This is a genomic window from Luteibacter sp. 621, from assembly GCF_050435445.1.
Classification (GTDB): domain Bacteria; phylum Pseudomonadota; class Gammaproteobacteria; order Xanthomonadales; family Rhodanobacteraceae; genus Luteibacter.
In genome coordinates this window covers 1-57,263 of record NZ_JBNDKI010000015.1, presented here as the reverse complement: position 1 = coordinate 57,263, position 57,263 = coordinate 1, and the positions used below count along the sequence as shown (strand labels likewise).

Below are 57,263 nucleotides of genomic sequence, written 5' to 3'. Positions count from 1 at the left end.
TACCTGCATGCGGCGAAGCGAGTCCGTGGCCAAGGCCTGCACGATGGCGGGCGCCATCACGAAGACAGCACGCACGCCTGGCACGGCGTGATCAGCTGCGGCTTCCTTGAAGCGCGTCTGCATGGCGGGATCCTTCAGCCATGCGCCAATGTCGCGCGCGGTCAGGTCGGGGGCTTCGAGCTGCGGGGCACACACGCCATCGTTCGGGTGTTTTTGGCAGAAATCGGCGAAGTGCTGGACATCCACGCGTGCGCCGCCCGCGACCAGGGCGGCGAAACCACCGGCTGAGAAGCCTGCCACGCCGAGTCGTTGCGGATCGATGTGCGGTGCGAGTGCCGTATCGGCCTTGATGGTGTTCCAGGCGGCCTTGAGGTCCTCGGCGCGTTCCCACCACCATGCGGCGCCGTTGCCGGTGATCGGGCCACGGCCGTTGCTTCCCGGGTGGTCCACGGCGATAACGACGAAGCCGGCGCGGGCGAGTGCGGTACCGAACCACGCCATCATGCGTGCGGTGCCGCCGAAGCCGTGGGAAAGCAGTACCACGGGATAGCGACCCTGCGCTGGTGGTGCATCCGCGGCGGCGCTCCCGGTGGTGAACAGCGGCGTATTGTCCGGGCCGATCACCAGCGGGGTTTCCTGCGCACCGTCCCTGGCCAGGTACCACACGGTGATCGCGACGGCCGGCGATTGGTCGGCGTTACGCAGTGCGGCAGTCGGTGTGGTCGTAGACCGGTGGGTTTCACCGACGGCGGCCACCGCCTGCCCTGCCACGGCAAGGGCGACAAGTGCGACGGCGCTGCGGATCAGGCGTGTTGTAAGCATGGTCATATCCATCATTCCACGGGGACACAGATATCGACGCCGCCATAGCCCGTCGTGGGATCGAAGGCGGCGTCGTAGCGTTCGAAGTCGGGGGCATCGACCGGGGTGTAGCCGGCGGCGGGCAGCCAGTCGCTCAGCAGCGCATGCCAGGTGCGCGGGATGGAGCCGATGTGGCCTTCGTGGCGGGCCACGAGGTAACGCTGGCGAGGCAGGCGCAACCGCCGGTAGCCCGTCGGTGCCTGGCCGAAGTGGTCCACCTCGTAGCCGGCGAGGTAATCCAGGCGCCCTTCCCCATCCGTCGCGCTGCATACGCCGTAGGTGTAGCGGCATTTACCCAGCGCTTGCTCGGCGTGCAGGCGCTGCCATTGCGAGGGGATACCTGCGGTATCGCTGGACAGATAGGAGGCCTCGATGCCGGTCAGGAGCAGCGGGCCGATCTCTTCCGTGCGCAGCACGGGCGCTGGGCCTACCGGCTCTTCCATGACGCGCACGGGAGCGAGTAGCGCCAGCCCATCCAGGTGGCCACGCTTACGCACATCTTCCGGCGGCAAGCCGAACGTATCGCGGAAGGCGCGGGTGAAGGCCTCATGCGAGCCGTAGCCCGAGGACAAGGCGATGGGAAGGATTTCCGGGGCGCCAGCAGCGAGTTCCGCGGCAGCCTGGCTAAGCCGGCGTACGCGGATATAGCGAGCCACCGACCATCCGGTAGCGGCGCGAAACAGGCGGGCCAGGTGGAAGGCCGATACGCCAGCGGCATCGGCGACCTCACCCAGCGAGAGTTCTTCGCTGGAGTGACTTTCGATGTACCAGACTGCGCGCTGGACTGCCGGCATGGGTGCCCTCCCCTTCAATGTCCGTGGATGATACGGGGCACAGGGTGGGGCAGTTTGATGGTTCTTGCTCAGGGGGCGTGCGAGGTGCGGGGCGCCCGGCAGACGGACTGTGTGGCCGTGATATCCACCGTGACCTCGCTGTTCTTCAGATCATCACGCGGAATGCGTACCCCCATCATGGTGTTCTCACCAGGGCACGCGAGATCCTGGACCATCATCGATTTTCGCTTCTCCACAACCAGCGTGGCCTCGCCAGTTGGCCCGGTCGTACCTTCCCCCAGCGGCTTGATCGCGCACGCGAAGAGGATGCAGTGCCAGTAGACGACTCTGACCCTCGAACCCGGCAGAGAGGCGCCGGTCTCAGGTTGCTTGACCCGGATGTGCACGGTGACCAGCGCGGGTTGCATGGCATGGGCAAGGATGGGCAGCACGAGGAATGCGATGAGGCAGATCGCCATGCTCAGCACTTGGGTGATCTTCATGGATCGTGCTCCCCGGGCGTGGTGGGTCAGGCGAGGAGGGTACACCAGCCGTCTCAAGTGCCAGCGATCGTCGCCGCGATGCCATGACCGCGCCGAGCTCTCGCGCGCCATAAACATCGCGCGATCGCAAATGAGTCATCGGCGCACTCGTGACGACCACAGGCTTGCGTCTAGAACTCTGTTCCGGTCGCACCGACAATGTTGCGGACGACGCCAAGGGTTCGTTCCGCGAGCGCTGTAGGCAATGCCTCTTCGATGATACGCGCAGTGGGGAAGGCGTCGCGGAGCACGGCGTCAATCGGCTCACTCGACGCTATGACGGGGGTCTTCCGCGCATCGACCCAGGCCTGGATGACGTCACGCCGTTTCATGATGTCCTTCGTGCTGGCATCGACCATCAGGACGAAGCATGGGATGCCAAGGGGGTTCGGGGTGTCGTCTTCCCGCGGCGAAGACAGGTCAATGTGACGAACGCGTCGCCCGTGATCACGCGCCAGGGCCACGAGAGGATCGGGGCCATCCGGGAGCTCCTCCTTTCTCCAGCGCGCCTTATGAAAGCCGAGCAGATCAAGCGCGTCGGGCCCCTTCCACGTGCGCTCACCGATCGACCCAGGCAGCTGCTCGTCGTCTTTGAAGCAGGCGACGATCAACGCATTCCCGAGTTCGGTCAGGCTGTTCCCCTTCAAGACCAGCAGGCTCGTCATCCGTTCGATATCCCAGCGGTCACCGGGCGTTTGACTAAGCAGGAAGCTAGACGGATCACGGCGAAAGGCCATACCGTCGGGATCAATCAGTTCGTGTACGCGGGCAATGTAGACCCTCCGCATCTTTTGGACCTGAGCGTAGGTCAGTCCTGACAACGAGCTCATCAACGCAAAGCGCAGTTCCTTATGAACGCGCTGCGTGGCGATGGCGCTGGCCAGCCGTCCATACAGCCCTGCCTTCTCCGCCTCGATATCCGCCAGGCAGAGTTTGAGCATCTCGAGGAATTCGTCCTCTGTGAGGTCTTCACCGTTTTCGACGAGGACCATGCCTTCGTAGGCCTGCTTGCAAAAGTCCTCGTAGTAGCGCTGTTCGCGCGACTTCAGCGCATCCGCCAACGCATCCGCACCTTTCGCCAGCAGGCCGAGGCTTCCGATGCCCTTTGGCAGGATCGCACCCGCCACGGTAAGGATCGATTTTCCGAGTGACGCCTTATCTTCGTTCATAGTCCATTACCCCAATGCTTCCGGCGAGCGCGATCTCCGTCAGGGAGATGCCTCGATATCCGTCACTACCATATGCAGCTGCACCGGGCTTGTTCCCGTCGGCGATTCGGTGATGAAACCCTTGACCGTAACCGACCCGCCAACCATGGATTCAATCTTCGACGCTATCGCGCTGTCGTTCGATGAGAAGGACAGGTCGTACACATGATAGGCATTTGTTGAGAAATGGTCTTTCGCGCTGCTCGCGGCGAAATTCACGGGCGGCAGCAGATGCAAGTACGTGTAAGTGGTCACGCCTTGCTCCCCGACATGGCTTGCATGGCCCTGCCGCACCGCCGCGCGCAGCCATGGCGACGGCTGCCCTTCGGTCACGAGGATGGCCTGGCTGTCACTGGTTACAGTCAACGCCTCGTGGCCGTGAGCCATCGCGGCACCTGAGGCGAGGATCGTCACAGCCCATGCGCGGAACATGGCTGCCATGGTCATGTTTTTCATATCGTCCTTTGATATTCGGGGAACGCACAGCCCAGGCGGCTGCGCGCGGCGGAGTGTTCACTGGACCGAGGGAAAGGGTCAATGGCAAGATTTTGCGCTTCGGATTCCCGCGGGTTCACCGATGCTGCGTGGCCTTATCCTCGCAGCAACGAGGTTCCACGCGTGCCGGCGCCATTCCGTCGCTATAGAACTCCAACGCCGATACCTTGCCGGCTTTGTCCTTCCCGACATGGATGTAGTCGGTCGCTTCGCCCGCGTAGTAAAGAACATCGCCTTTCGCCGTGGCCAGCCGGCGCTTTGGACCGGGGGCTCGCTGGATATAGAGCTGGCCGCCGTCGAGCGTGATCGTATGCACCGAGTCGCCCTGGATCCGGTACGTGCCCACCAGCGTCCGCATGGCCGTGTCGCTCAGCTTTTCATCGACGAAGGTTCTATAGGGCTTACCGATCGCCGACGCGGCCAGCTGCAGTGCGATGGCGCGGGCGCTTGGCGTGCCCGCGTCCGAATTCACCAGGACGGCGACGGCGACGTGTGCCTTAGGAATCACGAAGAACTGCGATGAGAACCCTTCGATGCCGCCGTTGTGGCCGTACGCCGGCTCGCCACGCACGGTGGAAAGCATGAGGCCGTATCCGTAAGGCGCCGTGCTGCCGTCGGTGAGCGTGGCCGGCGTCGTCATGGCCTTGAGAAGGTCGACCGGAAAGACCCTGCCGTTGCCGAGGCCTTCGGCCAGTTTGGCGATATCGTCGGCCGTCGAGGCCAGCGCGCCGGCAGCCATCGGGCCGCTGATCGAGACGAAGGCCGGCTGGGTGACCTTGCCCGACGCGTCGGCGCTGTAACCGCGCACGGACCCCTCCACGACGGCGTCGTCGGCGTAGTAGGCCGTGTGCGTCATGCCGAACGGTGCAAGAACCAGGTCATGCTCTGCCTCGAACCACGGCTTGCCGGTGACCTTCTCGATCACGGCACCGAGCAGCATGTAGCCGGAGTTGCTGTAGCGCCACTCGCTGCCGGGTTTGAAGTCGAGGGGCTGTTTGGCGATCAGGCTGACGAGGGTCTTGGTATCGAGGGGCTGGGCCGGATCAGCGTTCCATTCGTCGCTTACGCCTGCGGTGTGGCTTAGCAGCTGGGCGATGGTGATGCCCGAGGCACCGGGGTAGTCGGGCAGGAACTTCGACAGGGGATCGGTGAGGGCCAGCTTGCCGTCGTGGACCAGGGTGAGCACCGTCGCAGCTGTCACAGTCTTTGTAATAGAGCCGATCCGGTAGATGGATTCGGCCTTCGCGGGTACGTGCAGTTCGATGCTCGCTTCGCCGCGTGCGCCTTGGTAGATCAGCTTGCCATCGCGGTATACGGCCACCGAGGCGCTGGGGCCGGTGGGCGTGGTGAATCGGTTGACTATCTGGTCGGCTTGAACGGCGAACGATGCCGTCTGCGCCTGAGCGACGACAGGCGTGGTCAGCAAGGCGATGCCGAAGCACAAGGTACGCAACGTCATGTCACGAAAGGTCATGGTTCGATTCCTGGATACGGAGCGCTGCCTGCGACCTTCATGTCGAAAGCCATGCGCCTCCCCTCCCCCGATCGTGGCACAACATTTATCACGTGGTACATGGTTGCGTGCCGAATACGCGTAGCATCAACGTGTGCAAAGCGTCGCATTGCACTGCGTTTGAAAGGAAAGACAGCGCTGTCGCACGCTACGCTAGGCGGACCATTCCGACCATGGAGGTCACATGCGTACGTTCGTCCGTCGTACCTTGCCGTTAGCTGCCCTGATCACCGGGTTTGTTGCAGGTCCCGCCCTTGCCGCTTCGCCGGCTGTTACCGGGCTTGGTCAATCCTGGCCTAACACCACCGATGTCAGCAGTAGCCCGAACTGGCACGTGTACGTGTTTGTTCGGGGGAATACCCGGTATATCCAGATCAACGATGCGCAGGGTGTGGTTCGGGGTGCATTCGCCCGGACGCCTTACAGCCTGATGGGCCTGCCGATCGGCTCGGACGCGGGAAACCTCGCTACGCCGGACGAGCCGTTGCCGGCACCGGCCAGCACCTCGACCATCGAGGTGTACAGCGGGTACGGCGTGAAGGCCTATGTGGCACCGCAGGCGGACGGCACCGCCCGCCTGATGCTCGTCGAGGGTGACTGCAAGAACGACCCGATCGAGTGCAGCAAGGGATAAGCCGCCCGGCTTACCCCTCTTGCAGGAGTGGTTGGGCGGCCGGTTGCGGCCTGCCGCCCAACAGCAGCGATGCCGAGAAAGACAGCGCAAGCGCTGCCTGGCAGTAGATGACCGCCGGATCGCGCATGCTGTCGCTGGTCAGGGCCATCGCAAGGCTGGCCGCGGATCCCGCCACGGCGGCACCGTGCCAGCCATAACGCCAGGACATGCTCACCATGGGCAGGATCATCGCCAGGCGCAGCAGCTGCTGCTCGCCAAGTGCCGTAGCGGCATTGGCCTGCAGGGTGAGCACCGTGAGCACGGGCAGCAGCCAGACGCACACGTCGCGGAAGAGCGGGCTATGCCAGAGCGCGCGCAGGGATACTTCAACCTGCATGCGGTCCTGGATGGCCAGGATGGCGGGGGCAACGGTGAGCCCGCCGAGGTAGCCACCCAGAAGATACGAACTGAATCCGATGGAGAGCGTGCTCCACGGTGCCGTTTCCGTCGAGGAGGACGACAACGCCGCCCATAGGGCTGCCGTATCGCGCAGCGTGCTGAGGAGAGCGCAGCATAAAGTGGCGACGATCACGTAACCCATGCGGATCGTGCCATCGGGCATGCGTAGGCTTCCCCACCGACGCAGCGGCTTCATACCGGCCATGCACACGACGATCTGGGGCACGCACACGGCCAGGGCCCATGCCGACCCAAACACGTCGATGCGGGTCAGCGCATTTTCCATCACCGGGAGGAACTCACCCAGGGCCAGCGCTGGCCAGAGCCGCAAGGGCACCAGCAACAGGCAGCACAGGCGAAAGCCGACCGTGAGCTCCCAATGGGAGACGCTCAGCTGGAAAGCCACTCTGTAAAAGGCGGCGTATGCGGCCGCGACGGCAAGGTACTGTCCCCAAACCAACCAGTGCTTCGTGCTTTTGGTCACGCCATTTCCTTTAGCGTACGTCGAGAAGTTCCGAAGGGTGGCAGATTTGGGCGGCTAAATCCTGCTCCAGGTCGCAGATATGAGGCTGGAACCGGCCCGCTGCCGAAAACGCGTTAAGGTTTTGGCGGTGGACACCCCCTCCCCCTATCGCATGCGAGCATTGAGCCGCCTGCGCTGCCCATGCGGGCACCAGGCAACGCACAATCAAACGAAGCCTCGAACATGCGCGTCCTTGTGTCGATCCCCAGATTCAGGGGGCCGTGGTCACCCGCGTTCCGGATAGACTTCCCGCCGGTGAGAACTCGAAGTAGGACCGTTTCGATGACAGGGACCCGGATAAGTGAGTGAAATAGTCAACATCGACAGGGCGAACCACGTAATCGCCGATGATCAGTCGTCGAAACTTACGTTCAGCGAGCTCAACCGACGGATAGGCGCAAGCAGGCCGGACGACACGTCGGTCATTTCAAAGTCACGGTCGGTTCAAGTCGGCGCCGCAGTCACCCTCACCGCTGGCGTGCTTTTGATAACGGCGCCCATGTGGCTGGACCCCATATATGTCCTGCGTCTGCAGAAAATCCTGTTAGCTGTTCAACTCGCTGGCGCCTGTATCGTCTTTTGGCTATCGAGATCATCGTACCAGGACGTTATCCGTCCCTACGCCGCATTCGCGGAGCAACTTGATGCAGATAAGCGAGCTCACTTCGACATCATCAATTGGCTTCTGAGCCACCCAAGGAGCGAACTGGCGCAGATCGCAGCGATGTGCTCGTTTCGCAGAGAGCGGCTTAAGCTCAAGCTTCCTCTGTTTGCGGGAAGCATTCCTAAGCTCGGATTCATTCCGGTCATTGCTGCCCTCTATCTGCAGGCACGCGAGTTCGCTGCGGGGCGCACGCTCACATGGGTCGATTCGCTCTTCCTCGTCCTTATTGGCGGCCTGTATCTACTGACTTGGTCTCTGACCGCGCTGAATTCACGGCTGGAATGCATGGACATGTATTTGCAGGCCGCGCTCGATCAACTGAAGGAATCCGATGAGGGAACTCAGAAGGAAAGCGCCACAGAGGCGCGCACGGGTGAGTGCGCGCCCTGATCGGCCCAACCTTAGAGATCGTCCGACTTTCTCTGGAATGCCTTCAAGTAATCGTCGGAAGCGGGCTCGAATGCCTGTTGCCCGCGACCGCTCCGATAACGATTGGCGCCATGTCAGGCCCGCCTTTTTTTCTGAACTTCAGCCTCGCGGCGATACTCAAACGATCTTGTAAATGTCTTAGACAGACCACGTTACGAGTCGGCAGAGGCGAGTCAACACAACGTCGCTAGCTACGCCCACCCGTTGATGGCATGCTCGGCGCCGGCCCAGCGACGGGATACAGGGGTAAACGGATGAACGCAGGACGATTCGCCGCCCTTGCGGTGACAGGCTGGCTTGCCATGGCGACGGCGGCATTCGCAGCGGACCCACCTCGCCCCCTCGTCACCGATCCGGTTTACCTCGGTCCCGCCCGCCTCGTCGATATCGGCGGTCGGCGTTTGAATCTCTATTGCCGCGGGTCGGGCTCACCGGTTGTCATCTTCGATGCCGGCATGAATGACTCGACCATTGCCTGGGCGTGGGTGCAACCGGAAATCAGCAAGACGCACATGACCTGCTCGTACGATCGCGCGGGGATCGGCTTCAGCGATGCGTCGAACCGGCCGTCCACGGCGTCAGCCGACGTGGACGACATCCGCAAGGCACTTCAGGTCGCCCACATCAAGCCGCCTTATCTGCTCGTCGGGCACTCCGCAGCAGGCCTGGCCGTGCGCGTGTTCGCGGATCGTTACCGAAACGACGTGGTCGGGATGGTCATCGTGGATGGATCGCATGAGGATCAGACGCGCAAAGCAAAAGAGCGGGCGGCACTCGAAGCGAGCGAGGTGCCGGCGCTAGCGCACCATGATGCCGGGCCAGAACCCGATTGCCTCGGCGCAGCGAAGGGCGGCGCGATTCCCAAGGACTCACCCGCTTACAAGCCTTGCGTGGGCGAGATGTACGAAGGCGTGAGCGAGGCCATCACGAATGCCACCCTTGCCCGAACGGCGACCCTCACGTGGCAAACGGCCTACGCGTCGGAGATGGCTAACTTCGACACCGTTAGCGCGGACGAAGCCCGTGCTACCCGTCATGACTTCGGCGACATGCCCATCATCATGCTCACCCACTCGCCTAACCCCGCCCCCAAGGACACGCCCCAGGCCATCCAGGACAGGCGCACCGTGGATTGGGAGCAGCTACACAACGAGGTCGCCGCCATGTCGACGCACGGGGTCAACTGGATCGTTCCGCGTAGCACCCATGCGATCAATCACGACCGGCCGGAGATCGTTATCGATGCGATCGACATGGCGTTGGACATTGCGGCAAAGCAGGCAAGGTAGGGCCTTTGGCGCCGCTTAACGCGACAAAACTGCGAGATAACCCGTCCTTACCCAGGGTGACATCCTTGAACGGCGCATTTACACGTCGTCGGGATGGCCTGAGCTAGCCTTTCCTTGTTACTAAACCACTAATCTCCGAAGCGCCGCTCCAGCACTGTTGCCCTGCGGGCGGTGTACGTGACCGAGCATCCAGTAGCGTCCAAAATATCGCCCTGCCCAGCCCCGCTTGGAATCGCGCAGTCCCTCTCCTTAGAGGCAATCCACCCGCGCTCCTCATCGACAAGCGCTTTCCGAGCGTCTGCACCTGCTTTTTTGACCAGCTTCTTGTATGCCGCGTTCAACCGCTTGTCCTGGTAGGAGTATTCGGCGTCATTGCATCTGATCATGGCGGGCACCACGCCAGCTGCCTTGTCGAGGCAATCCTGGTATCCAGGTCGCAGCTTCAAGAAGGAAGAATGATCTTCGAGTTCACCGGGATCGTCAGGTAGATCTTGAGCTAGAAGACCTGTCGATAGCGACAAAGCCACCGTGAGATACATCGCTGCTATCGACGACTTCGTGATCTGCATGTTTGCTCCCTTGGGGCGTTTTTTCACAGGAAACTGCAAGCCTGATAACTCTAACGCCAGACTCCCTGTCAGTAAGTGACCGTAATCGCAAGTACATGGTCGATGCGGAGCAAGATATCACCACGTCCGGTCTCAGGCACCCACCCACACATCGCTAGACGAAGCTGAGAATGTCAGGAATTCCACGGTCGTGAAAGATGTTAGCGAAGGCCGCCGCCTGGTTAGCACCCAGACGGAAACCGATTGTTTGAACGCTGATCTTGGCTCCAGGCTGCTCAGCACTCCACGCGTTCGCCTTCTCGATTAGCGCCTTGTACACACGCTCGATATGGCATAAGAAAGACATCTCTGCAGCACTGTCTAATCCTCGCTGTATCTGGTCTTCCGTGACGCTTAGACCTTCGACGTATACAACAAAGATGCGGCTGTCACGGCGAGACAGGGCAATCATCTCGTCGCTGATCTTCGCTACGTTGGTCGCGTGTTCGATATCGATATGCTTGCCGTCTACAATCCCGTCAAACGCGACGAAAATGAGGCGATCCAAGGGACTGCCAGCACGGAGGAACTTCGGCACATTGAGCTTCGAAAGTTCGTCGCTCGCCTCCGCGAATCGTCTGGAATCATCTGACTGTGCATAGTTGTGACAACCTGCATCAACTGCGCCACCATCGGCGGCCAGCTCCTTCTCATCCATCGTGAGCGCTCCGCGATCAGTAAGTGTGCGTCCACGCCAAAATCGGGTCGCTTCGCAGACGGCGATCCGAATTTCCCATTGCGTCCACTCCCTCGGCCACGATCATCGCCTTCATGTAAACGCTGATGGTGCGGTCGTCCAATTCAACGAGGATCGTTGGACTCACCGGATCGGTTGAAAGATGCTTGAGCCAGGTCCGTGGAATGTGCTCTCGCGTGACATTGTGAAGGACCAGCCTTTCTCTGAACAATTCATCCAGATCGACGAAGGCCTGTAGGTCCGTGCCATCGAGAGACGTCCACCTCAGATCGACCGGTCCTGGAAACGTTTCCCCATTCTTAGGAACAATAGCGTGCACAGCGTTCCACAGAACGCTGTGATCGCCCGGCTGCGGACCGGATGGCCGATCAACCACGCGGCCAGTCCAGTCCATCTTCTCCGTACCAAACTGGTAGTTGTTGTACAGAAAGCTACACGCGAGCGTGTTGAAGCACGCGGCCGAAAACGCGTGTGTGTAGAAACGAATAGGCCACGACTCCTTCCCGTAGAGCGGCCCGGCCAGCTCTCGCGCCACTTCTTCCGATCGCATGCGTGATCCTCCAGATCAACATTCCGTAGATATCAATTCTAAGTTGCGGCGCGAGTCTAGCCTCGAACACCATCACAAAACTACGCGATTATTCTGAAAAATCGCGGCAAGATCCGGATGGCATCTGCCGCCCGCGGTCCGCAGCATGAGCTCACCCTATCGCGGAACACCACGGTCATGCTGAGCCCCCACGTCGTCTCTGAACCCCACATCCTCTATCTGGGCACCCCAGTCGTCCTGATCAGCACCGTCAACGAAGACGGCACGCACAACCTCGCCCCAATGTCCTCGGCGTTCTGGCTCGGCTGGCGAGGGGTGCTTGGACTTGCGGCGGATTCGCAAACAACACGCAACCTGATGCGTACCGGTGAGTGCGTGTTGAACCTTCCGTCGGCGAATGAGGTATCCGCGGTGGATCGCATCGCACGAACGACGGGCAGAAACCCCGTGTCGGAGTTCAGGCAAGCGCTTGGCTATGTCTACGAGCCCGATAAGTTCGGTCGTGCGGGTATGACTAGGGTTGCGGCAGACACGGTCTCGGCCTCACGCGCGCTTGAATGCCCCATCCAGCTCGAAGCCGTCGTCGCCGCTGTCCATGGCATTGGCGAGGACAGCGATGATCTGCGCGGCTTCATCAAGTTGTTTGAAGTGCGAGTCCAGCGCGTGCATGTTCATCCGGATCTGTTGATGGCGGGTCACGCCAACCGCATCGATCCGGACAAGTGGTCGCCGTTGATCATGAACTTCCAGAAGTTCTATGGCCTGAGCGCACAGGTACATCCGTCACGTCTCGCTGAGATTCCTGAGGAGGCCTACGAGCCGTTGGCGAAGGCGTGACGTGGGGAGGTCATCGACATAGGTCCCCGTCCGCCGAATGAGCGATTGGCTCAGGCGAATGGCGTTCTTACCCGAGGTTTTCCTTCAGGAACGCCCAGGTCCGGTCATTGGCCGATTTGGCCGCCGCCGCATCGTAATGCGCACCGCCATGCCGGGAGAAGGCGTGATGGCAGCCCTCATAGGTATAGATGGTGACGTTCGGTTTGCCCGCGAACGCCTCCTTGATCTGCGCCTGCGCTTCCGGGGTGATGAACTCGTCGGCCCCGGCGAGGTGCATAAGGAAGGGCGCACTGACCGAAGCGGCTTCACCCAGGTACTTCTCGGTATCGCCCCCATGGAAGGCCACGGCCGCATCGACCTTGCTGCGTGCCGCGGTGAGGAAGGTCATGAGGCCGCCGAGGCAGTAGCCCATCACGGCGACCTTGCCGGTGGATCGGGGCAGCTCCCGCGCCGCGGCAATGGTGGCCTCGATATCAGAGACGCCGGCGTCGCGGTCGTAGGCCATATAGAGCGACAGGCCCTTCTTCCAGTCGGCTTCGGAGGTGACGCTCAGGTCGACCCCTGGCTCCTGCCGCCAGAACAGATCCGGGGCGATGGCGATGAAGCCCTGCGCGGCCAGGGCCTGGCAGGTGAGGCGGATGTCCTCGTTGACCCCGAAGACTTCGTGCAGGACGACCACGGCGGGGCCCTTGTCTGCGTCCGGGTAGGCCACGTAGGCGGCAAAGTCGCTGGCGCTGGTCTTGATGGTGATCGTGTTGTTCACGGGCAAATACTCCTGGAGGGGTGACCTTGCGGACCATTACCTGCGGGCACCTCGTGGGCTTGCCGGAAATCGCCGGGATTTGCATGAGCCATGCGAGGGGCGCGGCTGGAAGGACGCCTGACCGGCTATAGTCTTTGCCGACCCGGACGACCACGATCCCACAGAGTTTCCTGCATGCAGCGCCTACCCACGATCCTTGTTTCGCTTGCCCTCACGCTCCTCGCCACCTCCGCCGCCGCAACAACTTGCGCAGAAAATGCCTGCGAGGTCGGCCAGCAGGTCAGGACCTATAGCGCCCCAGGTGAACCCGTAGCCGCCTGCCCCACCGATGCCCTGGCTGCCTATAGCAACTTCATGCTTTATCTGGTGGCTACCGATGCGGCCAGCACGCTGCAGGCATCCGTCGATCCCAATAGCGTCGAGGCCAAGGCCACCGGCGATAGCGCCGATGTGGCGAAGCGTTTGCGTGAGGCATCCGGCGTTGCATCGGCGAATGAGGCGTTGAAGGCGTGTTCGCCGTTGAAGGCCGGGGCTAGCGTCGTGGTGGTCGAGGTGAGCAAGAAGACCAATAACGCGAAGGTGGCAGGTGCGAACGGGCAAGCGGGGTTTTGGGTGCCTGCTGAGTTTCTTGATCGGTAACGGCCTGAAAGGCGCCGCCGGGGTCAGCCTGCTTGACACCTCGTCGGCGCCATTGTCTCTGGCGTGTTACGGGACGACGGGTTTTGCTATCGGCTCATAACGGGCCCAGCGTGAAGGCTTGGCTCGTGAACCTGCTGCTGCGTCTGCTGCTGTGCCATGGCGTGCTGCTGCGCGTTGTTCTGCACGTTGATGGCCGCTTCCTGGCTGCTTTGCTGCAGCGGAGTCTGGATGGCACTCATGACGCTGACTTCCGTGTACTGCTTGAAGGGCGAGTTGAGTTCGCCCTGTACCGCCCAGCTGCGGCTTGCGTCATCGGATAACACCACGTGGTCGACACGATCGAAGCCCGCGGCCGTGGCGGCTACGGTCAAACCACCTGCAAAGTTCTGCGTGTGCGGGCCCGGGCTACGCCCCTGTTCGGCATCGATTCGCGCCACGCATTGGAAGGCCTGTTCGTAAATGCCGTTGGCCGGGTGCCGTGGATCGGTGAGGCTGGGAACGGCGGCTACGCGCTCCTTGGCCTCCGCGATGGCCGCGAGCGTGGCTGGGCCCGCAACGCCATCGGCCTTGAGCCCGTGGCTTGACTGGAAGGCTTCGAGGGCTTCCTTGGTGCGAGGGCCAAAGTGCTGGTCGGCGTGGATAGCGGTGCCGTCGTTTGCCTTGTAGCCGAGGTTGGCGAGGTCTGACTGGAGCGCGCCTACATCAGCGCCACGGTCGCCTTGCTTGTGTACGGTCGGAGCTGTGCGGTGCTGTGACGGCTGTGGTTCGGCGGCGAGCACTGCCCTTAGCTCATCTTCGGACAGGGCGGCGGTCTGAGTTACGGTGCCCGCCTTCCAGTATTCCGCCCGCGCGATGCCGTCGGCCAGCGCGTCCTGCTCGGCGTCGGACATTTTGCCAACGGTCTTTCCATGCAGATCGTGACCTTGGGCCAGGGCGGTTGCATAGATGGTCTTGACCTGAGAATCATGGTGCGTGGCGCCGCTGTAGTCGGCAACCGAATAGCCCCTTACGAGCTGCTCAACCGTGTGTTGATCATGCTTGTCCAGCAACAGCTTCTTCTGCGCCTCGCGACCTGCGTCCGCCGATTCAAAAATAGCGTTGCCCCACTGGTCAAGATCAACAACGCCGTCGTACTGCGTTTGCGCACTGTGCAGCGCAACCTCCCGGGAGCGACGACTCTTTACCGTGTGGTCGGCGCTTCCCGCGAACTCAAACTTCAAGTTCCCAGGGTTGTTGTTTCGCCAGGATACGGTGCCTTCCTTTGCTGTAACCCAGGCACCGTCGTCCATCTCGTAAACACGAGTCTTACCTTGAGACGCCACCACCCGTGCGATCTTCTTGTCAGACACAACGTCCATATTTCTTCCTTGTACATGACCTTCCGGTCGTTAGATTCCTCGCGTGCAATCCGTCCGGATTGCCTCACATTGCTGCCCGCCGGCTGCGGTACACGCATCGGTTGCCTTGCTTATCGCAGCCTTCTTATCCCGGGAATTGGGTATACCGGCACCGAAGAACCGACCCTTTCCATCCTTCACCAACGATATGCACCCATCCTGCTGCTGAACCAGGATCGTGCAATCTTGCTTGTTGCAGTCGTCCTTGAGCGTTTCCCACACCTGATCCGGGGAGGTCCCGCGATGGGTCAGCATGAATGCTCCGGTCCTGTTATTGACCATGAGTGTGTTCAGGTAAAAGGGCACGCTCCACTTGGCATCAAAGTCCTTCGCGAGACCCGAGGCAGGGAGTGGCAGGTTCGAAGCCTTGGCAGGCCCCCGACCACCATCCACAAATGAACGGACCGCTCGGGCAACCTTCCAGTCACCGCTGCGACGGATAAGCAGGATCCCCGTTTCGCTTGATGTCTCGCCCCCATCGCCCTGATTGATCTCGATACGCGCCGGGGTCACCTTCACGTTGTCGGGCCAAAAGGGATCGTCATGAAACTGGGTGCACCTTGAGCATCCGATGATCTTGTCGCTGGATAGGATCGGAACGAATTTGCCGTCTTTGCGTTGAAAGATGGTCAGGGTGCGGTATTGGGTACCGTCTTTGTCAGCTGGCGTTTCAAACACGGCAACAGCATCCGCATCCGGCTGAGCGCCACTGCTCTCATAGGCCAGCAGGCTCGAACCAGCAGGCGCGGCAGAGGCGATCTCGGCGGGAGCGTCTGGGGCAGGACGGACAGGAGGCGCGGCCAGAGCCAAGCCGGAGGACACGAGCAGGCCCAAAGCGACCACCTGGAAAATCCTTGTCATTGCGAGCTCCTATGAGGAATGGCGGGAGGATAGCGGAAGCCTGAACGTCGTTCTGCGGGCGCGGGCACAAACTTCGATCGCGCTACGCCGCGTGTAGCAGACATGGTGCCGGGGTTTGACGAAGTCTATGTGTGCCGGCTTCCGCCGGGAACGGGAATATTCTGAGAAATGGCCCGATCTGAAGGTCGTCGATCCATTGCTCTGACCTTTTGGTGTCAGGACAATCTGAGGTCACTAAGTTATTTCGCCATGTGCCGAACTAATGCAACGCGGCACGCGTTGCACAGATAGCGAAGGCAGATCAACGCGATTCGCCACCGACATCCTCGATGATCGCGATCCCTGCTGACGTTGTGGACACAACACACGCCCGATCTGCTAGCTTTCTCTCGTCACCAGCGTACCCACGAAGTTCCAGCGCTGGTGACCACCGCTCTTTGCGGTGAGAGTCGCGAGCCAGAGGTGTTACAGCACCACCTGGCTCGCTAACCACAACCAGCTATACGGAAGTTGATTATGGCTACCCCTGATCATACGGCAGACGCTCGCCCGCCGAATCCCCTTGGTGGCACCTCGCCGGTACACGGACCGCCTGCCTAGTCTGCAGGCACGGTTGACGAACCGCGGCGCGGCCGGGCTTTGAGGCAATTCTTGATCGAATGAGGCAGGCGGAACGCCTGGTGCGCCTCACGTCCGGCCCTTGCCGCATCCACTTCGTCAACCAAGCCATCCGGCACCCGGGCACGGGTGGCCGGTGAACCCGCGAACCTATGGTCCGTGGTGCGGCGAGTGAATGTTCGTCGTGCCACGTTAGACCGTGGGCGATGCACCAATGATTAGGCGAAACGCATGACCTCTGACGAACAAGTACCGAGTGTTCACGATCTTCTGAATGACGCCACGCTGTGGCTTCAATATGCGCGTGGCGTGACGGCCATGCTGGCCGACCTGATCCATGAGGCGGATGAGGTTAATTGCTGCCAGTTGTCGCTAGCGCTGGAGGCTATTGCGGCCATGACCTCACATGGGACGCGGCAGTTGGGTGAGGCCAGGGCGCAGATGAGCTGGGAGGCTGTGGCGGGTGGTGCGCCTGCGCGGGTTCCCCATCCCTCGCCAGATTTTGTGTAGGCGGGCGCCTACATACACCCTCTTCTAGCCCATGTATTCTCGCGCCGCCCGCCACGGCGGCGGGCTCTACAGGGGGATTCATGAAGCGGGTAGCCTTTATCGCCGCGGCCGTCGTGCTGCTTGGCGGATGTACCAAAAGTGTGAAGTACGACGCCCATGCCGTTGCCGGAGAGGGCAGCGAGAAGGCAGGTATGGCAACCGTCGTTGTCGCCCAGCGCCAGAAGGACGGGTTCGGCGCGGCTTGGTGGCAGAATGTCGATATCGACGGGAAGAAAGTCGGCGATATCCGCCGTGGCACGTACCTGCATGTGAACGTGGCACCTGGCCACCACATCGTGGACGTCTCGTATCCCGCCATGATGATGGCGTCGCCCCCACTCGGCCTTGAGGGCGACTTCGAAGCCGACAAGACGTACTACTTCGTATGGGATGCGGCGGGTGACGGGCTGAAAGAGAAGCTTCAGATTCAGGCCGTTTCGCCTTCAGTGGGTCGCGCGTCTATCGCGGGGATGACCGACCGTACTGCGGTTGTGACGAGCCAGCACTGAACGTCGGAGCGCGCGGCCGGTAGCCGCGCGTCTCCTCTTGTGTGTTATGGCGCCGCGCCAACAGCCTTCGGATCCGGCGCATTCACCTGATGAACCACATCCAGCACCGCCTTGATCACCGCCTCAGGCTGCTGGAGCTGGATGTAATGCATCGTGTCTTCTACGGTGCGGATCTCACCCTTTTTCGAAAGCGCGGCCAGTCGGTCATTGAAGGCTTCGAGGGCATGGGTCTCTCTTTCCCAATGAGCCTGCGTTTCATCGGGCGGCACGTTCTTCGGCATGATCTTCGGCAGTACCGGATGAAGCACGATTAAGGGCATGTCGCCGTACCAGCGCCGTGAGGCACGAAGTTCGTCAGCGCTTGCGGCGCTCATTTGTGCCTGCTCGGAAAGGGAGGTGGCCTGGAACGCTGCCGTTACGTGCACCTTCGCGTAGGCGTCGTTGAGCGCCCGGGAGAACTTGGGGAACGGCTGGGGCACGCACTGGCCGTAGAGCTCGCTTCCTGGCTCGAAGCCGTTTGCCTTGGCGGCGTCGACGCACTTCTGGCCGGCGGCCGTAATGGTGTCGGGGGCATAGAGTTCGTCCCACATGGCTTTCCATGCGGTCTGGTCGGGGTCGATCTGCCAGAAGATGGTCGGCCAGTCTTCGACCTGCGTATCTACCAGCACCATGCCGGCGACTTCCTTGGGATAGAGGTTCGCGTAGAGGCGCGACACCGTACCGCCATAGGAGTGACCGACCAGGACATACGGCGGCGCGATACCGGCGGCCGCCAGTAAGTGATGAAGGTCATCCACCGCGTTGGCGGCGGTGCCCGGGCGATCCGCTGCGTCACTGAAGCCGAGGCCGGCGCGCTCGTAAGAACATGCGCGCGTATGGGTGCCTACCACCGGCTGTACCAGGCCCCAGGTACCGGCCTCGTCGCCCATGCCGGCTTCGAAGATCACCGTGGGTGATCCGTGGCCTACGCAGTAGAGATTCAGCCTGCGGCCTGGCGCGACTTCTACGAGTTGCTGGGGATGGGTGTAGGCGGGGTCGTCGACGACGGTGGGGGTGTCGGTGGCGGATGCCGCGGGTGGTGCCGAAAGCCAGAGGCTGGCTGCGAGGCCGAGGGCCTGAAGCGAGGGCGCGAGACGCCTGGCGAGTCGCTTATGCGACGGGTTCATCCGGTGAGCCTCAGTGGTCTAGAGCCTTAATGATATCTGCAGTTTCAGCCGTCGTTCCTGACTTGCCACATGCGTTGATGTAATACTCGCCATCGTACTTTTCGACGAACAACAGGTAGGTTTCCCCTATATCCATGGGGAACCTGGTTGATGTGTTCACTGAGGTAATCGCAAGCGTCTTTGCGGGCTTACCCTTGTATGACTTGATGACCGAAACATCGTAGATCGTCGAGTCTATGAAACCCGGATCTTCTTTCGACATAACGATCCTGCTCTTTTTTACTTTCGCGATCACTACATATTTTGCCGTTCCCTTTTCCATCTCAGCGCTGGGATGACCGCTGTAGCAAGCAGCGGAAACCATCGAGGGGAGCGAGAACATGCAGGCGACGAAAAGCAGGGTGCGACTTAGATACGCGCGGCTGGTTCTCATTGTCCGAGGATCATATGGGTGTCTTTTCCTGCAACTGATATCCATGAGGCCACGGTTGGTCAACATGATGTCAGTTCCTATACGCCTCGGTATTGACCGACTCGCCGTAGCTCCTCCCGTCGTACGGCACGGTCACCACGGCTGTCGCTGGCGCATCGCAGGGGTTCCCACTGTCATCCTCATAGCTCGTTGTGGTGGTAAGCGTGAGGTCATGCCAGCCGTGCGTCGTGGTGGCTGCCGGCTGGATGGCCGTTTTCACCAGGCGTAGGGCATTCGTGCAGGCGTTCTTCTTGAAGCCATCGCCGGTGTGACTGACCTGGGTGGTGAGGACCGGCCGCAACGTGTTGCCGTCACGTACGTAAAGCGCGAGCTTCGTTTCGCTGTAGGTGCACCCACCACATGACGTGTACTGGTTGGTGCGAAGCCCGAACGCTCGTACACCGTCTGCAAGGTTGTACCGGGCCGTGTCGATGCTCGCCGAACCGCGGATCGGAGCATTCACTTCAATCGCCCTGGGCTGCCTGTACGACGCTACCGGCTTGGCCGTCTTGGTGTTCCAGATGACGAGGTTGAGGTCATAGGGGGATTCATCGTCGTGACCTGCTTCCGGCGATACCGGAACGAACATCGCGACGATCCACTGATCGGGCGAGGTCGGATCGCGACGGCAGGCGGAGAGGTCGCTGTCCGGCTCGTCGATGTGCAAGGCCTCGGCCACCGTACTGATGAGGCTAACGTCGCAGGCGAGTGGATCGGAAGGCTTCGCCGATGAGGCAGCGAATGCGGTGGATGACCCCGCCGCCAGCGCCAGGAACAGGAGAATGGCCTGAAAGGCTCTTACCGGACGGCCGGCGAATGATTCCTTGCGCAACATTGGTACTGCTCCTCATGACCGCCGCCAAGTGCCCTGCCCCCTACTTGCGGCTGGGAGCATAGCAGGGCCGATGAGGCGGCCTCTGCACTACCTTCCGTACGCCGCGGTTCCCGGCCCAGCACCGCCGCTTTCGAACCGAAGCGATGTCTGCCCAACTTTCCATTCTTTCTTATCAGTCATACCTTTCCTTGCTTATTGTTGCCGCTGCCTCCCCAAACGGCGTTCCAGCAGCATTGCTCTTCGCGCGGTGTATGTCACTGAACAGGTCACGGCATCGAGGAGGTCACCCTGACCGGCCTCCTCAGGGATCGCGCAATCCTTTTCCTTCATTGCTATCCAGGCGCGCTCTTCGCGTTGGAGCTCTTTGCGCTCGGTGGCGTTGAGCCGGGCAGCGAGCAATCTGTACGTGTCGTTCAGACGCTTGTCCTGAAACCGATACTCAGCTTGGTTGCACCGAATCATGCTTGGCATGCCCGAATCGGGCGCATCGAGGCATCTTTGGTAGGAGGGCTGGATCTTCAGGAACGCGTTTCTGTCGTCCAATGCACTTGGCTCGCCAGGTAGTTCCTGAGCTCGGATAGCAAGCGGCAACGACCAAGCGGTCGCCAGAAGGATCACGGCCATCTTCGATTTTCCGCTTCGCATCTTCGCTTCCTTGGAACCTCGCCAGGTCAGCCACTCTTGAGTGACGAGTCTATCGACTTGGGAAGCTTCGGCCTACGGGAAAATTCTGAAAATGCGAGCAAGTGTCACAGAATTTTGGGGTGTAGGACCAGACGCTTCTTCAGCATGTAGGTTCCGTCGTTCGACGGGACACAGATATCGGCTCCTCCATCACGCGCACAGGGGCAAGCAGCGCCAGACCATCGCGATGGCCGCGCTTCCGCACCTCCCCCGGCGCCAGGCCAAAGGCATCCCGGAAGGCAAGGGTAAACGCTTCATGCGAACCGTAGCCCGAAGCAAGAGCCAGCGGGAGGATGTCCGGCGTGCCGGCTGCAAGCTCGACAGCCGCCTGGCTGAAGCGGTGGACGCGGATGTAGCAGGCCACCGACCAACCGGTAGCAGCACGAAAAAGGCGGGCCAGATGAAACGGGGAGATATCCGCAGCGGCGGCGACATCATCCAAAGAGAGCTCTTCGGATGAGTGGCTTTCAATGAACCAAACGGCGCGCTGGACTGCTGGCATGCGGGGCTTCCCCTTGGTGTGAGGGGATCATAAGGGGGATGGGGCTGGGGGCGTTTGATGGTTCTTGCTATCAACGCCGTTTCGGCCCGTAGGGTCCTCAATCGCATACACCCCCTTCCGAGATCCGAAACGATCGCTTCAAACCGCCCCCTTTCTCCCGAGAAACTCGAAGCACGGGCCGTACCATGGGTGTGCACGAAAGCGACCACGCTCACGATCAAAACGGGATTCCAATGGAACCACTCTTCAGCACCCTGGCTAGCTGTATCTCCATCCTTTCAGCGCTTCTCGGCCTGGTCGAGAAGTCCAGGAGGGTTCTGGGCCGGAAGCGAAACCGCCGCACGGGAGAGATCGCCGTCAAGGCGCACGATGGGTAATCAAAATAATCCACCCCCCGCCCGTACTTGAATGGCTATGGATCTCCCGCCTTCCGCTGGAAGGCGCTCAAGTAATCATCTGGGCGTTGCGACGGTCTGAACACCCCCTCCCGCACTGTCGCCCGCGATCACCACCACACAGGCCAACGGCAACGGTAATACGGTTAAAAACGTCACGGCGGAACATGCCCCTGACGAGCGGGATAGCCCTCCAACACCAGACCCCACTCAAACGGAGGTGGCTTGGAACATGACGCCAAACCGTCTGACGCGGCATAAACCGATCGCAAGCAAGCCGACTAAGAACGGCGTCCCTTCTCAATGCTCAAAATAAAGGAAGACCTTTACGCAACGCTTCCGATCGACCTGAAGGGAGTTAAATTCCCAAAAGTCCCTAAGCACCTCCGCATGCGGATGACCGTGATGATGGCTCGGATCGGAGCTGAATACGCTCACAGCGGGCGATAACTCATCGGCAAGCCCTGGAAACCAATTATTCTTCGATCCATGATGCATAACTTGGAAGACACACAGCCGATCCATCCGGTGGGCGCCAAAGTATTCTCGAAGAGACCTAATCGATTCCATCGTGTCCAAATATCCATCGCCGGTATAGATAACCGCGTCGGAACCGCACGCCAACGCAAGTTCCGTGTAGCGACGTATCTCCGAGTAGGAATACGAGCGCTGCTCGACAATGGTTTCTCTGAACCGATTTACCTTAAGCCACGTGCTCGTTGGGCCTCCGTACACGAAGAGCGAAATCCTATTCCTCATCTCCCCTGTCGGATAAGTGTTCTCATATATCTTTTTAAGTTCAATCAAGAGAGACGCGCGAACCTGCTTGTCTGTCGTAGACTTGAACTTTTCAGCGGTAAGTTCGATTTGACTAGAGAGTCCCGGCTCCAAGGAGGGCACTGACGCGTCGTTGTAAGGCACAAATTCCCAGCAGTTCATGACACGTATGACGCCACGCTCCGCCGCAACCCTCATTTCAATTTCGGCGTTCGACTCTAGACCATTTGCCGCGATAATTTCGGATGATCTCGGGTCAATCGGGTACGTCACGCCGTCGTCGGAAGGTGCACCGCCACCATCGAAACCCGCTGGATCTCCCTCGCTCGAACCGCTTGACGGAGGAATCAGAACGATCTGAGCGACACCGCGTCCATCTCTACTATTCGAAGCCAAGAACGAAGCCGGTTCAAAGAGGAGGCTTGCGAGATTTGAGTCGGCATCGTCACCTTCGGCCAGCAAGACTGCAATCCTCGTTGATATCGAGAGAAGCGGAAGTAGCAACGTTCGAATTCTGACTCGATCAAGGAGGTCTATGAGTCCATTCACGTGGTCTCGATCAAAGTGCGAAATTACAACAAGATCGATGACGTCCTCACCATCGCGATCGAGGCGGTTGGCGTAATCATCGATACTTCCTTTCAGGGCATCCTTCCTACCGGCAGATGAGCCACAGTCATACACCCAGCGAAAGACCGCTCGCTTATTAGCAGGCACTAAAAACAATTCGCCTGTCGCGAAAAGGCCCTGCCCAGCAGAATGGAAATCCAACTCCACATTTACCGTTGTCATCGGCATCTCTGAAATCCCTTATACCTTTTTCGCGCACGCACTTTCGCGCAAACCTGAACCCGCTGAAAACTTACGTCGATGCGTGAGTCATTAACTGACCAATGGCAAGCGAGCGGTGACGGCAGATGCAATCTCCTAGCTCGCCCTAATCTCCGGAATGGTTCCATTCACTGGCGACAAAGTCCTGCGCCTTAGAGAGTCCCAGCACTCTGCTCTTTTTGCCCACTCTGAGATCATGCGACCTTGTGCGGTTTGATGTAACGCCTCGTGCGTTTCCTTGCTCCAAACCTGCAGCTGACGACGCAAACTTGGCGAGATGTCCTGCTGATTCCAGACTCGGTCCATGTCGAAGACGTCGCCATACTGCTCCGCCACCGTCGAAATCAAATAGACCACGATGTTCCCTTGAAACGCTGGATACATTGGGCGTACGAGCGCTTGTGTCTTCTTGAAGAGAATCGCCGACGCAATCATTCGCTTGAAGGTGGTCACGTCTAGAACTGGCAGCGTCCCGGCATCCTCTTGGTCACGTATGGAATCCATGAACAGAGAAAAATTCTTCTGACTGCCTTGACTCACCTCATCGGGGCGTCTGTTCCAGGTATTGACGAACTTTGCGAGGTCAGTCTTCGAGATCTTACGCGCTGGGGGGACAACCTTGCTCTTCAAGTCGCGCAGCTTCGCAGGCGTACTACCCTCGCGCGCAAGCATGACGTTGTAGCTCCCTGCGGAACGTTCATAGAACCAACGCCCCACGCCGTCCGGACAATACGTCGATGACGCCATCTTCTCTAGATCAACGTGGAACGGCTTATTCGCAGAGAGATCTGACTGCTTCACGGAGTTCTGACTGTTCGCGTACTTAGAGATATCTGAAATAAGTGCTTCCTCAACGGAAGATTCCTGGTTGTTGAGAATGATGATCTTCGCCGGGACTCGCACCTTTGTCAGGTCGATATCGGGATTCTTCTTCTTTGAAAAGTAGATCGATGCCGTCGTCTGACCTCCGTTCACGATCTGCATGCCGCGTAGCTCGACAATGCCCGGGCTGCCGTCGAGAGCTCGATCTAGGCGAATCTCATCCGCTACAATGACAATACCGTTATTGTACGCCATGAACTTTTCAGGCTCATCGCGGAGCGTATCCCGAATACCCTTATTAACCTTTCCAGTCGCGCTCAGGAACGACCGAACATTTGCTTCTAGTAGCCGAGCGCCGAATGAGTCATAGATAAACCTGAGCGACTCGCCAGGTACCGCAGTCATCGCGTAGCTGTACCCCGTCCCGACACCCGGAACGTAGACGCAAGGAAGAGGCGCACCAGCTATTTGATTGAAGTTAACAATCAGCTCGTCACGCGGCTTGCCGGCAGACCAGTGCCTATACAACCGTTCGATATCCATGACCTCGAGCTTGACAACCTTCCCGCCGACTTCTCGCGACTTGAAATTTTTAGTCTTCGCAATCCGGTCGGTGAGTACGAATATACGAATCTGATCCAGGTTCCTGTAACCGCGCTGGATCAGAAGAGCAAGCTCGTACGCGTCATTTGTTTCATCCATGGTTGACGCAAAGTCGCCCTCGACGCACTTAACGAAGAATCTGTAACAATGTTCCGCCGCAGTCTTCGTCTCCGTGTCGCTGATCGCCGTCAGAGCGTCGGATCCTTCGTAAACGCTAATGAACAGATCGAGCTGGTCAGAATCGTCAGAAACTGCAAACGCACTCATCCTGACATTCGCATTCGCCACCTTCGTAGCGTAATGACACAACTGTGGCTCAAAGGTCATCCCGACCTCCGCCATGTGATTCGTCACAACTTCAGTGAAGACAGATTCTGCATAGGGATAGTTGCTCTCAGACGAGCGGAGTCGCTCGCTTATTTCTGCGTCGACGTCTGCTTTTAGCTGAAGAAGAAAGTCTCCGAGTTCCATTGATCAGATCACTCCCAATTTGCTTAATGCGTGTTCGAGACTTACTTGTTCCACCGGAATAGCCTCGATATCCAAATCATATGACGCTCGCAGAACGGCGCTCGGAACGTTTCCTGGGTAGAGACGGGGAAATTGATCGTTGACTTCGTACAGTCGTGTCTCAAGCGCTGAAAAACGTCGAACATAGCTGGTCGAATGAAGGTCGACGTACCCAAGCCTCAGAAGGCAATTCTCGAAGCGCAACGGTGCATCGACTTCGCCGGCAATAATGTCGCGCACCTCCTGAACCTTCTCGGGAAGCGACTGACCGACGTCCGTCTGACCTAGTTGTACCGCCATCAGGTACAAAGGCCTTACTCCTGAATCATCCAGCTGATCGAGCTCGCCGATTCTGGCGACAAAGCGACCATGCCTAGAACAGGTCTTTACCTCAATTCCACCGGCACCTAGCACAAAGTCATGAATGCCATCTTGCGGCCCCATCCACGCGGCCACGGCTGAGTCTGCGGTTAGACCTCTGTCAATTAGCGCACGAAGAGCGATGAGTTCACCAAAAAGCCCCACCTCTTCCTCGCTCGAAAGAATGACAGGCTGCCCTTTCCTCATGAAATCTTGCCAGGCGCGCATTCGGTTGAGGAACGTGCGCACACGCAAGGTCGAGTCAATGCCTTTGTATTCCAAGACGGCGTTAAGAACGTCGATAGCTACGTTCTCAAACATGTCGAGATCGCCATTGGGCCTTCGACAGAGCGAATACCACGTCTCGCCTACGGCGTTGGGTCCGTCGATGATGGTGAGCAAAAACCCTTGGCCTGTTGGCGGGGCCTCGGCGACCGGTCGAGGGCCGCCACCAAATGCGAATACGATCGCTTCTTCGGCACCCAACCGACCAGCCCTCACGCGCAGCTGCGGATGACTAAGGACATCGATAAGACGATATCCGCCAGCATCATCATTGCCTGCCAAGGCTCGCCATGAATTTCTAAGCTCTGCCAAATAGTCAGGCCGTGGCATAGTCGGTTTCCCACATAACGTTGTTCATCTTGTACTCAACGCGAGCACCACGGCCACTATCAGGAAAGCTGAGCACAAAGCCTGGAATCAGTTCGTCGGCCGGGGAGACGGGTTCGATCGCATAGATAACGATGACGCCGCGTTCCGGCTCTGGCCTTACGCCTGGACTACCCATACCGCGAACGTAGCGAGCAGCGGGTCCGCTGGGAGCATCTACTATGGTGGTGGGCGCGGCGTCTCCATTCTTTCTTGCTTTTTCCTTCGCCCGCCTGGATGTCTCTACCACCGCTGCATCCCACTGCGCCTCAGACATTCCGTAGAGTTCATCCTTCGGATCAAGCAACGTCCCAATAGAGAACCGATCGCCCGCGACCTCACCGTTTCGTGTGACCGGCGAAACGATCACGCCGGGCGCGACTTCACGCGTCGAGCCGCTTCCCTTGCCAGCGATGACAACGGTCCACTTCGTCAGCTCTCCGTGCGACGCCATTAGCTGAACAAATTCAGCCAGCAAGGGTCCATTGACGCGGTAGGCCGCGGGGTGCGTAACAAAGCTCACCAAAAAATCGGTGATCGCGGCGTAGCCAATGCCCTCCCAGATCGTGATAGAAGACTTTGGTTCAGGACGTATGCGATTCCCCGCAGTGGCATCCATGGGCGAAGTCCGCGCGGCTTGAACCAAGCGCGCGACGGCGTCCCAGTTGCGCTGTGTAGCGTAGCTCGCAAGGGACACGGTCTGCACAACTCGGCCGCTGAAAGAAATCTGCAGACTCCTAGCTGAATGCATCTTTACCTGAGAGGTAACGAGAAGGACGTCGTGAGATTGAACCTTAAGTCCGAACTGACGTGGCTTTGCGCCCGTTAGCGCCATTTCGTCGAATTCTTCCCTCAACTCGCTGGCGGCGTCCGCGATGTGCCCGAACCATTCGACGAGCTCGTGCGTTGTGTAGATGCGAGTCAAGTCTAGGTAGTTCGGGCGATACCCGAACCACCGACCCATCTGCATCAGTGTGTCATACATTTTTGAGGCGCGAAGGAAGTAGCTTGTTGTCAGCCCCTCCAACGTGAGGCCCCGAGCAAGCTTGTCGCCACCAACAGCGATCACTCGCAATCCCTTAGCTCCACCTTCGACGTAGTCCAGGGCGTCTTTCGCCTTGCCATTGATCATCTTCACATCAATGTCTGCGATGGAAACGACCAATTCCGCCAACACCGACTCCCACGACGGGAGCACGCACTCCTCGCCGTCAATGACTCCCTGGAAGGCGCGCTCGTTTGCTACGAAATCGGCATCCCATAGTGTACGAAGGCGGCGAGTAGTGGCTTCGTCCGCTAGACCGCGGGCCAACCTCTGCCTAGTCCTTCTCACGTGCGTTTCGATGTCTGTATACAGATGGTTCTGCACCATCGTATATCGCGTAACGTGCACGAGCATTGAAGCGTGCTTTGCGCGCTGTCCGCGAATATTTCGGATCGCACAAGCAATTAGAAAGGAGTCAATTGCCTCGACCAATGACTTGGGAAGATTGCCATCCTCTTCGATGAATGGAACGTGCGAAGCGTCGTGCCGAGGCGGCATCCATCCACCTCGTCCATCATCGGAGCAATAGTCGTCCACCGTCCTCACGACGGGCAGGCCGGCGCGACCTTCGACAGCACCCTTACCTGAGAAGATTCGGGACGGCCCTACGTAGTTGGAGGGAGCTGACAAGCTGTGGATGAACGCAGAAGGGAACAGGTCGGCGCCTTCCTGACGAGTCGATCCTCGCTCGTGAATGAAGATATTTGCAAAGGGCGTCGCGGTATATCCAACGTATGCTGACCTAGTAAACGAGTTAAGAATGCGCCGTATCAGTTTATTGATGGTGGTTGGAGAGTGCTCTTCATCGGGCTTTCCATCGACAAAGAGCTGCTCCTTCGTATCAACGGAACCGTTGTCGGCCTCATCGTCGATGATAAGTAGCGGGAGCTGCGTTACACGCTTCCGCACTAGGGGAAGGTCTCGTGGGTCTCCGGCCTCGCCATCGCCGAGGTCAACTGGCAGATCAGCGACTCGCGTCTGAATCCACCTGAGCAAGTCGCTCAGCACAGTCTTATTCTTCTTTACGACAAAAAGCCACGGCCGAGCCTCTGGGGCGATAGCGAGCCGTCGCGCGACGACTTTCGAAAAGTCGCCCGAATCGGCCCGGGTCGTCGCACAATTTGGCGCAATAGAAGAATCAGAATCGATGAGACCTACGCCAATCGGCTTTGGCAAGTCCTGACGCGTGTCGGTCTGGTACCCGAGGAAGCCTTCCTCGAGCCGGAGCTGCGTCTGAGATCTGAGGTTGTTGTGGAGTCCCGAGAGGACGATGATGATCTTATAGTTTGCGTCGGCAGCCTTATTAATCAGCCCCGTGAAGTTGCCTGTCTTTCCAGACTGGACGTGCCCCACTACTAGGCCGCGACGAGACCATGAACCCGCTCGATTGGGATCTTCGAGCCGCTTCAAAATATCATTGGTCGAACGATCTAAGCCGTCCACTACATCCCACGGAAGGGATCGTTCGAGCCACTCCCTGTACCTTTGCCAGTATTTCCATCCTTGCTGCCGCGCACCGTCGAGCCAATTTTCATGGTCGTCATCGTCGTGGAGCGAGGTGTCGCGCTCAAGGCGAACGCTGAAGCGACGGATGAGCTCGTCAAGTACAGCTTGTACATTCAGGCCATCACGCCAGCGCGGATTCATACGAAGGACCGCGTCGACCTTCTCTGCGAGGAGGGCCGGCGTGATGGAGGTCGCCGCATCGTCGTCGGCGACGAGCTCCTGGACCACCTTGATAACTTTGATTTGTCTCAGATCTTCGGACACAGAGAATCACTCCTTGATGAGCTCGTCTGGGAGGCCGTCGACGAGGTCCGGAAAGTTGTTGAATGGTTCGGTTTGCGAAAGCCTGAGCTTCGCTTCGGATGGTGAATAGTTCTTTCGCAGGACATAGTTTCTGAACAAAGAACGCAAAACTGGAAGAACGTCTTCATTCGCCCCAGAGAACCCGACTCGGGGCGTCTCTTTCGCCTCCGCCGTATCGAGCCAAATGCGTTGAACAGGAATAGTCTCCTCGAGTAAGCGGAGCATCCCGGCAATCGCCGCGTCGGACCGATCACCCTCTGACAGAACGAGCGCGACCGCGGGATGAGTTCGATCGACTCGATACCTTGTACCCCCAGCAAACTGCTCCGTCCGCCAGGCTTCCTGCACTAACTGACCCGGTGCGCGTGGTGCCGGCCTACCCCGATGTGCAAAAACCTTACGGGCCCGGGACCGAACGTCGTCCGCGAGTCGGACGATGCCCGCTCGAAGACTCGCCGGTGGCGACGCGACCGATTTCCGAATATCGATCTTCCAAGAAGCATCATCGTCGTTCGATATATCGATCCGAATGCGCGCGAGTCTGTGGGCTTCGTCTTTCGTCCACGCCCGACCCTTCCCAAGCCCGAGCCAGCCTCCTGCCACGAGCAGTCTCTCGTTTCTATAGACGTAGAAGCCTTGCTGGCCCGCCCATCCGCGGGTTCCGGCACCCATCTCGGCCTCTTTCGCCGAAAGCCTGTCCTTATGAGGCAGAACGTGCCCTCGCAGCGTCACTCGCCCTCCGCCCCCCGCGAGCACCACCTCCGGAGAACTCCATGTCGCGGAGTTTGAAGTCATGAACGGATCCCAAGTATTCACTGGATGTCCATTTATACGGATCTGAATTCGTCGGGCCGCGAGATATCGGTGGAACACCATCCCGAGGTGGTGTTCCACAACGTCAATTACGTCAAGCAACTCCTGCTCGCCGGAGTCACTAGGCAGAAGCCGGTCCAAGTTCTCCCAAACAACTAGTGTCCCGCACACAGCATTCATCAGAGGCTGAAGGAGGGCCTCAGAGCCAGGCGAGAACCCCTCGAACAAGCGCCATGCCGATTGGCTTGGGTCCGTCAACAAGTCGAGATCCCACCGAAGAATCGACGTGGTCCCCGCCTTCTTACTGGCCACCGTAAGGCGACGGCACTGCGAGAAGGAGGCTGTCTTCAGCCCCAAGCCGAACCTTCCGAGATCCGACGCCTTCCGCGTTTCAGATGGACTCCGATCTCCTAGACGCATTGCGAGCTCGAGCTCCGAATCCGACATGCCTACGCCATCATCGAGAATCGATACCGAGGAACGTGCTCCGTCGAATGCGAATAGGACATCGACCGCCTTAGCGCTAGCCGCGATACTGTTATCGATAATGTCCGCTATGGCTGAGGCGGCCGTGTATCCCAAGCCTCGAAGTGACTCAAGCATGGCCGACGGTCGGGGCGGTACGTCTCGGAAGGTCATACGGCCTCCGCCTCGAGGGTATCGTCGACTACGCCTAAATCTCCAAGGGCGAGGACGTCTCGAAACCTTCCCAGTCGGCTCGGGTGACGAAGCTTTCTTAGCGCTTTTGCTTCGATCTGTCGGATTCGTTCCCGTGTAACACCGTACTCTTTACCAACCTCTTCCAAGGTCATGCTGTCCTCCGTGCCGATCCCGAATCGCAGACGAATGACCCGCGCCTCTCTCGCGGTGAGCTCTGAAAGGATCTGCCCAACAACGTTCGATACTTGGCCGTCCAAAGCAACGTCGTCGGGTTGCGCGTCGGACGACGGGACAGACAAGTAGCGGCGAAGGACCGAGTCGCACTCATCCACTAGCTCGACGTCCTGGTTTGCAAGTAGCGCCTTACGAACGGATGCGGCTGAAATGGTTAGCTCCTGTGCCAAACGAGCTACTAGACCATCTCGCTCTTCGGCGTCGGTCATCCGCCGCCTGATGCCCGCGATTTTTGTCAGTAGCTCGTGCATGTGGACAGGGACTCGAATCGTTCGGGCTCGATCCCCAATCGCACGGGTCATTGCTTGTCTAATCCACCAAGTCGCGAACGTCGAGAACTTAAATCCCAGATTGTGATCGAAACGAACTGCCGCTCGCATGAGACCAATGCAACCTTCTTGGAAGAGATCGCTATAGTCCAGGCCTAAATTTTGATATCGCTTCACTACCCTATGAACGAGACCGATATTGGACGAAACAAACCGTTCGAAGAGATCACTCAATTCTTCTTTCGCTGCCATGAAGTCTGAGAACTGATGACTCGAGAGACCAAACGCCAGGGCACGAAGGAGAGAGGGATCGTATAGGAACCGCTGACTGTCATCTTCAGATGACGGCGGCCTAACCTCTGATTCCTCAATAGGCAATGCATCGACTTCCTCTTGGTCCGACGCGTCGTCTTCTTCGAATTCAGTTTCCTGTGAATTGCTACTGATGGCGGCCGAACGCAGGTTCTCGGCCTTCTCCCGCAGAACCTGATCAGCACCAATTAGTAACTCGATCTTTTGAACGAGCGCGTCTCGCCGTGAGCCAAATTCGAACTCGGCAGTGCGATCCAATGCCGGGGAGCGGCGCGCATTACGGGAGAACGTCGCCATTGGATCATTGCGCCACGATGCGAGATCTCCCAGGAATCGCATCAGGTCATTGACTTGCTCGTGATTGGCTCCCTCCTGGCCGTCGCTAGGCCAATGGTCCTCCGGCCACCCGGCTGGCAAGTCGTTATGAACAGACACACCTACATCCGACAGAGCCAAAGCAAGATGCCGGCAGAACTCCTCTGGCCGCTCATTTCTCACAGTACCCGCGAGCTTTTCCAATTCAGCGATTGAAATGAAACCGCTATCAAGTGCGCCTGAAAGCGTCGCTGATACTCGAGCAACGGATTCGGGATCCAGGCGCGCAAAGCTCGAACGACGAGATACTGGCTCCGGCAACGCGATATCAACGTCAGACCAATCGACGCCGGCGCCGAAATCCGGCACAAATTCCTGAATGATTTCTAGGGCGCCACGAAGCTCTAGCGTGACCTCGTCGGTCCTTTCACGAGTGACGAGAGGCACGACCTCCGGCTCGGACTCCCAGCCACCGGCGCCAAAGAGGTCCGCTACAGGTTCGTCGATCGACGCCTGCTGCGGTCCCTCGCTCGGGACCGGACTGGTCGCACGCCACCGCTGAAGGACTTCGATAACGGTCCGATGACCCAACTGTTGGGCCATGTCGAATGCGGTTCGGCCCGACTCATCTACCTCTTCGGCTCCTGCGCCGTGGCGGAGGAGCACCTCACACACGGCATCGTGCCCTTTGTTAGCGGCAATCATGAGTGCGGTTCGACCCCGTGAGTCCCGTCCGTTGGGGTCGGCACCGCGCTCGACCTGGGCGGCGGCGCTGATTGCATCGCCCCACGTCACTGCCATCTTCAAGAGCGCACTAATCGCAGATGCCATCAGGCGCGCCTCAAGCGTGCCGGACGAGCGGCTGCTCGTCATCTGATGTGAAAATGTAGCCTATGCGGTCCATTCGCTTCCCCCTTTCCTAATTCCCTATTCTATCGGCCGATTGCCCATTATCTTTTGCCCCCCAAAATGGACCATACAACCCGGGCAATATCGACCGCGATCATGGGAGGGACAGCGTTGCCGACCTGGACGAACTGCTGCGTTCGGTTACCCGTGAATACGTAATCGTCCGGGAACGACTGTAACCGAGCGGCTTCTCGTACCGAGATACTCCGGCACTGCCCTACATCCCAGTGGATGAAGGCATGCCCATCCTTCGAAAGGTGACTTGTCACCGTATTTGATGGGCGCCTTTTGAGTTGGACCCGGAATCGGTCGGCAAATGCACCTGACAACCAGTTCGCGTGGTCGGGCGCCAGAGCGGCAGGGAACTCTACATTCTTAGGTGAGCGACGTGCTTTTGCCGAAAATGCGGCTGCAAACATATATCGGCCGAGATCGCCGGCCATATGACTCCGAGCGCTGTGGCTCGTAATCACGTCGGTCCCCCCCTGTGCTGACCTCGCAAAGGCGGATTTGGCAGACGCATACTGCACCGACTCTCGTGGGAGGTTGGGGCTAAACGATACGCGCGACAGGAGGTCCGCAACCTCAGGGAGATCACGCCTGATCTTAGGGATGATCAGCTTTCTCTGGACCTCAAGGACGGAGGACCATTCGTCGCCGCCCCCCGGCCCTCGGCTCACGGCGCTTCGGAGTCGAGGCAGCCCCGAGAGGGCGTCCTCGATTGGGACCGTATCCCGAAGAGGGAGGCCAGGCACGGTCAGCGCGGCACTGGCGATATCGGCCCGCACGCCCATTATGATCACGCGGTGGCGCGCCTGTGGTATCCCATGATCTTCGCAGCGAATGATAAAGCCTGACGGATCGTGCGCTATTTGTTCGGGGTCCCGATGAGCGCCTGCTTCAGTGTGAATCGGTAGCAGGACATATTCGTCCTCGCCAATTCTCCTCCGCTCACCCACAGTTGCGCCAGGATTAGCAAGGTCACGTCGGATCTGATCAAACATCAGATTGCCCCCGACTGACGACGTCAGGATGCCCTTTACGTTCTCCATGATGAAAACGGCGGGTCGGAAGCGCGCGAGTATCTTCAGGTACTCGAGGTATAAGAAATGCTTCTTATCCCCCAACGTGCTGAATCCTGGGACGTTCCGCTGCCGAGCACGACCGACAAGAGAATAGGCCTGGCACGGCGGCCCCCCGATAAGGATTAGTTCATCGAACTTGCGTCGCGCCTTCTCAATTTTCGAGTAGAGAAGTTCGTCGTGCTCCGGCACGCCGAGTGTCAAGTTCAAGGCTTCCGCATCGGCCTCCGCCCAAAGTGACGCGTGCCCGTCAGTTGAAAAGACGCCATCAGCCAGGACCGTTTGAGCGCTTGCGATAGACTCCATGAAACGCCTGTAGGCTAACGGATGCCGCCCATCGCGTTCACGAAGTAGGCGCACAAAGGAGCGTAATCGAAGGGTAGCGTGAGCAGTCCTCTCCATTTCCGCCGACACGGCGATCTTAAACGGGCGCATCTTGTTACTGGCTACAAAGCTGCTAAAGCCTTCACCAAGACCACCGGGGCCGGCAAATACGTCAATAATGCCTATGGTCATGCCACCGGGCGTCCTATCAGAAACATGGGGAAATTATGATCGACGTTATGACGCCCCGCCAGCGGTCCGCCGCTATGTCGAAGATCAAAGGCAAGGACACGGCACCGGAACTCTGGCTTCGTCGCTTCTTGTGGTCCCGTGGCTTCCGCTACCGCCTTCACGTCAAAGGCCTGCCAGGTTCCCCGGATATCGTTATGGCGAAGTGGGGTGCTGCTATTTTTGTCCACGGCTGCTTCTGGCATCACCACGATGGCTGCGCACTATTCAAACTCCCTAAGACGAACACCGACTTCTGGAGGGAAAAGCTAACGGCTAACGCTCAGCGAGATTTCCGCTCCGTTAAGGACTTGGCGGGCAGGGGTTGGCGAATTCTAGTGGTGTGGGAGTGCGCTATCCGCTTCGATACCGCTCAAACAGAAACCGAAGTCCTTTCTTGGATTACCGAGCACACACCAAGCGCTAATATTACGCGACAACGCGACCAAATCGTCATCGAACCGATCCCGCCTCATGACGGGCGACTAGAGAATCCAACCAACCCAGTTTAGGTCGAATGCATCTCGGATCATGAGACCGAATCCCCAAGGCGCTTCTTGGTCGGCGTCGCGCATTCGCCAAGCAGCCTTGGGCCACGATATGGGCGCCGCTTCGGCGCCTCATGAAACCAACGGCGGCTAGCGACGCCTAACCGCGGCGATCGGTGATTAGCGCCCACACGAATGCATGCCTCAGTTCGCGCTGCTTCGTATTGTTCACAGCTTCTGCAGCTGCGAAACGGTATTCGGCAGGTACATCCAACGCAAACGCTCGAAGCCTTTGAGAAAGTTTATCGACTTCGATCTCGACGCCGCCGCGTATTGCATAGGCGAGCCCTGTTACCAGCGTGAAGAAATTTGCTTTATTGCTCCAGTAGTCACCTGGCGCAATCTGCAGGCCTCGCCACAACTGAGCGACGCGACCGAAGACGGCCACGATCTCTTCCTTCTCTGGAAACTCATCCGCGTACTCGTCCAGAAATTCGCGACTGCGCTCATTCCGATTGAAAAAACCGTTGAGATACGTACTCATTAGATTCAATACGTACATGATGTGTACCTTTCGCGACAGCTCATGCGAACGAAAAACACCAGCATCTTGTAGCAGTGCAGAAAAGTCCTTCGCTGGATTCGCAGCAGCCCAAGCAAAGAAGGCCGGGTCAATCTTTGGATCTACTCGGAACCTGGTCTCTTCATCCGGATCGTCATTCGCCAGCTCGTCTGCAAGGTGGCTCGCCACGAGCATGAACTCAGACGGTGCATATTGAGAGGCAAGCTTCTCAATAGAAGTGAGGGAGTTTGCTGTCCGATTCAGACGTTGAAAAATTTCTTTCACCATCGGATCGTTGTTATCGACATCAAGCTCAATCGTTGCGAGCTCATACTTCAAGAATGCGGATTTCTCGTCCCCAGTGAGCTCTTGGTAAGATCGCCCATCGACCTTGAAAGCACCCTCGATAAAACCTGAAATTGCATTGAGTCGCTGCTGACCATCGACGACGCAAGACGTTGTCTGCATCTGCTCGACGTCGATAGTCCCCTTCGACACGAAGATCTGGGGACAAGGCAGCCCCATCAGGAGAGTCTTGATGAAGTCTTGTTTATGCGCCTCTCGCCAAACCAACTCGCGCTGAAAATACGCGTCCAGGATTAGTCGACCGGCTTTAACTTCGTTAATTACGGTAATGAGGTCGCGGGAGCGCACATGGTAATTAATCATAAGAAGTCCTTTTCATCAATGAAGTGCTGCAACGCACCCATCTGCTTCATGGCAAAGAGTGAATCGGAGAGGTACACGGCAGCAGTTATTCGCTTGAAGCGCGCAGCATGCTTCCTGCTCAAATGAGAGAAGAATCGCGACCAAGATGCCTGAATAGGCATGACCGGCATAAGGTCGGGTCGAAGCATACCCTTCGACAAGTACGCCTTGAAGTTATCGTAAGTTGCTCGACCGTCAGGCGACCGACGAAACGATGTTCGATCACTATAGTTTTTTGTGTGTAGGACGACCGCTTCGACATACCGCTGAAAGCAGTGCGGATCAACCACTGCCACATCCAGGTCAGAAACGCCATGCGCGAAAGGCGTCTTCTTTGTCGGGCTAAATCCGAGTTTCGCTGAGCCGCAGATATGAATGCTTCGCACGCTTACTTGGAAAAATCTGGCGATCTCCTGAAAGAGGGCAAACGACTCCTCCTCCCACCCTGAAAAACCATGAGTCGGCGCTAACAAAAATAGCTCCGACGACACGTCGAGGAGCGAACGCTTAGCAATCGCCGCTCTGCGAATGACCCCAACATAATCCATGCCCCCTCCTTGGATGCTTGCGCGGCTACAAGCCTACAATCACCCGCACTTCGAATACCCACAATTCAAACAAGTCTGGCACCCATCCATCAGCACCAACGCCTGGGTATTGCACTTGGCGCACAGGGTGGCACCAGCCGGGAAGCCAGCGGCATTGGTGTGGGCATCGGCGGAAGAGCTCGCGGTCACGTCCGCTCCTACAGAAGCAGCAGGCGCAGCAGCCTTGGGCGCCGCAGCCTTCTCATAAGCCGCCCGCTTCTCAGCGATAAGGCGCTTGGTTGCCTCATCCATCTCCGGGTCATGAATGAGCCCAATGGACTTCATATGCTGCTCAATCACAGCACCAATCTCGGCCACGATGCTGGGCATATAGACGCCACCAGCCTTGAAGTAACCGCCGCGCGGGTCGAAGACAGCCTTTAGCTCTTCGACGATAAACGTCACGTCGCCACCCTTGCGGAAGACGGCGGACAGGATTCGGGTGAGCGCCACGATCCACTGGAAGTGGTCCATGTTCTTCGAGTTGATGAAGAGCTCGAAGGGGCGGCGCTGCTCATGCGGAGTGCCCGCGTTGAGCACGATATCGTTGATGGTCACGTACAGCGCGTGCTCGAAGAGCGGCGACTTGATCTTGTACGTGTTGCCCACCAGGGTTTCCGGACGCTCGAGGCTCTCGTGCATCTGGATGACTTCGGCGACGGGTGCGACCTCTTTGACCGGCGCGGGAGCGGCGGCTGCGGTGGTCTTGTCCTCGGGCTTAACAACGTTATAGCCCTTGATCTTTTTTTCGATCTTGATCGCCATGGTCTCTATCTCTTACAGGTGGATATCCGGCCCGGCGCGTACGCCGGGCCGGATGGGTACTACTTACTTACGACGGCCACGGCCGGCGGTCTTGCGCGCCGACGTACGGCCGGTCTTGCTGGCAGTGGACCTCTTGGTCGCCTTGGCGACGACCTTTTTCGGAGCAGCGGCCTTTCGGACCGTCTTTTTCGGAGCCGTGCGCGCGGTGACCTTGCGGGTGACCTTGGCAACGGCCTTCTTTACCGCCTTGCGGGCGGTGGAAGCCTTTTTCGCGACGCGAGCGACGGCCTTCTTGGCGGCCTTCTTCGCGGTGGTGGCCTTGCGAGCCACCTGCTTGACGACGGCCTTACCCTTGCGGGCGACAGCCTTCTTCACGCTGACCTTCTTCGCCGGCGCCTTCTTGGCGGCGGCCTTGCGGGCCACCTTCTTGATGGCGACCTTCTTAGCCGGGGCCTTCTTGGCAGCCGACTTCTTGGCGACAGCCTTCTTCGGGGCGGCCTTCTTGACCGCTGCCTTCTTCGGCGCAGCCTTCTTCACCGCGACCTTCTTGGCAGCTGCCTTCTTCGGGGCGGCCTTCTTCACGGCTGCCTTCTTGGCGGCGACCTTTTTGGTGGCTGCCTTCTTAACAGCTGCCTTCTTGGCCGGGGCCTTCTTGGCAGTCGCCTTCTTGGCGGCGGCCTTCTTTACAGCCTTCTTAGCCGTTGCCTTTTTGGCTGCGGCCTTCTTGGCCGGGGCTGCCGGTTCGGCGGCGGCCTTCTTAGCCGGGGCCTTGGAGGCTGCCTTCTTCGGGGCGGCCTTCTTTGCCTTGGGCTTCTTCGCCACGACCGGTTCGGACGGAGCGGCTGCTTCGTCGGCCTGGTGGGCGGCGATTTCGTCGCCGGCGATGTCGGCCTGGCTTACCAGCGGCTTCGGGGCCTTGGGCTTGCGCGGGGCCTTGGGCTTTTCAGCCTTGGGTGCCGGGGCGTCGAGCTCGGCGATGTAATCCGGTTCGCTGGACGACACGGCGTCGGTGGCTTCGGTGGTCGGGGCCGGGGTCGGCTCGATCACTTTCTTGGCAACCGGCTTCTTCTTCACCACCTTCTTGGCAACCACCGGCGGGTGCTCGGGGTTGGCCGATTCGGTGACCGAACCGGAGACTTCATTCGCCTCGGTGGTGTCGGTCGACTCGGTCGTTTCCGTGGTGTCGGTGGTATCGCTCACCGGCAATTCCGCCGCCTCGTCGATCTGGTTTTCGTCGTTCGTCATAACTTTGTTCCCTCTCCGCGGGGTCAGAACTTGCCGTAGTAACCTTCTTTCAGGGCATCAAAGAGGTTGGCGGCGGTGTGCATTTCACCGTCATATTCCACCTCATCGTTACCCTTCAGTTCGACAACGCTACCGTCTTCCAATTCGAAGCGGTAGAGGGTGTTCTCAAGATCGGTTTCTTTGACAAGCACGCCCTGGAACGCGGCGGGGTTGAAACGGAACGTGGTGCAGCCCTTCAAGCCCTGCTTATAGGCGTAGGTATAGATGTCCTTGAAGTCCTCGTACGGGTAATCCGTGGGGACGTTCGCGGTCTTGGAAATGGAGCTATCGATCCACTTCTGCGAGGCCGCCTGGATATCCACGTGCTCCTTGGGGCTGATGTCGTCGGCCGAGACGAAGTATTCCGGCAGGCGGGTCTTCGGGTCTTCGGAGTACGGCATGGCATCACCGTTGATCAGGGCGCGGTAGGCCAGCAGCTCGTAGCTGAACACCTCGACCTTTTCCTTCGACTTCTTGCCCTCGCGGATCACGTTGCGCGAGTAGTGGTGGGCGAAGCTGGGCTCGATGCCGTTGGAGGCATTGTTGGCCAGGCTAAGCGAGATGGTGCCGGTGGGGGCAATGGACGAGTGGTGGGTGAAGCGCGCACCCACTTCGGCCAGCTCGGCCACCAGGTTCGGCGCCACGGAGGCCACGCGCTGCATGTAGCGCGAGTACTTGGCGTGCAGCACGGAACCCTTGATCTGCTGGCCGACCTTCCAGCCGTCCGCGACCATTTCCGGGCGCTTGCGCAGCATGTCGCCGGTGACGTCGAAGGTCTGGGCGAGCACCGGGGCCGGGCCCTTTTCCTTCGCCAGGTCGAGCGCAACTTCCCAGCCGGCCACGGCCATCTCGCGGCTCACGTCTTCGGTGAAGCCCACGGATTCGGCCGAACCGTAGCTCATCTTCAGCATGGCCAGCGTGGAGCCCAGGCCCAGGAAGCCCATGCCGTGGCGGCGCTTGGAGAGGATCTCGTGCTGCTGCTGCGGCAGCGGCAGGCCGTTGATTTCCACCACGTTATCGAGCATGCGGGTGAACACGCGGACGACCTCGCGGTATTCATCCCAATCGAAACGGGCCTTGGGGCCAAACGGATCGCGCACGAACACGGTGAGGTTTACCGAGCCCAGCAGGCACGAGCCGTACGGCGGCAGCGGCTGCTCGCCGCAGGGGTTGGTGGCGCGGATGTGCTCGCACCACCAGTTGTTGTTCATCTCGTTGACGCGATCGATCAGGATGAAGCCCGGCTCGGCGTAGTCATACGTCGAGACCATGATCATGTCCCACAGATGGCGGGCGCGGATGTGGCCGTAGATCTTGCAGGCCACCAGGCCGTCATCGCGGGTGACGTAGTTTTCCTTGGTGGGCCACTCGCGCCACACGACCTTGGAGGCGTCGGTGAGGTCGATCTCGCCCTGCTCCTTCACGTGCACCGGGAACACGGTGGGCCAATCCTGATCGTGCTCCACGGCTTCCATGAAGCCATCGGTGATCAGCAGCGACAGGTTGAACTGGCGCAGGCGGCCATCCTCGCGCTTGGCGCGGATGAATTCCTTGGCATCGGGGTGGCTGATATCGAAGGTGCCCATCTGCGCACCGCGGCGGCCGCCGGCGGAGGAGACGGTGAAGCACATCTTGTCGTAGATATCCATGAACGACAGCGGGCCCGAGGTATGGGCGCCCGCACCGCTCACGTACGCGCCGCGCGGGCGCAGCGTGCTGAATTCGTAACCGATGCCGCAGCCTGCCTTCAGGGTCAGGCCGGCCTCGTGCACCTTCTCCAGGATGTCATCCATGGAATCGTGGATGGTGCCCGAGACGGTGCAGTTGATGGTGGAGGTGGCGGGCTTGTGCTCCAGCGCGCCGGCGTTGGAGGTGATGCGGCCGGCCGGGATGGCACCGCGGCGCAGGGCCCACAGGAACCGTTCGTTCCAGTGCGCGCGCAGCTCTTCGGTGGCTTCCACATCAGACAGGGCGCGGGCGACGCGCTGGTAGGTGCCATCGACCGAATCATCGACCGGCACACCGTTCTTCGCCTTCAGGCGGTACTTCTTGTCCCAGATATCGTAAGAGGCGGGCTGCAGCGGAATGGCCGATTCAAGGCCGAGGGCCTGGGCGCGTGCGGTGCTCATTGTGTGTGTCGTCCTCAAGTACTCGGCCTGTGTCGGCCGTTCTTATTGGTATGCGTAGGCGCAACCTGTCGACTCCATCCCCCCGGACGAAATCGACCATCCTTTACCACCCTGGCGCCTGGCCCCGAAAAGCCTTTACAGGACGCTGGTTTGAAGCTTGAACCTGAGTCTCCGCAGCACCAGCACTTGGTAACTATCGAACGAAGGAACACAAGATGTTGTGGTTGCGGCCGGGGTTGAACCTTACGCTCGGAGGGGGTCGTTGTAAAGCATTACCTACACCTGTCTCAGGGGTTGAAACTGATGCCGAATTGGGTGGTCTCAACCCCACCCAATGTAGGAGCGCGCTTGCGCGCGATGCTCTTGAATGAGCCCCAGCCAAGGAGATCCACATGCCCGCCAGCCCCACCCCGCGGACCCTCATCGCCACCCTCGCCATGGCCCTGGCGACACCGGCCTTCGCCGCCATCCCGCCCGCCGTCGATGGCCAGCCCGTGCCTTCACTGGCACCCATGCTGGCCAAGGTGACGCCGGCGGTGGTGAATATCTCCACGAAGACGCGCGTACGCGCCCGTGGGGCTTATTACGATGATCCGCTGATCGCCCAGCTGTTCGGCCAGGGCGTGCCGCGCGAGCGCGTGGAACAGAGCCTGGGCTCGGGCGTGGTGGTGGATGCGGCCAAGGGGTATGTCCTGACCAACAACCATGTCGTGGGGGGCGCGGACGATATCACGGTCACCCTGCAGGATGGGCGCGACTTCAAAGCCAAACTGATCGGCACCGATCCGGATACCGATGTGGCGGTGCTGCAGATTCCCGCCGAGCGCCTCCAGGCATTACCCGTGGCCGATTCCGCGCAGCTTCGCGTCGGTGATTTCGTGGTGGCCGTGGGCGATCCGTTCGGTCTGGGCCAGACCGCCACCTCGGGCATGGTCTCCGCCCTTAATAGAACGGGGCTGGGCAAGGGCATCCAGAATTTCATCCAGACCGATGCTTCCATCAATCCCGGCAACTCCGGCGGCGCCCTGGTGAACCTGCGCGGCGAGCTGGTCGGGATCAACTCCATGATCTTTACGCCCTCAGGCGGCAACGTGGGCATTGGCTTCGCCATCCCTACCGATCTGGCCACCTCGGTGATGAAGCAGCTGCTGGCCTACGGCAAGGTCCGCCGCGGCAACCTGGGCGTGGAGGTGCAGGACATCACCCCGCGCATCGCCACGGCGCTGGGCTTGAAGGATACGAATGGCGCGGTGGTCACCGGCGTGACCAGCGGCTCGCCCGCCGATGGCGCCGGCCTGCAGACCGGCGATGTGCTTACCGCCATCGATGGCAAGCCGGTGCGCAACGCGCAGGACGTGCGCAACACCGAAGGCCTGCTGCCGCTCGGCTCACAGGTGAAGCTGAGCGTGCAGCGCGAAGGCGCGGCACGGGATGTCACCGCTTCCATTGAAGCGACGAAGCTGGCCACGCTGGACGGCGCGAAACTGGACAAGCGCCTGGCCGGCGTGACCCTCACCGACCTCACCCAGGAACAGAAGGCCCAGGGCCTCTATGGCGTGGCCCTGGCCAACGTGCAGAAGAATTCCGCCGCCTACCAGGCCGGCCTGCGCGATGGCGACGTGGTCGCCCAGATCGGCCAGCGCCGCGTGCCCGGGGTGAAGGGCCTGCCCACCACCGGTTCGCTGGGTGGGCGGCAGTTGCTGCTGACCGTGGTGCGCGACGATGCCGTGTACTACGCCGTCTTGTGATGCCCCACGGGACCTGCCCCGGCGGAACCTGCGCCGATCTTCTGCCCGTCGGACCTGCGCAGGTCTTCTGCCCGTCGGACCTGCGCAGGTCTTCTGCCCGTCGGACCTGCGCAGATCTTCTGTAGGAGCGCGCTTGCGCGCGATGCACGTTGCCGCGAGCACCCATCGCGCGCGAGCGCGCTCCTACACAGAGCGGTCAACGGTGGGGTGTCTGGGGTTCTCATGAGATTGTTCTTGGCCGACAGGCTTCGTTCTGTTTTGCACCGGCAGGATGCTGAATGACGTCAATGGTGCGCGCGGGGCCCTTATGGCCCACAATTGCGGCCCAAATCTGCCACCCCGATTAGTCCGGAGTTCTTGCCGTCCATGTCTCTTCGTCTCGCGCGACTGTTTACTGCCACGCTGATCGGCCTTAGCGCCTCCGCTACCGTCCTTGCCGCGCCGCCCCAGCTGATCTGGCGCGGTGACGTCACCACCGCTCGCGGCGTGGTTACCGATGTCGCCAAGGCCTATGAGAAAGCCGGCAAGGGCAAGTTCGAACTGCAGCCGTTCAACACGGCCTCGGGCCTGGATGCGGTGGCTTCCGGCACGGCCGACCTGGCCGGCTCGGCTCGCCCGGGCATCGGCGGCAAGGAGCAGTCGCTCACCTTTACTCCGGTGGCATGGGATGGCCTGGTGATGGTCACCTACCCGTCCAACCCCGTCAGCAACATCACCCTGATGCAGCTGCACGAGATCTACATGGGCCACATCACGAACTGGAAGGAGCTCGGTGGCGATGACGCGCCGATCAACCTCTACGCCGTGGCCAGCCCGGGCGATGGCGTGGAATGGAGCCTGCGCCGCCTGCTGTTCGGCCGCGGCAACCAGCCGGTGGCCGCGCCGCGCCTGTACGTGAACCAGACGAAGCTGGAAGAAGGCGTGACCCTGGATCGCCGTGGCCTGGGTGCGACCACCCTGGCCGGTGCCGGCAGCAACCCCAAGCTGAAGCTGCTCTCGATCGATGGCGTGAAGCCGTCGGCCTCGACGATCGCCAGCGGCGCCTACCCGCTGTACACCGAGCTGTACCTGGTGAGCAACGATGCCAGCCCGAAGGCGGCGGAAGTGAAGGAGTTCCTGGCCTTCGTGACCTCGGCGCAGGGTGGCTCGCTGCTGAAGGCACACAACCTGCTGCCGTACGCCGATGGCACCGCGCTGGCCGCGGCTGATGCCGGCCGTCGCCAGAAGATCGCTTCCACCGTGGGCACCCGCGGCAACGTGGGCCAGGCGATGACCACGCCGACCGTGGCCGCTGCCGCTGCGCCGGCCGCTGCTGCCGAAGCCGCGAAGGAGGCCGTCAAGGCCGCACCGTCCGTGGCCAAAGGCAAGACGGCGGGCGCCGCCAAGGCCGCTGCCGAAGCCACCGAAGCCTCGCCGTTCGCTCGCGTCGTCGCCAGCGTCACGACCAGCGCCCACCAGGGCTTCAAGGGCGTCCGCGGCGAAGCCTTCACCTCGTCCGATAACGCGAAGATCGGCGGCAAGTTCGCCAAGGTCACGGCCGATGCCGTGACCGTCGCCGGCAAGAACACGGCGAAACCGGCGGTGGATGCCAGCGAAAAGTCCACCAAGGTGGAAACGCCGAAGGTTTCCGAGGCGAAGCCGGCGGCCAAGGCCGCCCCGGCCGCTGCTGCCGAGCCGAAGGCCGTCGCCAAGGCGGAGAAGAAGCCGGCCGCTGCCGCCAGCAAGACCTACAAGGTCGCCGCCGGTGACACGCTGTATTCGATCGCCAAGAAGAACAACGTTGATGTGAACCAGCTCCGCGCCATGAACGGGCTGAAGGACAACAACGTGAAGCTGGGGCAGACGCTGAAGGTGTCTGCGCGCTGAGGTACACCTATCGCGCGCAAGCGCGCTCCTACACGGGCGCGCCGCGCGCGATGGGCACCGCGGGTCGGCGAGCCCAACACGCCACCCCTGTAGGAGCGTGCTTGCACGCGATGCTCTTGGCCCATACGCGGCCACGCCCATGGAACCCCTCGTGCTCCCCATCCGCGCCATCACCCTCGACCTCGATGACACCCTGTGGCCTGTCCTTCCGGCCCTGATCGAAGCCGAGCACTGCGTGGACCGCTGGCTGAAAGAGCACCACCCCGACGTCGCAACGAAATGGCCGATCGAGGCCATGCGCGAACTGCGCGATAAGGTGGCGCGTGAGCACACCCACCTCGCCCACGATTTCAGCGAGCAGCGCCGCATCACCATCCGCCAGGCGTTCGAGGCCTGCGGTATCGACGATGCGCCGGTGGATGCCCTGTGGCGCATCTACTACGCCGCGCGCAACAACGTCGAGCTCTACCCCGATGCCCTGCCCGCCCTGGAACGCATCGCGGCGAAGCTGCCGATAGCGAGCATCTCCAATGGCAACGCCGACCTGGAAGTGATCGGGCTGCACCATCTTTTCCATACGCGCATCAACGCCGCAGGCGCGGGCGTGGCCAAGCCGGATCCGAAGATCTTCCTTGCCGCCGCCGATGCCCTGGGGGTGCCGCCCGCGCACATCCTTCACGTAGGTGACGATCCCCTGCTGGATGTGGTGGGTGCCCGCGAAGCCGGTTTGAGAACTGTCTGGGTCAACCGCACCGGCGAAACATGGTCACACGGCCCGGCGCCGGACCTGGAATTTGCAGATATGCATGGTCTGGCCGAATGGCTTGACGCTTCTGCCGCTAGGGTTGGCTAGAATATGGCTGCAATACCAACCAGTCATTGACGCGGCCACCAACTGCCGCGAGGCACGGGAGGCCTGATGTCGCCATTGATCGACCGGAAATCCGGAAAGCGCTCCGTCACCATCATTGAACTCGTGGATGCGGCATCGATGCCCACCATGGAGCAGAAGCTGGGTGCCACGCACCGGCAGTGGCTGGCGTCGCTGGGTTTTCGTCCGACCTCGGGCGCCGTCGCTGTCCTGCCGAACAACGCGGGTGGCATCTCCCGCGTGGTGGTGGGCGTGGACCGCAAGGAACCGCTCTCCATCCTGGGTGGCCTGCCGCAGCGCCTGCCGGAAGGCATCTACCAGATCGCCGAAGATTCGATCGTGGAAGACCGCGAGCTGCTGGCCCTGGGCTGGGCGCTGGGCGCGTACCGCTTTGAGCGCTACCGCAAGGCTGCCCGCCCCGCCGCGCAGTTGCTGGTGGAGCCGGCCACGCTGCGTGCCGTGCAGCCGCTGATGGAAGCGGTGTTCGAAGTCCGCGACCTGGTAAACACCCCCACCGAAGACATGGGCCCGGCGGATCTCTCCGCGGCCATCCACGCCCACGCCACCGAGCACAAGGCGAAGGTGCGCGAGTGGGTGGGCGAGGAACTGCTCGCCAACAACTTCCCGACCATCCACGCGGTGGGCCGCGCGAGCCATCGCGAGCCGCGCCTTATCGAACTGACGTGGGGCAAGAATTCCAACCCCAAGCTGGTGATTGTCGGCAAGGGTGTGTGCTTTGACACCGGCGGCCTGGATATCAAGCCCTCCGATGGCATGCGCTGGATGAAGAAGGACATGGGCGGCGCCGCCCACGCCATCGCGCTCGCCGGCCTGGTGATGAAGGCGCGCCTGCCGGTGCGCCTGACCCTGCTCGTGCCTGCGGTGGAAAACGCGATTGCCGGTAACGCCATGCGCCCGGGCGAAGTCATCCGCACCCGCGCCGGCCACACTGTGGAAGTGGACAACACCGATGCCGAAGGCCGCCTGGTGCTGTGCGATGCGCTGGCCTTTGCCGTGGAGCAATCGCCCGACCTGATCGTGGATTTCGCCACGCTCACCGGCGCCGCCCGCGTGGCCCTGGGCCCCGAGCTGCCAGCCCTGTTCACCAACCGCGACCAGCTGGCCGATGAAGTGATCGGCGCCGCGGAATCCGTGGACGACCCGATGTGGCGCCTGCCGCTATGGCGGCCGTACCGGCGCATGCTGGAGTCGTACATCGCCGATTTCGCCAACGCCGGCCCATCCCGCCACGCCGGCGCGATCACCGCCGCGCTGTACCTCGAGCGCTTCGTCCCCGAAAGCCAGAACTGGATGCACCTGGATACCTACGCGTGGAACGACGGCGACCGCCCCGGCCACCCTCGCGGCGGCGAAGCCCAGGGCCTCCGCGCGTTCTTCAAGTTCCTCTCCACCCGCTATTCCTAAATCACTGCGGGCCGCGCCGCGCACCGGCGCGATACGTCGCTCGTGTAGGGGCGTGCTTGCACGCGATGGGTGCTTGCGTCACCGCTTTGTAGGCTTTTCGCGCGCAAGCGCGCTCCTACAGGGGAGCGCGGCACGCTTTAGGGTTTAGGCTTCCGGTTCGTCTGGTGTGGGAGCTGCCGGCTGCGCCGCAGCCTCGGCGCGCTTTTGCTTCACCGCCACCACGGCACGCAGGTTGCGCTCGAGCTCAGCGATGGTGAGCGGGAAGTAGCTTTCGTCGCGATCGCTCACGGCCCAGCTCGCCAGGCGCTTGTCGGTAGCGGCCACGCCAATCGCGTTGAGTGCCGCACGCACCTCATCCGGTTTCAGGTCGGTCGCCTGCAGGATCAGCTGCCACAGCCAGTTCATGCGCTGCGGATCCACGCCGCGCTGCATGGGCGGGCGGGTGTATTCGCCGCGGACGGGCGTATCGTTTTCGCTCATGGCAGGGTCCTTCTTGGCCTGCGGGCGAGTATAAGCGCGCCGCGCCGTAAACGTTCCCGCCGGCAGATCCCACCAGAGCACGGTGTCGTTGGAAATCCGAACATGCAGCATGGCGACTCCCCCTGTGGGACCGCGTTGCTATTGGACGAAATTGATCTCGCGTTGGACGGGGCGGATCACGTACCCCACCGGGAGCCACCCATCGGCTCCCGGGGCCAGCGACACCGTCTCGAAAAGCACCGCTTTGGCGTAATGGGCCAGGAAGATCACGTTGAGGTAGTCCCCCGCCGGCAAGCCCACCGGGTCGCGCACCCGCGCCATCTCGAACCACTCACGCCCCACCAGCACGCCGCGATCCAGGCGGATCTTGCGCAGGTACCGCACCCATTCGGCGCGCGGCACCATCCGCTGCATCATCTGCCCCGCCTCCAGCCACATGGCATCGGGGCGGCGGGCATCGGAAAGCTGCACCCAGTGCTGGGCACTGGCCAGGGCCTTATCCAGGGATTTGGGCTGCGGACCAATCCGCGGCGCATTGGCCACGGTGAGCAGCGCGCCCAGCGGGGTACTTGCCGGCCGGCCGGCGGGGGCCTTGCGAACAGGTGCCGTGGCGTTGGGCATTGGGAACCTCCCCCGAGAATACGGCTCCAGCTTGGGCGGGCCCGGCGGATGCGGCAATTCGGCTAGAGGGGATAACCCGTTCGGCCACGGCGTATTCCTGTAGGAGCGCGCTTGCGCGCGATGGGCGCTTGCGTCGCCGCTTCGTTGGCTTATCGCGCGCAAGCGCGCTCCTACAGGGTGCGAAGGCGGCCTTCAGCGGCGGCCGAAGGCCAGCACTTCGGCCGTGTAGGTTTCGACCACCAGGCTGAAGGGCTGGTTGTCCTGGGTGTAGAGGATGGCGCGGTGGCGCAGTACATCGTGGGGGATGGGCAGCGGGCCCTGCCCGGCCGCCGGCAACGGCGCATCCATTTCCCAGCCCTTGGGCAGCGGCGACCACAGCAGGTCGGCGCTGATGGTCTGGCGGCGGAAGTGCAGGCCCTGCACCACCTTGCCGAACGGCTGGTCGGTGCTGTCGAGTACCTGGTTCATTTCCGGGGTGAGCCGCGCGGGGACGTACCAGTTATCGGCTTCGGACAGCACATGGCCGCCGCACGCCAGTTGCACCCGGCGATAACGCACGGGTTCGTCGGCACCGATGCCCAACGCGGCGCGATCTTCAGCGGCCAATGGCTTGTCCTCGCCCTTCACCCGGTTCGCCACGATCTTCGCTTCCGGCGCCAGCCCGTGCTCACCGCACCAGCGTTCCAGCGTCAGTGTGGCGCTGGGGTGGCTAAGCAGATCGGCGTTCAGCGTTTCCAGCAGCGCCAGCGCCTGGGTGCGCGAGGCGACGTCATTGGTGAATGGCGTGCGCGCTTCGGACGGTGACGAGACCGTGGCCATGACCGCGATCGAACCCGCCACAATGATCTTCTTCGCCACCATTACCGACACCTGCATGTTCGTGTAGGAGCGCGCTCGCGCGCGACCCCAAGCCCATCACCAGCCCGTTATTATCCCCGCATCCGCGACCCGGCGTAAGTGAGGCCCTGGCATGGCATTCCCGACCGATCGAGCGACCCTTTCGTTGCAGGAAATCTATGCGGAAGCGAATTACGCAACGGTGATGACATTCGACCGGTTCGATGAATTACTGACGCATGTCGCCTATGAGTTGAAAGTACCCGTGGGCAAGCTGAGGGTAACGGACCGCTTTGACCAGGAGCTTAAGCCTGCAGGAAGGCCCGAATGGGACGAAGGATTCGCAAGCCTGGCGATCGATATTGAACACGGCTTGAAACGGCACAAGCGGAAGCACGAAAAGCACGTTCTTTGGACGCTGGATGAGTATCTTCGCCTGATAAACGAGTTGTACTGAGGCGACCACCTGGCTCTGTGTAGGAGCGCGCTTGCGCGCGATTCACGTTGTCGCGAGCACCCATCGCGCGCGAGCGCGCTCCTACAGGGTTACGGGTTCAGCAGGAATGTGGCGTAGATCGTGCTCTGCATCTTGATGGTGCCCACTTCCAGGTCGATGGGCGGCGGTGGGGTGTTTGCACTGACTGTGACACTTTCAAGATCGGAATAGCCGCCGGATACCCCGGGGCGATCGCCCGCCGTGTACAACGAACCGAGCTTGACGCCATAGGCTTTGGCAATACGCTCAGCCTTCCGGGTCGAATCGCGCATGGCGTCTTCGCGCAGCGCGACATCCAGGGCCTCCTTGTCGCTACGGCTCATCTCCGTGCCCGTGATCTGCAGCTCGGTGCCGGCGGTATCCAGGCTATCGATGAATTTGCGCAGGTCTTCCATGCGGGTAAAGGTAGCCGACGCGGTCCGTGTCACCTCGGTACCATCGACCACCTCATCATCATCGACTCGGCGCTCGTGCGGGATGATCGAAAGGGTCGAGGCGTTGATCGATTCGGGGATGGCATGGTTGGCACGAAATGCTGCCGTGACCTTGGCCATGTTCTTTTCCACGCGCGTGCGTGCATTCACCGGCTTGATATCGACCGCCTCGACTTTGATGTCGATATGAAACCGGTCCGGCTCAATGGAGCGCTCGGCGTGGCCGACGACTTCGATATGCGGCTGCAGGCTCTGGGCCAGCGCTGTCACGGGCAACAGCGTGGCGCACAGGGTTAAAGCGAGGTACTTCTTCACGGGCGATCTCCTTACCGTCGGATGAATTAGCACTGCTGGATCGATTTGGAACTTGTAGGAGCGCGCTCGCGCGCGATTCACGTTGTCGCGAGCACCCATCGCGCGCGAGCGCACTCCTACAGTTATAGGCCCTTTGCGGCCTGGGCGACGGCGCGGAATAGTGCGCGGCCCTTGTTCATGGTTTCTTCCCACTCGGCTGCGGGGTCGGAATCGTAGACCACGCCGCCGCCGGCCTGGACGTGCAGGCGGCCATCCTGGATGACCGCGGTGCGGATAGCGATGGCGGTATCCGCATCGCCCCACCAGCCGAGCCAGCCGATGGCGCCGGCATAGATGTTGCGCTTGAACGGTTCCAGTTCCTGGATGATCTCCAGCGCGCGGATCTTCGGCGCACCACTGACGGTGCCGGCCGGGAACGTCGCCTTGATCACATCCATGTACGACATGCCGTCTTTGATATCGCCTTCCACCTGGGAAACGATGTGCATGACGTGCGAGTAGCGTTCCACCACGAACGATTCGGCCAGTTCCACCGTGCCGGTCTGGCTCACGCGGCCCACATCGTTGCGGCCGAGGTCGATGAGCATGAGGTGCTCGGCGCGCTCCTTTGGATCGGCCAGCAGCTCGGTTTCGAGTGCGATGTCCTCGGCTTCATCCTTGCCACGGCGGCGGGTGCCGGCGATGGGGCGCAGCACGACTCGGCCGTTCTTCAGGCGCACCAGGATCTCCGGCGAGGAGCCGACGATCTGGGTGGGGCCGATATCGATGAAGAACATGTACGGCGAGGGGTTCATCGCGCGCAGGGCGCGGTACACATCCACCGGGCGGGCATTGAAGCCGATGCTCAGGCGCTGCGAGGGCACCACCTGGAAGATGTCACCGGCGCGGATGTACTCCTGCGCGGTGCGCACCATGTTCTCGTATTCCTCGCGGGTGAACGAGGATTTGAAATCGGATTCATCCAGCGCGGCGGGCTGCAGCATCTGCGGGTAGCTAACCCCGCCCTGGCGCAGGCGAAAGGTCAGCGCATCGAGCCGGCGCACCGCTTCGGCATAGGCCTGGGGGCGCGAGGGGTCCGCGTGGACGATGAGGTACAGGCGGCCCTTGAGGTTATCGAACACCGCCAGCTCATCGGCCAGCATGAGCAGCACATCAGGCGTGCCCAGCTCATCCTTCTTGTCCCACTGGGCCAGGCGCTCTTCGATATAACCGATGGTCTCGAAGCCGAAGTAGCCGACCAGGCCACCGGTGAAATCCGGCAGGCCGGGCAGCTTGGGCACCTCGTACTGCTTGCGCAGTACCTCGATCTCGGCCAGCGGATCGGCCAGGTGGCGGGTTTCGACCACCTCACCGTTCTCTTCCACCTCCAGCTCGTGCCCGCGCAGGCGGTACACCCGGCGGGCCGGCAGGCCGATCATGGAATGGCGCCCCCACGTGGCCCCACCCTCCACGGATTCGAACAGGAAGGTGTACGGGCCATCGGCCAGCTTCAGGTACACCGAGAGGGGGGTATCGAGATCGGAGAACACCTCGCGCACCAGCGGGATACGGGTGCAGCCCTGCGCGGCGTAGGCGTCGAATTGTTCGCGGGAGATCATGGGGTGTGGGGATGCCCGGTGGGTTGACCTTGGATTGTAGGGCCAATTGGCGTGTGTGCCCTACCCTGGGGGCCGGTTGCCCCGCCGCAGAGGGGACGGGCCGCCTGGCGGCGGATCGCGCGCGAGCGCGCTCCTACAAGAGCCGTCCCGGACCGCATCGTGATGCCCCTGTAGGAGCGTGCTTGCACGCGAAAAAACCTCGCGACCACGCACGCCCCTTCCCCGGTATCGTCTGAGACATGAAAACCCGCCCCCTGACCGCCATGCTCGTGCTCTTCCTCACGGTGCCCATGGCAGCGCATGCGGCTCCGCCCGAGGTACACACCCTATCCGCAGCATTGACCCAAGTCCTCACCGAGGCCGACGGCCAGCCGGGTAGCCAGGCATCGCGATGCGAACGGTCCTTCCGCGAGTATCTCGCTGACACATCGCGTGCGGTCGACCCGTTGCTGGCCAAGGCCCACGGTCGCTTCGCCGTGCTCTGGTCAGTGGCCGAAGACGGGCGCATCTCCGGCGCATGGATTGTCCGACAGACCCCGTCGGGCCGGTGGCAGGTGAGCCTGCGCAGCGACGACCCGCCAGAAGACACCGAACTCAACGCCGCAGACGCAAAGCGGTTCACCGCGGCGTGGGCGCGGGTGATGACTGGCGAGATCACCGAAGTCAGGGATGTCGCTGATGGGTCGTGCACCCTTGCTTACGACGGAAAGCATGCGCGATTGTTTCTTCCAGGCGATGGGATCGGCAGCCGGACTGATGATGCGCTGCAGGCTGCGTTGACGATTCTTCGTGACGCCTGGCGTTAGCAAGTCATGGCGGCGGATCGCGCGCGAGCGCGCTCCTACACAAGATCTGCGCAGGCCATTGTGGGAGCGCGCTTGCGCGCGATCCGCCGCCGCAGGAACGGCGCGGCTTAGCCCAACCGCTGCCGCGGCAATCCCTTAAGGTGCAGCGTAAACGCCACGCCATCGTCGATGTTTCGCGCACTGGCGGTGCCCTGGTGCCGTTCGGCGACGAGGCGCACGACGTAGAGGCCGAGCCCCAGGTGTGGCGCTTCGCCCGGCGTGGCTTTGTCACGCAAGCTCACCAGCGAATCGAACAGGCGCCCCTGCATCGCCGCGGGCAACGGCGGCCCCTGGTTGGCGAGCTCCACATCGGCGCCATCCACCGTGGGATGCAACGCAATGCGCAACCATCCACCGGGCGGCGTAAACGACAGCGCGTTATCGAACAGCTTATCGAGCGCCTGCGCGATGAGCTCAGGTGACACATGCATCACCACCGGTTCGGCGGGCACATCCACCTCGATAGGCCGATCGCCGGCGAGGCCGCGGTAGCCCTCGGCGCAACCGCGCACGACATCGACAAGGTTCACGTCCTCCGCTTCGGCGGAGGCGATGGCGCGCTCCATGCGGCTGGCTTCGCTCATCGCACGCACCAGCGCGCTCAAACGAGTCACGCCATCGCGGGCACGCGCGAGATAAGGCTCGGCTTCGGGCGGCAGGCCCGCGTGGTCCAGGTTATCCAGCGAGGATTTGACGATGGCGAGGGGCGTTTGCAGTTCATGCGACAGCTTGGAAGCGAGTGTGCGCAGGTAATCGGTATAGCCACCCACCACATCGAACAGCCGTGCGAAGCTGCGCGCGAGGTCGCCGAGTTCGTCGGTGGCATCGATGAGCGGGAACGGCCCATCGAGCTTGCCATCGTTATCCTGCGCACGCTCGGCGGCGTTGCGCAGGCGGCGCAGGCGGAACGTGAGCCGCGTGGCAAACAACAGCAGCACGCCACCGGCAACCAGCAATACGCCAAAGCTGGTGAGCAGCAGGCCGAACAGCGCACGGTTGGCGAGCAGTGGTACCGCACGGCTGGGCTGTTCGAGCAGCACGACGCCATGCAGTTTGCCGCCCTGCGTGATCGGCATGGCCGCGGCCAGCACGACACTGCCGCGTTCTTCACCTGCCCGCCATGCGGTGGCCGGCTTACCCGATAGCGCCTCGCGCACTTCGGGCAGGTCGATCTTTGGCGCGTCCTCGGTCCATGCGGCGTTATCGTCCAGGCGCGTGGCGAGCAGTGAGCGGTACACCAGCGCCGCGAACCAGCCGGGCTGGCCGTTGGCCGGTGTATCCGGCAGGGTCAGCCGGCCGGTCTGCGCCATCAGCCACGCATCGGGCGAAAGCACGCGCACACGCACGCCATCGGGGGCCAGGCGCGCCAGCTCCTGCGATAGCGCGGGCGAGAATTCGAGCAGCGGGCGGCTATCGGCACTGAGCGGTTCGGCATCGCCATCGGCAGCGATGTGCACACCGATGCCGAAGCGATCCAGGCGCAGGCCACGAGGCAGCTTCAGTTCCGCGCGGAAGCCGCCGCCATCTTCCTGCCATTGCGCGTTGATGCGATCGGGCAACACGCCCGCTTCGGGATCCAGGGCAATCGCGGTGGTCGCACCGGGCGCGGCACTGGCCAGCAGGTAGCGCTGCGCATCCTCGTTGCTGGCAATGGAAATAATCAGGTGATCGGCGCTGAGCGCCAGGCGATCCGCGGCATCGGCACGCCGGCGCTGCGGTGCGCGGACATCGATGGTGAAGTACAGCCAGCGGTCGTCCTCGGCGAACATCACCTTGGCATTCCGCCCGAGCGGCTGCGCCCACGGGCTCAGCGAGGCCCAGTCATCGGCATAGCCATCGATGGTGATGGGCACGTTGGCGGCCTGTACGTACCACGCGCTGCCGGCCGGCGGCAGCGGTGCTTCGACGACCACAAGGCTGCGCGCCATCGCCCGCGCGGACGCCACCAGCGCCTGGGCCTGGCCTTCGCGCAGCAGGGTTTCCATCTGCCGCACGTACAGCCACCCGGCCACGGGAAGGGCCAGGGTGCACAGCGCGACGAGGAGCAATTTCTGACGGAGCGTCACGGAGTCCAGCGGTAGCCGACGCCGTGCACGGTTTCGATGGCATCGAAATCGGGCGCCAGCGCAACGAACTTCTTGCGGATGCGCTTGATGTGCGAGGTGATGGTGGCGTCATCCACCACCAGCTCGGCTTCGCGCATGAGCTGGTCGCGGTTCTTTACGTGGCCGGGGAAACGCACCAGCGTGTGCACCATCCAGAACTCAGTGACCGTGAGCGGGATCTCGGTGCCGTTCCAGGTGATGCGCATGCGCTCGCTTTCCAGGCGCAGCGGGCCGTGGGTGATCACGTTCTCGCTGGCGGCCGGGGTCTTCAGCGATTCGATACGACGGAACAGCGCGGCGATGCGCGCGGCCAGCTGGTGCAGGCTGGTGTCCTTGGAAAGGTAATCGTCGGCGCCCAGGCGCAGGCCGCTGATCACATCGAAATCGGAATCGCGCGCGGTCAGGAAGATGATCGGCAGCGTGGCGCTCTTGGCGCGCAGCTCGCGGCACAGATCGAACCCGCCCTCGGGCTCATCGCCCAGGCCGATATCGATGATGACGAGCTCGGGCAGGCGCATGGCGAAGGCGACCGAGGCCTCCGAGCGCGAGCCATAGCCGCGGGCGTCGTAGCCGAAGCGGGTGAGCGCTTCCACGTAATTGGCGCGGATAAGGGGTTCGTCTTCAACAATGGCAATGCTGCGGCCCATGGGGGTTCCGTGTTTTGGGTTGGCGTGCGCAGGGTGCAATGGCCGCCCCCGGCGCGCAAGCACCGCCGCGCGATTGCCCGTGTTTTGCCCGTGTACGAGCCGGTTCCGGGCCTACACGCTGCGTTTGCCCGCGTTTTGCCACAAACAGCCCGTGGATTGCCCCACGGGAGCCGCGCCTGCCGCCCCGGCAGGCGCTGAACTGGCACCACGGCGGCCCTGTTGGCGCCGAAGGATAAAGAAGAAGATGAAGACCAAGCCCGACGCTGATAACACCGAACTGGAACGCAATTTTGAGCCGCTGCGCGTTACGCTGGCGCTTGGGGCCCTTTTACTGGGCCTGCTCTGCGGCCTGCATTAACCCTAGGGAGGCTTCCCATGGACCTTTTTGACGATTTCGTGGAACCGGCCATGGATGGCCTTGGCGTGATGGGCCCGCACGCGAGTGCGCCCGTCCCCGGCATGCCCGAACCCGATCCGAACTGGCAGCCGGTTTAAGCCTTACCCCGTTTTCCCCTCGAGCTCCTGGTGTGGACGCTCCTTCGCTCCCCTGACCTTACTTCCAGGGGAGTTTTTTCGCGTGCGCTAGTTGGAGCTGGGCGTGGGCGTGGTTGCGGGGGGCGCGGCTTTCTTGATGGCCGGGAGCTGGCCCAGCGGCACGAGCTCCGCGTCGCCTACCCATACCTGGGTGTCGTAGCCGGCGAAGAACGTATCGCGCTCGTTTTTGATACGTGCGGTGAGGCTCAGGCCGTTCTCGACACCGGAGGTCATGCCGTTGATGTAGGCGCCGCCACCGAACGCCACCGCCATCTCGAGCTCGTGGTATGCACGGGTGAAGCGGTGATCGGCGCGCGCGGCCGCCACGGCATCGGCATAGACCGGCTTCAACTGGCGCCAGTAGGCATCGGCCTGGGCGTGCTCGGCGGGGGTGAGCTGCTGGTAGGCGGATACAAAGCGCCCTTCGTATTCCGGGCCATGCCGCTCGGCGGCCAGCGCCAGCCACGCCACGCCCAGCGGGCGGTTTTGCGGCATGTGGTCGCCGTTGAAATTCATGAGCCCCAGCATTTCCTGCGCCGGCTTACTGCCCCAGCGGGCGGCGGACTCGAAGCTATCGCGCGACATGCCGAAACGCCCGGCCCAGAAGTGCGAGGCGCCCTGGCAATAGTAGTAATCGCCCGGCAGGAAACGCTCCAGGCCGTAGGGGCAGCCCTCGAGCACGTTGGCGACGATCGCCTCCTGCCCGGGCAACGGTTGCGGCCGGTTGGCGTGGTTACAGCCCGCCAGGGCCATGGCGGAGGCAAGCACCCCGGCCAGCACTATTCCCTTCATGCGCGCACTTCCTTCTTGGTGGATGTGACAGGCCAAATGCCCACGGGCCGCCCCTGCATCGGGACGGCTTTGCCGTGGGCGGCGCGGGCTACGACGCGCTTATTGCGGGGCTTCTTTCTTGCTGCGGTTGATGACTTCGCCGATCGGTACCAGCTGGGCATCACCCACGTACACGTTGGACTGCCACCCGGCCAGGGCAACGGCTTCGCGGCCCTGCAGGAAGCGGCCCACGCTGAAACCGCTGGCGCCGTACGCAGCATCGCCGCCGTATACACCGTCGGTCATCTGCATGCCGGCAATGCCATCGATGAAAATGGAGCCACCGAAATTCACCGCCGTGGCGATGTCGTTGTAGGCGCGATCAAAACGATTTTTCGCGCGCGGCGCGGCCACCGTATCGGCGTACTTTTCCTTCAGTTGGGTCCAGTAGGCATTGGCCTGGGCCATTTCCTCAGGGCTGACGCGCTGGTAGGCATCGACGAAGGCCGGCTCGTAATCCGGGTTGTGCCGTTCGGCGGCGAGCGCCAGCCAGGCCAGGCCCAGCGGGCGGTTCTTCTCGGCGTGATCGCCATTGAAGTACATGATGCCCAGCGCGTACTGCGCCGGCTTGTTGGCCCACGCGGCGGCATCCTTCAGGCTCTCGCGGGCACTGCCATCATGCCCGGACCAGAACTGCCGGGCGGCATCGCAGTAGTAATAGTCACCGGGCAGGAAACGCTCGAGCGACGATGGGCAAAGCTTCAGCGCTTCGCTGATATCGCTCTGCTTCTGGTCGGGGAGCGGCTTGGGCTTCTCGCCGGCGTTGGCGATGGAACCGGTGCCTGCGCTAAGGCAGGCGGCAAGGAACAGCAGGGACTTCGACTTCATGTGCGCGTCCTCATGCAGGGGCAGCCCCCGGGGCAACTATTACAGTACTACCGGGTTCGCTTTCTCGTTGTGAAATTTTCTTTATGCGTCAGGGTCAACCGCGCTTTCTTGCGAAAGGTTGACTGTAGGAGCGGGGGGGGGGGGGGGGGGGGGGGGGGGGGGGGGGGGGCCGCCGCCGCCGCCCGCCCCCCCCACGCCCGCCGACCCCCCCACCCCCGAGACCGGGCGGAGGGCGGGGGGGGGCGGCGCGTGGG

The 57,263-nt window shown here is 61.2% G+C and carries 53 protein-coding genes and 1 pseudogene (1 of these 54 running past the window's edge); 15 read left to right on the top strand and 39 right to left on the bottom strand.

The genetic code is table 11. The features are described from left to right. From ABIE56_RS15780 to ABIE56_RS15755, 6 genes are all read right to left on the bottom strand, one after another. Nucleotides 1–822 carry the 5' portion of an alpha/beta hydrolase family protein gene (locus ABIE56_RS15780; protein WP_429244742.1) on the bottom strand. 258 nt of this gene lie to the left of the window's left edge, so only the first 822 of its 1,080 coding nucleotides appear in the window; its start codon is at nt 820–822; the stop codon falls past the left edge of the window. Nucleotides 823–833: 11 nt separating this feature from the next. Next, a complete protein-coding gene (locus ABIE56_RS15775; protein WP_429244741.1) occupies nt 834–1,655 on the bottom strand; it encodes an AraC family transcriptional regulator in 822 nt (273 codons plus the stop codon). Nucleotides 1,656–1,723: 68 nt separating this feature from the next. Next, nucleotides 1,724–2,137 carry a hypothetical protein gene (locus ABIE56_RS15770; RefSeq protein WP_429244740.1) on the bottom strand — a complete coding sequence of 138 codons (414 nt, stop codon included), beginning with the start codon at nt 2,135–2,137 and terminating at the stop codon, nt 1,724–1,726. Nucleotides 2,138–2,307: 170 nt separating this feature from the next. Next, a complete protein-coding gene (locus ABIE56_RS15765) occupies nt 2,308–3,345 on the bottom strand; it encodes a hypothetical protein (protein ID WP_429244739.1) in 1,038 nt (345 codons plus the stop codon). A 39-nt stretch (nt 3,346–3,384) separates the two neighbouring features. Next, nucleotides 3,385–3,840 (bottom strand): hypothetical protein, encoded by a 456-nt coding sequence (locus ABIE56_RS15760; RefSeq protein WP_429244738.1) that lies wholly within the window; start codon nt 3,838–3,840, stop codon nt 3,385–3,387. Between the two features lie 115 nt (nt 3,841–3,955). Continuing rightward, entirely contained in the window at nt 3,956–5,353 is a 1,398-nt protein-coding gene (locus tag ABIE56_RS15755) for a serine hydrolase domain-containing protein (RefSeq protein ID WP_429244737.1), read from the bottom strand. Nucleotides 5,354–5,576: 223 nt separating this feature from the next. Here ABIE56_RS15755 and ABIE56_RS15750 point away from each other — a divergent pair, with 223 nt between their 5' ends. Next, a complete protein-coding gene (locus ABIE56_RS15750; RefSeq protein ID WP_429244736.1) occupies nt 5,577–6,026 on the top strand; it encodes a hypothetical protein in 450 nt (149 codons plus the stop codon). A 10-nt stretch (nt 6,027–6,036) separates the two neighbouring features. Here the strand turns inward: ABIE56_RS15750 and ABIE56_RS15745 are convergent, their stop codons facing one another. Then, a complete protein-coding gene (locus tag ABIE56_RS15745) occupies nt 6,037–6,948 on the bottom strand; it encodes an MASE1 domain-containing protein (RefSeq protein WP_429244735.1) in 912 nt (303 codons plus the stop codon). Nucleotides 6,949–7,288: 340 nt separating this feature from the next. Here ABIE56_RS15745 and ABIE56_RS15740 point away from each other — a divergent pair, with 340 nt between their 5' ends. Further along, nucleotides 7,289–8,041 (top strand): hypothetical protein, encoded by a 753-nt coding sequence (locus ABIE56_RS15740; RefSeq protein WP_429244734.1) that lies wholly within the window; start codon nt 7,289–7,291, stop codon nt 8,039–8,041. Nucleotides 8,042–8,334: 293 nt separating this feature from the next. Further along, complete coding sequence (locus ABIE56_RS15735) at nt 8,335–9,369, top strand: alpha/beta fold hydrolase (RefSeq protein WP_429244733.1); 1,035 nt, start codon at nt 8,335–8,337, stop codon at nt 9,367–9,369. Nucleotides 9,370–9,497: 128 nt separating this feature from the next. Here ABIE56_RS15735 and ABIE56_RS15730 read toward each other — a convergent pair whose 3' ends face one another. The 3 genes from ABIE56_RS15730 to ABIE56_RS15720 form a co-directional block, all read right to left on the bottom strand. Next, entirely contained in the window at nt 9,498–9,938 is a 441-nt protein-coding gene (locus ABIE56_RS15730) for a lysozyme inhibitor LprI family protein (RefSeq protein ID WP_429244732.1), read from the bottom strand. A gap of 154 nt (nt 9,939–10,092) precedes the next feature. Then, a complete protein-coding gene (locus tag ABIE56_RS15725; RefSeq protein WP_429244731.1) occupies nt 10,093–10,635 on the bottom strand; it encodes a hypothetical protein in 543 nt (180 codons plus the stop codon). A gap of 16 nt (nt 10,636–10,651) precedes the next feature. Next, entirely contained in the window at nt 10,652–11,224 is a 573-nt protein-coding gene (locus tag ABIE56_RS15720) for a hypothetical protein (RefSeq protein ID WP_429244730.1), read from the bottom strand. A 177-nt stretch (nt 11,225–11,401) separates the two neighbouring features. Between ABIE56_RS15720 and ABIE56_RS15715 the strand changes: the two genes are divergently transcribed. Then, the gene (locus tag ABIE56_RS15715) at nt 11,402–12,061 is read left to right on the top strand and encodes a flavin reductase family protein (RefSeq protein WP_429244729.1); all 660 of its coding nucleotides are present in this window, start codon (nt 11,402–11,404) and stop codon (nt 12,059–12,061) included. 67 nt (nt 12,062–12,128) lie between these two features. Here the strand turns inward: ABIE56_RS15715 and ABIE56_RS15710 are convergent, their stop codons facing one another. Beyond that, the gene (locus tag ABIE56_RS15710) at nt 12,129–12,824 is read right to left on the bottom strand and encodes a dienelactone hydrolase family protein (protein WP_429244728.1); all 696 of its coding nucleotides are present in this window, start codon (nt 12,822–12,824) and stop codon (nt 12,129–12,131) included. Nucleotides 12,825–12,998: 174 nt separating this feature from the next. On the opposite strand from ABIE56_RS15710, the gene ABIE56_RS15705 reads away from it, so the two are divergent. After that, on the top strand, nt 12,999–13,463 hold the full coding sequence (locus ABIE56_RS15705; protein ID WP_429244727.1) for a hypothetical protein: 465 nt from the start codon (nt 12,999–13,001) through the stop codon (nt 13,461–13,463). An 86-nt stretch (nt 13,464–13,549) separates the two neighbouring features. Here the strand turns inward: ABIE56_RS15705 and ABIE56_RS15700 are convergent, their stop codons facing one another. Both ABIE56_RS15700 and ABIE56_RS15695 read right to left on the bottom strand, forming a co-directional pair. Beyond that, on the bottom strand, nt 13,550–14,821 hold the full coding sequence (locus tag ABIE56_RS15700) for an XVIPCD domain-containing protein (protein WP_429244726.1): 1,272 nt from the start codon (nt 14,819–14,821) through the stop codon (nt 13,550–13,552). A gap of 30 nt (nt 14,822–14,851) precedes the next feature. Further along, nucleotides 14,852–15,721, bottom strand: coding sequence for a DUF4189 domain-containing protein (locus tag ABIE56_RS15695; protein ID WP_429244725.1), 870 nt, complete (start codon nt 15,719–15,721; stop codon nt 14,852–14,854). Nucleotides 15,722–16,570: 849 nt separating this feature from the next. Here ABIE56_RS15695 and ABIE56_RS15690 point away from each other — a divergent pair. Together ABIE56_RS15690 and ABIE56_RS15685 are read left to right on the top strand one after the other, a co-directional pair. Beyond that, nucleotides 16,571–16,849: a hypothetical protein gene (locus ABIE56_RS15690; RefSeq protein WP_429244724.1), complete on the top strand. Its 279-nt coding sequence runs from the start codon at nt 16,571–16,573 to the stop codon at nt 16,847–16,849. A gap of 80 nt (nt 16,850–16,929) precedes the next feature. Then, complete coding sequence (locus ABIE56_RS15685) at nt 16,930–17,397, top strand: hypothetical protein (protein WP_429244723.1); 468 nt, start codon at nt 16,930–16,932, stop codon at nt 17,395–17,397. Nucleotides 17,398–17,441: 44 nt separating this feature from the next. Here the strand turns inward: ABIE56_RS15685 and ABIE56_RS15680 are convergent, their stop codons facing one another. The 12 genes from ABIE56_RS15680 to ABIE56_RS15625 form a co-directional block, all read right to left on the bottom strand. Then, on the bottom strand, nt 17,442–18,563 hold the full coding sequence (locus ABIE56_RS15680) for an alpha/beta fold hydrolase (RefSeq protein WP_429244722.1): 1,122 nt from the start codon (nt 18,561–18,563) through the stop codon (nt 17,442–17,444). A gap of 10 nt (nt 18,564–18,573) precedes the next feature. Then, the gene (locus tag ABIE56_RS15675; RefSeq protein WP_429244721.1) at nt 18,574–19,062 is read right to left on the bottom strand and encodes a hypothetical protein; all 489 of its coding nucleotides are present in this window, start codon (nt 19,060–19,062) and stop codon (nt 18,574–18,576) included. Between the two features lie 4 nt (nt 19,063–19,066). Next, nucleotides 19,067–19,870 (bottom strand): hypothetical protein, encoded by an 804-nt coding sequence (locus ABIE56_RS15670; protein WP_429244720.1) that lies wholly within the window; start codon nt 19,868–19,870, stop codon nt 19,067–19,069. A gap of 192 nt (nt 19,871–20,062) precedes the next feature. Continuing rightward, nucleotides 20,063–20,494, bottom strand: a complete 432-nt coding sequence (locus ABIE56_RS15665) for a lysozyme inhibitor LprI family protein (RefSeq protein ID WP_429244719.1) — start codon at nt 20,492–20,494, stop codon at nt 20,063–20,065. Nucleotides 20,495–20,654: 160 nt separating this feature from the next. Continuing rightward, nucleotides 20,655–21,056, bottom strand: a complete 402-nt coding sequence (locus ABIE56_RS15660) for a helix-turn-helix transcriptional regulator (protein ID WP_429244718.1) — start codon at nt 21,054–21,056, stop codon at nt 20,655–20,657. 695 nt (nt 21,057–21,751) lie between these two features. After that, nucleotides 21,752–23,026, bottom strand: a complete 1,275-nt coding sequence (locus ABIE56_RS15655) for a hypothetical protein (protein ID WP_429244717.1) — start codon at nt 23,024–23,026, stop codon at nt 21,752–21,754. Nucleotides 23,027–23,155: 129 nt separating this feature from the next. Then, on the bottom strand, nt 23,156–24,955 hold the full coding sequence (locus tag ABIE56_RS15650; protein WP_429244716.1) for an AIPR family protein: 1,800 nt from the start codon (nt 24,953–24,955) through the stop codon (nt 23,156–23,158). 3 nt (nt 24,956–24,958) lie between these two features. Beyond that, the gene (locus tag ABIE56_RS15645) at nt 24,959–25,969 is read right to left on the bottom strand and encodes a PD-(D/E)XK motif protein (protein ID WP_429244715.1); all 1,011 of its coding nucleotides are present in this window, start codon (nt 25,967–25,969) and stop codon (nt 24,959–24,961) included. Continuing rightward, nucleotides 25,956–28,820, bottom strand: coding sequence for a Z1 domain-containing protein (locus ABIE56_RS15640; protein WP_429244714.1), 2,865 nt, complete (start codon nt 28,818–28,820; stop codon nt 25,956–25,958). The genes ABIE56_RS15645 and ABIE56_RS15640 overlap by 14 nt, the downstream gene beginning before the upstream one ends. Nucleotides 28,821–28,826: 6 nt before the next feature. After that, the gene (locus ABIE56_RS15635; protein WP_429244713.1) at nt 28,827–30,275 is read right to left on the bottom strand and encodes an ATP-binding protein; all 1,449 of its coding nucleotides are present in this window, start codon (nt 30,273–30,275) and stop codon (nt 28,827–28,829) included. 32 nt (nt 30,276–30,307) lie between these two features. Further along, entirely contained in the window at nt 30,308–32,293 is a 1,986-nt protein-coding gene (locus ABIE56_RS15630; protein ID WP_429244712.1) for a sigma-70 family RNA polymerase sigma factor, read from the bottom strand. Between the two features lie 119 nt (nt 32,294–32,412). Beyond that, entirely contained in the window at nt 32,413–33,969 is a 1,557-nt protein-coding gene (locus ABIE56_RS15625; protein WP_429244711.1) for a DNA cytosine methyltransferase, read from the bottom strand. Nucleotides 33,970–34,004: 35 nt separating this feature from the next. On the opposite strand from ABIE56_RS15625, the gene ABIE56_RS15620 reads away from it, so the two are divergent. Then, nucleotides 34,005–34,517, top strand: a complete 513-nt coding sequence (locus ABIE56_RS15620) for a very short patch repair endonuclease (protein WP_429244710.1) — start codon at nt 34,005–34,007, stop codon at nt 34,515–34,517. A gap of 136 nt (nt 34,518–34,653) precedes the next feature. Here ABIE56_RS15620 and ABIE56_RS15615 read toward each other — a convergent pair whose 3' ends face one another. The 4 genes from ABIE56_RS15615 to ABIE56_RS15600 all read right to left on the bottom strand — a co-directional run bounded on the left by ABIE56_RS15615 (nt 34,654) and on the right by ABIE56_RS15600 (nt 37,538). Further along, nucleotides 34,654–35,724, bottom strand: coding sequence for a DUF262 domain-containing protein (locus ABIE56_RS15615; RefSeq protein WP_429244709.1), 1,071 nt, complete (start codon nt 35,722–35,724; stop codon nt 34,654–34,656). Further along, nucleotides 35,721–36,311: a hypothetical protein gene (locus tag ABIE56_RS15610; RefSeq protein WP_429244708.1), complete on the bottom strand. Its 591-nt coding sequence runs from the start codon at nt 36,309–36,311 to the stop codon at nt 35,721–35,723. The genes ABIE56_RS15615 and ABIE56_RS15610 overlap by 4 nt, the downstream gene beginning before the upstream one ends. A gap of 39 nt (nt 36,312–36,350) precedes the next feature. Continuing rightward, nucleotides 36,351–37,115, bottom strand: coding sequence for an NrdJb (locus ABIE56_RS15605; protein ID WP_429244707.1), 765 nt, complete (start codon nt 37,113–37,115; stop codon nt 36,351–36,353). Between the two features lie 63 nt (nt 37,116–37,178). Continuing rightward, nucleotides 37,179–37,538, bottom strand: coding sequence for a hypothetical protein (locus ABIE56_RS15600; protein ID WP_429244706.1), 360 nt, complete (start codon nt 37,536–37,538; stop codon nt 37,179–37,181). Nucleotides 37,539–37,545: 7 nt separating this feature from the next. On the opposite strand from ABIE56_RS15600, the pseudogene ABIE56_RS15595 reads away from it, so the two are divergent. Next, a pseudogene (locus ABIE56_RS15595) lies at nt 37,546–37,932 on the top strand (hypothetical protein); the annotation flags it as partial. A gap of 451 nt (nt 37,933–38,383) precedes the next feature. Here the strand turns inward: ABIE56_RS15595 and ABIE56_RS15590 are convergent. Beyond that, a complete protein-coding gene (locus ABIE56_RS15590) occupies nt 38,384–40,528 on the bottom strand; it encodes an adenosylcobalamin-dependent ribonucleoside-diphosphate reductase (protein WP_429244705.1) in 2,145 nt (714 codons plus the stop codon). A gap of 392 nt (nt 40,529–40,920) precedes the next feature. On the opposite strand from ABIE56_RS15590, the gene ABIE56_RS15585 reads away from it, so the two are divergent. From ABIE56_RS15585 to ABIE56_RS15570, 4 genes are all read left to right on the top strand, one after another. Further along, complete coding sequence (locus ABIE56_RS15585; RefSeq protein ID WP_429244704.1) at nt 40,921–42,276, top strand: Do family serine endopeptidase; 1,356 nt, start codon at nt 40,921–40,923, stop codon at nt 42,274–42,276. Between the two features lie 366 nt (nt 42,277–42,642). After that, nucleotides 42,643–44,142 carry a substrate-binding domain-containing protein gene (locus tag ABIE56_RS15580; protein WP_429244703.1) on the top strand — a complete coding sequence of 500 codons (1,500 nt, stop codon included), beginning with the start codon at nt 42,643–42,645 and terminating at the stop codon, nt 44,140–44,142. A 151-nt stretch (nt 44,143–44,293) separates the two neighbouring features. Next, nucleotides 44,294–44,995, top strand: coding sequence for an HAD family hydrolase (locus tag ABIE56_RS15575; RefSeq protein ID WP_429244702.1), 702 nt, complete (start codon nt 44,294–44,296; stop codon nt 44,993–44,995). Nucleotides 44,996–45,061: 66 nt separating this feature from the next. Beyond that, a complete protein-coding gene (locus ABIE56_RS15570; protein ID WP_429244701.1) occupies nt 45,062–46,438 on the top strand; it encodes a leucyl aminopeptidase family protein in 1,377 nt (458 codons plus the stop codon). A 144-nt stretch (nt 46,439–46,582) separates the two neighbouring features. On the opposite strand, the gene ABIE56_RS15565 is transcribed toward ABIE56_RS15570, so the two are convergent. The 3 genes from ABIE56_RS15565 to ABIE56_RS15555 all read right to left on the bottom strand — a co-directional run bounded on the left by ABIE56_RS15565 (nt 46,583) and on the right by ABIE56_RS15555 (nt 48,400). After that, on the bottom strand, nt 46,583–47,029 hold the full coding sequence (locus tag ABIE56_RS15565) for a hypothetical protein (RefSeq protein ID WP_429244700.1): 447 nt from the start codon (nt 47,027–47,029) through the stop codon (nt 46,583–46,585). Nucleotides 47,030–47,056: 27 nt separating this feature from the next. Further along, nucleotides 47,057–47,539, bottom strand: a complete 483-nt coding sequence (locus ABIE56_RS15560) for a DUF4019 domain-containing protein (RefSeq protein ID WP_429244699.1) — start codon at nt 47,537–47,539, stop codon at nt 47,057–47,059. Nucleotides 47,540–47,731: 192 nt separating this feature from the next. After that, nucleotides 47,732–48,400 (bottom strand): hypothetical protein, encoded by a 669-nt coding sequence (locus tag ABIE56_RS15555; protein WP_429244698.1) that lies wholly within the window; start codon nt 48,398–48,400, stop codon nt 47,732–47,734. Between the two features lie 109 nt (nt 48,401–48,509). On the opposite strand from ABIE56_RS15555, the gene ABIE56_RS15550 reads away from it, so the two are divergent. After that, nucleotides 48,510–48,833, top strand: a complete 324-nt coding sequence (locus ABIE56_RS15550; protein WP_429244697.1) for a hypothetical protein — start codon at nt 48,510–48,512, stop codon at nt 48,831–48,833. Between the two features lie 89 nt (nt 48,834–48,922). On the opposite strand, the gene ABIE56_RS15545 is transcribed toward ABIE56_RS15550, so the two are convergent. Then, entirely contained in the window at nt 48,923–49,621 is a 699-nt protein-coding gene (locus tag ABIE56_RS15545; protein ID WP_429244696.1) for an SIMPL domain-containing protein, read from the bottom strand. A gap of 122 nt (nt 49,622–49,743) precedes the next feature. Next, nucleotides 49,744–51,219 (bottom strand): anthranilate synthase component I, encoded by a 1,476-nt coding sequence (gene trpE / locus ABIE56_RS15540; RefSeq protein ID WP_429244695.1) that lies wholly within the window; start codon nt 51,217–51,219, stop codon nt 49,744–49,746. Nucleotides 51,220–51,458: 239 nt separating this feature from the next. Between trpE and ABIE56_RS15535 the strand changes: the two genes are divergently transcribed. Continuing rightward, on the top strand, nt 51,459–52,025 hold the full coding sequence (locus tag ABIE56_RS15535) for a hypothetical protein (RefSeq protein WP_429244694.1): 567 nt from the start codon (nt 51,459–51,461) through the stop codon (nt 52,023–52,025). Between the two features lie 107 nt (nt 52,026–52,132). On the opposite strand, the gene ABIE56_RS15530 is transcribed toward ABIE56_RS15535, so the two are convergent. The 4 genes from ABIE56_RS15530 to ABIE56_RS15515 form a co-directional block, all read right to left on the bottom strand. Beyond that, the gene (locus ABIE56_RS15530; protein WP_429244693.1) at nt 52,133–54,130 is read right to left on the bottom strand and encodes an ATP-binding protein; all 1,998 of its coding nucleotides are present in this window, start codon (nt 54,128–54,130) and stop codon (nt 52,133–52,135) included. After that, the gene (gene pdsR, locus ABIE56_RS15525; protein ID WP_429244692.1) at nt 54,127–54,816 is read right to left on the bottom strand and encodes a proteobacterial dedicated sortase system response regulator; all 690 of its coding nucleotides are present in this window, start codon (nt 54,814–54,816) and stop codon (nt 54,127–54,129) included. The genes ABIE56_RS15530 and pdsR overlap by 4 nt, the downstream gene beginning before the upstream one ends. 582 nt (nt 54,817–55,398) lie before the next feature. Continuing rightward, the gene (locus ABIE56_RS15520; protein WP_429244691.1) at nt 55,399–56,142 is read right to left on the bottom strand and encodes a hypothetical protein; all 744 of its coding nucleotides are present in this window, start codon (nt 56,140–56,142) and stop codon (nt 55,399–55,401) included. Nucleotides 56,143–56,241: 99 nt separating this feature from the next. Then, nucleotides 56,242–57,009 (bottom strand): hypothetical protein, encoded by a 768-nt coding sequence (locus ABIE56_RS15515; RefSeq protein ID WP_429244690.1) that lies wholly within the window; start codon nt 57,007–57,009, stop codon nt 56,242–56,244. Nucleotides 57,010–57,263 lie beyond the last annotated feature (254 nt).

Coding starts and splice junctions, on each gene's coding strand:
- ABIE56_RS15635 (WP_429244713.1), bottom strand. CDS start 30,275: ATGCTTGAGTCACTTCGAGGCTTGGGATACACGGCCGCCTCAGCCATA.
- ABIE56_RS15725 (WP_429244731.1), bottom strand. CDS start 10,635: ATGGATGAGAAGGAGCTGGCCGCCGATGGTGGCGCAGTTGATGCAGGT.
- ABIE56_RS15730 (WP_429244732.1), bottom strand. CDS start 9,938: ATGCAGATCACGAAGTCGTCGATAGCAGCGATGTATCTCACGGTGGCT.
- ABIE56_RS15735 (WP_429244733.1), top strand. CDS start 8,335: ATGAACGCAGGACGATTCGCCGCCCTTGCGGTGACAGGCTGGCTTGCC.
- ABIE56_RS15690 (WP_429244724.1), top strand. CDS start 16,571: ATGACCTCTGACGAACAAGTACCGAGTGTTCACGATCTTCTGAATGAC.
- ABIE56_RS15665 (WP_429244719.1), bottom strand. CDS start 20,494: ATGGCCGTGATCCTTCTGGCGACCGCTTGGTCGTTGCCGCTTGCTATC.
- ABIE56_RS15645 (WP_429244715.1), bottom strand. CDS start 25,969: ATGCCACGGCCTGACTATTTGGCAGAGCTTAGAAATTCATGGCGAGCC.
- ABIE56_RS15770 (WP_429244740.1), bottom strand. CDS start 2,137: ATGAAGATCACCCAAGTGCTGAGCATGGCGATCTGCCTCATCGCATTC.
- ABIE56_RS15755 (WP_429244737.1), bottom strand. CDS start 5,353: ATGACCTTTCGTGACATGACGTTGCGTACCTTGTGCTTCGGCATCGCC.
- ABIE56_RS15555 (WP_429244698.1), bottom strand. CDS start 48,400: ATGGTGGCGAAGAAGATCATTGTGGCGGGTTCGATCGCGGTCATGGCC.
- ABIE56_RS15620 (WP_429244710.1), top strand. CDS start 34,005: ATGATCGACGTTATGACGCCCCGCCAGCGGTCCGCCGCTATGTCGAAG.
- trpE (WP_429244695.1), bottom strand. CDS start 51,219: ATGATCTCCCGCGAACAATTCGACGCCTACGCCGCGCAGGGCTGCACC.
- ABIE56_RS15675 (WP_429244721.1), bottom strand. CDS start 19,062: ATGTTGACCAACCGTGGCCTCATGGATATCAGTTGCAGGAAAAGACAC.
- ABIE56_RS15760 (WP_429244738.1), bottom strand. CDS start 3,840: ATGAAAAACATGACCATGGCAGCCATGTTCCGCGCATGGGCTGTGACG.
- ABIE56_RS15515 (WP_429244690.1), bottom strand. CDS start 57,009: ATGAAGTCGAAGTCCCTGCTGTTCCTTGCCGCCTGCCTTAGCGCAGGC.
- ABIE56_RS15625 (WP_429244711.1), bottom strand. CDS start 33,969: ATGACCATAGGCATTATTGACGTATTTGCCGGCCCCGGTGGTCTTGGT.
- ABIE56_RS15650 (WP_429244716.1), bottom strand. CDS start 24,955: ATGGAACTCGGAGACTTTCTTCTTCAGCTAAAAGCAGACGTCGACGCA.
- ABIE56_RS15565 (WP_429244700.1), bottom strand. CDS start 47,029: ATGCTGCATGTTCGGATTTCCAACGACACCGTGCTCTGGTGGGATCTG.
- ABIE56_RS15685 (WP_429244723.1), top strand. CDS start 16,930: ATGAAGCGGGTAGCCTTTATCGCCGCGGCCGTCGTGCTGCTTGGCGGA.
- ABIE56_RS15670 (WP_429244720.1), bottom strand. CDS start 19,870: ATGTTGCGCAAGGAATCATTCGCCGGCCGTCCGGTAAGAGCCTTTCAG.
- ABIE56_RS15520 (WP_429244691.1), bottom strand. CDS start 56,142: ATGAAGGGAATAGTGCTGGCCGGGGTGCTTGCCTCCGCCATGGCCCTG.
- ABIE56_RS15695 (WP_429244725.1), bottom strand. CDS start 15,721: ATGACAAGGATTTTCCAGGTGGTCGCTTTGGGCCTGCTCGTGTCCTCC.
- ABIE56_RS15570 (WP_429244701.1), top strand. CDS start 45,062: ATGTCGCCATTGATCGACCGGAAATCCGGAAAGCGCTCCGTCACCATC.
- ABIE56_RS15715 (WP_429244729.1), top strand. CDS start 11,402: ATGCTGAGCCCCCACGTCGTCTCTGAACCCCACATCCTCTATCTGGGC.
- ABIE56_RS15585 (WP_429244704.1), top strand. CDS start 40,921: ATGCCCGCCAGCCCCACCCCGCGGACCCTCATCGCCACCCTCGCCATG.
- ABIE56_RS15775 (WP_429244741.1), bottom strand. CDS start 1,655: ATGCCGGCAGTCCAGCGCGCAGTCTGGTACATCGAAAGTCACTCCAGC.
- pdsR (WP_429244692.1), bottom strand. CDS start 54,816: ATGGGCCGCAGCATTGCCATTGTTGAAGACGAACCCCTTATCCGCGCC.
- ABIE56_RS15580 (WP_429244703.1), top strand. CDS start 42,643: ATGTCTCTTCGTCTCGCGCGACTGTTTACTGCCACGCTGATCGGCCTT.
- ABIE56_RS15605 (WP_429244707.1), bottom strand. CDS start 37,115: ATGGCGATCAAGATCGAAAAAAAGATCAAGGGCTATAACGTTGTTAAG.
- ABIE56_RS15765 (WP_429244739.1), bottom strand. CDS start 3,345: ATGAACGAAGATAAGGCGTCACTCGGAAAATCGATCCTTACCGTGGCG.
- ABIE56_RS15700 (WP_429244726.1), bottom strand. CDS start 14,821: ATGGACGTTGTGTCTGACAAGAAGATCGCACGGGTGGTGGCGTCTCAA.
- ABIE56_RS15560 (WP_429244699.1), bottom strand. CDS start 47,539: ATGCCCAACGCCACGGCACCTGTTCGCAAGGCCCCCGCCGGCCGGCCG.
- ABIE56_RS15630 (WP_429244712.1), bottom strand. CDS start 32,293: ATGGCATCTGCGATTAGTGCGCTCTTGAAGATGGCAGTGACGTGGGGC.
- ABIE56_RS15610 (WP_429244708.1), bottom strand. CDS start 36,311: ATGGATTATGTTGGGGTCATTCGCAGAGCGGCGATTGCTAAGCGTTCG.
- ABIE56_RS15680 (WP_429244722.1), bottom strand. CDS start 18,563: ATGAACCCGTCGCATAAGCGACTCGCCAGGCGTCTCGCGCCCTCGCTT.
- ABIE56_RS15535 (WP_429244694.1), top strand. CDS start 51,459: ATGAAAACCCGCCCCCTGACCGCCATGCTCGTGCTCTTCCTCACGGTG.
- ABIE56_RS15720 (WP_429244730.1), bottom strand. CDS start 11,224: ATGCGATCGGAAGAAGTGGCGCGAGAGCTGGCCGGGCCGCTCTACGGG.
- ABIE56_RS15655 (WP_429244717.1), bottom strand. CDS start 23,026: ATGCCGATGACAACGGTAAATGTGGAGTTGGATTTCCATTCTGCTGGG.
- ABIE56_RS15550 (WP_429244697.1), top strand. CDS start 48,510: ATGGCATTCCCGACCGATCGAGCGACCCTTTCGTTGCAGGAAATCTAT.
- ABIE56_RS15750 (WP_429244736.1), top strand. CDS start 5,577: ATGCGTACGTTCGTCCGTCGTACCTTGCCGTTAGCTGCCCTGATCACC.
- ABIE56_RS15590 (WP_429244705.1), bottom strand. CDS start 40,528: ATGAGCACCGCACGCGCCCAGGCCCTCGGCCTTGAATCGGCCATTCCG.
- ABIE56_RS15615 (WP_429244709.1), bottom strand. CDS start 35,724: ATGATTAATTACCATGTGCGCTCCCGCGACCTCATTACCGTAATTAAC.
- ABIE56_RS15705 (WP_429244727.1), top strand. CDS start 12,999: ATGCAGCGCCTACCCACGATCCTTGTTTCGCTTGCCCTCACGCTCCTC.
- ABIE56_RS15660 (WP_429244718.1), bottom strand. CDS start 21,056: ATGCCAGCAGTCCAGCGCGCCGTTTGGTTCATTGAAAGCCACTCATCC.